This window comes from Bartonella sp. B10834G3 (assembly GCF_016102505.1).
GTDB classification, from domain to species: Bacteria; Pseudomonadota; Alphaproteobacteria; order Rhizobiales; family Rhizobiaceae; genus Bartonella; species Bartonella choladocola.
The window spans coordinates 1,095,758-1,153,428 of sequence record NZ_JACFOM010000001.1 but is presented as its reverse complement, the minus strand read 5'-3'; the positions used below and the strand labels follow the sequence as shown (position 1 = coordinate 1,153,428).

Genomic DNA, 57,671 nt, shown 5'->3' with positions numbered 1-57,671 from the left:
CGTTTTCCTATGCTCTCCCATATTCCGTTCGAATTCACATGGGGCGGAATGATTGCCGTTACGCTCAACCAGAATTATGTTTTCCATAAACCTGCTGAAAACATCATGGTTTTGAATGGCTGTAACGGCGTTGGCGTAGCAAAAGGTACGTATCTCGGATTTTATGCGGCCGATTTTATTTCTGGTGATAATAATGAAGAAATCCGCTTCATTCGCGAGAACAGACATCCGAGCTTTATTGTGCCCGATCCGATCCGTTCGCTTGTTGCCCGCTACCGGTTGAAAAAAGAGCAAGCCGCCGCTGGCGGTGATTTATGAGGTGAACGTAACTCAAACGAAACACATATGTGCACACTTTAGCTTAAAAAAAATTCCCGCTTTCAAAAAAGCGGGAATGGAATTTGATAGAAATTTCTGAACAAAGCTTAGCCCTCAGATCGGTTTTTTGATCGTCTTCATCAGTGCTTTATGAATAAGCTCGTTTCCGGCAACAATATTCTTTTTCCCGAAGATATTCTGCCCGCCATCTTTATCACTGACAAAGCCACCGGCTTCCCGAACCATCAAAAGGCCGGCCGCCATATCCCATGGCTGTAGATTATCTTCCCAAAAACCGTCAAGACGACCGGCTGCAACATAAGCAAGATCAACTGCTGCCGCACCCATACGCCGGATACCTGCCACTTCGGCCATCACATTGCGCAGTTCGACAAGATATTCACCGTGATGACCACGACCAAGATGGGGAATACCTGTTCCGATAACGCAATCTTCAAGCTTGCGGCGATTGGCAACCCGCATGCGTCTATCATTGAGAAACACGCCACCACCACGCTCGGCAGTGAAGAGTTCATCCATTGCGGGATTATAAATCACACCGGCAACAATCTGTCCCTGACGCTCCAATGCAATCGAAACGCCGAAAAAAGGTATGCCGTGAAGAAAATTGGTTGTTCCGTCAAGCGGGTCGACAATAAAACGATGTTGCGTGTCGCTGCCGTTGATCTCGCCCGATTCTTCCATGAGAAAACAATAATCCGGACGCGCTTTCAAAAGCTCTGTCCGGACAATATCTTCTGCGCGTCGATCGGCCTGACTGACATAATCGGCAGGCCCTTTCAAAGACACTTGAAGATTTTGTACCTCACCATAGTCACGGGCAAGCGACCGCCCCGCTTTCATTGCCGCTTGTACCATGACATTCATTATCGCTGAACGCGCCATCAAACCAATCCTTAATCTGCACGACGCAGATAAATAAGCTCGTTTGTATCCACAACCACTTTCTCGCCTGCCGAAATAAACGGCGGCACGAGAATGCGGATGCCATTTTCCAGAACGGCCGGCTTATAGGAAGAAGCAGCCGTCTGCCCCTTAACAACCGGATCCGCTTCGGTAATCGTCAATGTGACCTGATCGGGCAAATCAATACCGATCGGCTTTTCTTCATAAAGTTCAACCGTGACCTTCATGCCATCCTGAAGGAAAGCAGCACGTTCGCCAACAAAATCTTTCTGTAATTCAAGCTGCTCGAAAGTTTCTGAATCCATGAAAACAAGTGCGTCACCCTGCTCGTAAAGGAACGTATAGTCCTTTTGCTCAAGTCTTACTTTTTCAACAGTTTCAGCAGCGCGGAAACGTTCGTTCAATTTTGTTCCATCAAGCAGATTCTTCAATTCAACCTGATTGAAGGCACCGCCTTTACCCGGTTTGACGGCATTGCATTTGACTGCAACCCAAAGGCTGCCATTATGTTCAATCACATTGCCAGGGCGAATTTCATTGCCATTAATCTTCATAGTTTTCATCCGACATTAGATTATTATGGAATAAGGACATTAGAATATGCCCTCAATTAACGTGTTCAAGACCATAAAAATAGTCTTTAAGCAAGGGGCGCGGCCTCAATTTTAAGGACACGCCTGAACTTTAAAGTGTTGGCATAAGCTGTTCTGCTTTTTGGCGGGCTGTTGCCAATTGCTCATCTGACATGCCTTCCAACATAGTTTCAAGATCCGGAGCTTCCATTTTAGCCTGTTTGGCTACCATATACCAAGCTGCCGCTTTTACAATATCCCCCTCGGTTCCGATGCCATCGCGATAAAGCCTTGCCAGATTGATCTGGGCCGGCGCAATCATCTTGCTTGCATCCATTAAGAGCAAATTGAATGCACCTTCGTAATCTTGCGGACCACCGCGTCCTTCAACCATCCATTTGGCCAATGTAATTTGCGCAGGAACGTGATCTTTTGCCGAAGCTGCTTCCAGCAATTTGCGTGCATTATTATCATCACGCGGGCGTTTCGGTGTTCCTCTTGCCAGAATCTGGCTTGCTGCGAAAGCCGAGTCGGGATCACCGAGAGAAGCCCCTTTCAGAAAATAACCGAGGCTCGTTTCGAGCGCATCATCGCTTTCAGATTTGTTCAACAATAATTGGCCGTAATAGAAATAGGCTTCCGGTACACCTGCATCAACCGCGCGTTTGATATAGTCCTCGCCCATTGACGGGTCTTTGGGCACATAAGTACCGTTAAAAAGCAAAAGCCCGTAACGCAACTCTGCCTGCGGGTCGCCTTGTTTGGCAGCTCTTCCGAACCATAAGGCTGCCCGTGCCCCGTCAATTGCAACGGCATAGCCTTCCATATACATCCGCCCCAGAAGTGTTTGAGCGGTAGCATCACCTTCTTCGCCTCTTTTCAAGGCTTCCAGAAATGCCGTCTTATAATTTCCCGCAATATAATTATCATAGGCTTTGTCATATTGACCGGCTTTCAGATAATCTTCTCCTGTCTGTTTGGGTAAAACGGGTTTGGCTCCTTTATCGGAACGTGCTTCCTGAGCTTCAGCGAATTGGAAACCGGCCAAAGACGCCAATAAAACGAGGCCCAACAGTTTGCTTGCGAATAACTTCATTCGACAAGCTCCCCGTCGAAACCGCCACTTTCTTCAATCAGGCGGGTAATCTCGCTTACACTATGCTGCGGATTGTCATGGCCGAAAACCATTTCTTCCACTGCAATAAATTCGGCTTTTGTCGCAAGAACTTCGGGAAAAGTGGAGATGTCGGAACCGGCCTGAACAATAGCCGGAATTTCCATAACTTCCGCCCACCAGGACGAAAGCGCGATGTTACGCGGATGGGGAGCCGGTTTTTTATCGGCACCGAGTTTGCCGAACATCAGATAATCAGGCTCACATTCACCGCTTGTCATGGCCGTGTGCTTGTCGCGCAAATTGCCAAAGCCGACAATCATCGAATTGTGCCGGCGATCAAGGAGGGCACGGAGTTCTTCAACCTTGCCTTCAAGATGGACGCCGTCAGCATGAATGCGTCCGGCAATCCGGCTGTCATTGGCGACAAGAAAAGCGACAGATTTTGCCTCTATTCCATCAACCAGAAGTTCCGCCTGTTGCTGCAAAAATGTAGCGTCATTTTGCGAATCATAAACAATGAGACTGGCAAAATCGCCATGATCGAGAATATCCATGAGAATATCCGCTTTTATATTGCGGCGCGTGTCAAGTGTCATCACAAGTCTTGGATATAGGCGATTTGTATCTTTACTCATGGCAATATCGTTTAGGTCTATAAAAAGGACGAATTAGGGCGAATCTAACATTTTCGTCCTAACCATTTCTTACAATGATTTCACTCTGGAAAGAAATGTGATTGTGCTTTTCTTAATTTGGACTCCAATTTGGTTTCAAATCGGATAATGACGCAGAAACAATTTTTCTTTGATGAGTGAAATGGCCAGCAGAAATTTCAATTCTTTGACGCAAGTGACAACGTCCAAAAGGGATACCCGCATTGATGTTTTTCGGGCGTTAGCGTTGTTGACGATTTTCATAAACCATGTACCCGGTACAATCTATGAATGGTTCACCCATAAACATTTCGGCTTCTCTGATTCTGCCGAAGCCTTTGTTCTGATTTCCGGAATTTCGGTCGGCCTTGCTTATGGCAGCAAATTTTTTGGCCAAAATCGCCTTATCATCTCGTTAAAGCTTCTGCGTCGGTCGGCAACGCTCTATTCCGCCCATATTCTGACAACTCTGGTCAGTCTTTCCATTTTTGTCAGTGCTGCTACATTTTTTCACCGGCCGGAATTTCTGAATGTCAATAATATCCCGACCTTGCTGAAAGATCCCGCACAATCATTGCTGGGGCTTGTAACGCTTGGTCACCAGCTCGGTTATAACAATATCCTGTCGCTTTATCTTGTTTTGATTCTTGCGACACCCTTTATGCTCTATCTTGCCAATAAATCACTCAACTTATTGGTTATTTTGTCGGTTGCAATCTACATCATTGCCGGATTTTACGGCATTGCACCGCATAATTACCCGACAAAAGGCGTATGGTTTCTGAACCCGCTTTCATGGCAATTATTATTTGTTATCGGCCTTTCGGTGACACTTTATGTCAAAAGGGGTGGACGTCTCCCCTGCCACCCTTTTTTGTTGGCAAGTGCGCTAGCCTACCTTGTCATTTCCTGTTTATGGGTACGCCTTGGCTGGTGGTGGATTAATCCGACAATGGGGCTTCCCGCGACGCTTACCGGTTTCAATAAAACTTTTCTTTCTCTGCCGCGGCTTTTCCATATTCTGGCTCTTGCCTATCTTATTGTTGCAATTCGTCCATTAAACCGGATCGCAAAAGTGGATGCCAACCATCCTCTTGCCATTCTGGGAAAACATAGCCTTGCGGTTTTTGTGACGGGCACAGTTCTTGCCATGGCAGGGCAGGTTTTGAAGGTCGTCAATCCGGGCGGTCTTTATTATGATACACTCTTGTTGACGACCGGCATTGTGATCCAATTTGCAGTTGCCTACTATTTTGAATGGGTAAAAATTGCCACAAAAGAACTTGAAGCCGGTATTAAAACCTATAACCGCCCGATTGCTCCGGCAATGATAGAGACAAAGAAGGTCGCAACAGGCGATATTGCCGACCAAGGCTGGCAGAAAGCCTGAAACAGGATCAAGCCTTATAAAAACTGTTTGGCAGAATTGACATTCGTGCTGTCAAAGAACCGGATAGCGCTTTCACAGGGTGAAGTTCGGGAAATATCGGCAAAACCGCCCATTGATTGCTTTGTCAAATGATAAAATCCAAAGCTATCGGTCTGCTTTTGAAGCGTTAACCTTGCATTAAGGAATTCGTTGCGAAAACAGTCGAAAAAGTGCAATTTCCCTTTGGTTCAAAAAACGATGGGGACAATTGGGGGAGACCATCTTTATTTGACTTTTATAAACATTATAAATTCGGAAAACGGGTTGGAGTGTGAAGATTGCATCCGCAGGATTTTCATAATGACAACATGATTGTCATGTTCGAGCACGGAGCGTTCGACAGTGCGTTTTCGCGTCTTTATGACGAGGGAATGTCTTTGATTGAAAAAACTGCTTCCTATATTGACGGTGACGGAAAAGTCGCCTCGCGGAACCTTTCCGGAGAAGCCTCTTCACTTTATGCTGCCGAAGCAATGCGTATGAGCACGCGGCTGATGCAGGTGGCTTCGTGGCTGTTGTTGTTTCGTGCAGCACGCGAAAAAGAAATGTCGAAAGATCAAATAGCTCAGGAAAAAGCCAAAGTCAGCCTTAACACGCCCTCTCTTATTGGCGAAAACGAACATTGGCAGGAATTGCCGGACGAATTCAAACAACTTGTCGAGCTATCGTTGCGTATAGAAGAACGCGTACGCCATATGGATCATGATGTCGAAAGCGCTTTAACCAATGAAAATGGCGATGGCAATCCCGTTAACAAGCAAATCGAAATGCTGAAAGCCGTTTTTCAGCATAATTAACCCGCTGTTCATTCTGTTTCCTTTTTGTTCACAATCAACTATAACAATCGGGTCGAAACTTTTATATTGCGAAGTATGGGTGAAGCGATTCGTATTATAGGTATTGATCCCGGTTTGAGACGTACAGGCTATGGTGTCATTGAAACACTGGGAAATAATCTGAAATTTATAACTTCCGGTACCATCAGATCGGATGACCAGTTGAGTTTGGCTTCGAGATTATCGACGCTTTATGATGGTTTAACGGAAATTATTCATCATTATATGCCACTAGAAGCTGCCGTCGAGCAGACTTTTGTGAATAAGGATGCAACAGCCACACTTAAACTTGGACAAGCGCGCGGCATTGCCTTGTTGGCACCGGCTCAAGCCGGCTTGCCGGTTGCCGAATATGCGCCGAATTCGATCAAGAAGGCGGTTATCGGCGTTGGACATGGTGAAAAACAACAAATTCATATGATGGTAAAAGTCCTGATGCCGCGCGCCAATTTCGATTCAAGTGACGCAGCCGATGCTTTGGCAATTGCCATATGTCATGCCCATAACCGTAACAGTCTTGAAAAACGCTTGAAGGCTTTGGCATGATTGGAAAATTGAAGGGTATTATTGACGAAATCGATGCCGATCACCTGATCGTTGATGTTCATGGCGTCGGTTATATCGTGTTTGCAAGCCCACGCCTTCTTGGAAGCCTGACAGGCATTGGCGAAGCTGTAACCCTTTTTATCGAAACGCAGGTACGCGAAGACGCCATCAAACTTTTCGGCTTTGCAACAAAAGCGGAAAAACAATGGTTTGCGCTGTTGCAAACAGTTCAGGGAGTGGGCGCGAAGGTAGCCCTTGCTCTTGTCGGAACATTGTCAACTTCAGAAATTGCCAATGCAATTGCTTTGAAAGATATTGCCATGATCTGCCGTGCTCCGGGTGTCGGCAAAAAAGTGGCAGAACGTATAGTCACAGAACTGAAAAACAAAATTCCCGAATTTACCGGCAGTAACAGGAATATAACCTTGAAGCAGGAAATTGGAGAGGGAAATTCTTCACAAGCAATTCTGGATGCGGTTTCTGCATTGGAAAATCTTGGCTATTCGCGCGATCAGGCTGCCAATGCCGTTCAAAGTGCATTGCGTCAGGCAGGTGATGATGCTGATTCCGCCAAGCTGATAAAGCTTGGTTTAAAGGAACTTTCAAGGTAAGCTCGCAGAATGGATAACAACAAACGCCTGATTTCAGCCGATAAACGCGATGAAGATGGAGACATTTCTTTACGTCCCCAATGTCTTGATGATTTTGTCGGTCAGGAAGTTGCGCGGGCAAATCTGAAAGTCTTTATTGAAGCTGCCAAAAGCCGTAATGAAGCTTTGGATCATGTTTTGTTCGTCGGCCCTCCCGGCCTTGGAAAGACAACGCTTGCGCAAATTATGGCAAAAGAACTTGGTGTCAATTTCCATTCGACATCCGGTCCGGTGATCGCCAAGGCAGGCGACCTTGCCGCGCTTTTGACAAATCTGGAGGAACGCGACGTTCTTTTCATAGATGAGATTCACCGTTTAAGCCCCGCCGTTGAAGAAATCCTCTATCCTGCCATGGAAGATTTCCAGCTTGACCTTATTATTGGCGAAGGGCCTGCCGCACGTTCCGTCAAAATTGATCTTTCAAAATTTACCCTTGTTGCAGCGACGACGAGACTTGGCTTGCTGACAACCCCCTTGCGTGATCGTTTCGGTATTCCGATCAGGCTCAATTTTTATACTGTTGACGAGCTTGAACACATTGTCAAACGCAATGCCCATATTTTGCAAATGCCGATTGCCGAGGATGGCGCAAGAGAAATTGCACGCCGTGCGCGTGGCACACCGCGTATTGCCGGCCGTCTTTTGCGTCGGGTCAGGGATTTTGCCTCTGTCGCCGGAGCACAAACAATAGACAGAGACATTGCCAACGAGGCTTTGTTGCGTCTGGAAGTCGACCAGCTCGGTCTTGACCAGCTCGACCGGCGCTATCTTGGAATGATTGCTGAAAATTTTGGCGGTGGACCGGTCGGCATCGAAACAATTGCAGCCGGCTTATCCGAGCCTCGCGACGCAATTGAAGATATTATCGAACCCTATCTTATCCAGCAAGGATTCATACAAAGAACTCCAAGGGGAAGAATAATGACTGCAAAAGCGTGGACGCATATGGGGTTAAATCCTCCGAAGTCCATGGATCAAATGCAAACGAACCTGTTTGGCGAATCCGATGATTGAGAATGTTCCTTTTTGCGGCGAATTTATCGGTCATGTGCACCATCTTTTCGCTCGTGTCTATTTTGCCGACACGGATTTTACCGGCGTCGTCTACCATGCCCGTTATCTTGAATTTCTGGAGCGTGGACGTTCCGAATTTATAAGATTAAGTTTGCGTAACCATAAAGAACTGGCAAATGGTGAGCAAAGTGAAAAATCGGGCTGGGTTGTGCATAAAATGGCTATTAGTTACCATAAATCCGCCCATTTTGACGATATACTAAATATCCGGACGAGCATAATAAAAATGGGAGGGGCACGCCTCGTAATGGCTCAAAAAATTTTCCGAGAAGATGTATTGCTTGTTTCTGCCGAAGTTCAATTGGCGTTAGTCAATTCACAAGGATTTCCGCAACGCATACCGGATGAATTTATAGAAAGCTGGAATGTGATGATTGCAGGAAAATAATTTTTTTAAATTCTTATCACTGCATTAGAATTGTTCTAAATTTTATTTTTAAGGATATAAATATATTTTAATGTTCTTCATGTTTGTTCCTTTTATTCTATTATTGAGTATATCAAGCAATTTTATTGTTAGGATATTGCTTGAGGATAAAGGCGTACTTTTTGTACGTTCTGATCGTCTTTCAAATTCAGGGAGTTGGGTATGACTTTCAGGTTTATATTTAAAGTTGTCATTTGCGTGACAGCTTTAAGCTTTATAAAACTTGCACAAGCTCAGGAAGTTCGATTTGCAACCGATAATAATCACGTTCCATTCAGCTATATGCAAGATGGAAAAATTAACGGTTTCGATGTAGATCTTTGGGATGCAATTGCCCGTGATATGGGTGTCAAATATAAAGTAACACCGATGGATTTTTCGACAATCATGTCGGACGTCCACATCGGCCAGATTGATGTTGCTATGGCGGGATTAGCCATTACCAGAACGCGGACGAACGTTGTCGATTTTTCCAAGCCTTATTATGCAGGTGGCCTGATCTTGTTGGTTCGCAATGATAGCAATATCAAATCAATTGATGATTTAAAGGAAAAAACGATTGCAATAAAGAACGGAACGAGTGCTTTTCCTTATGCAATCGAACATCTGCCGAATACCGAGCGTCGTCTGTATTCCGAAATAGACGGGGCGTTCAAGGATCTTCTGGAAGGCAATGTCGATGCTGTGTTATATGATACGCCTGCTTTGTTGAATTATGCAGCAACGACCGGCAAAGGCAAAGTCAAGACTGTCGGAGACGATCTTGAACAACAGAATTATGGTGCGGCTTTCCCCCAAGGTAGCCAGTTGGTGACGCGCTATAACACTGCTCTCGATCACCTGAAAGAAAATGGTACATATGCAACGATTTATAAAAAATGGTTCGGCATTGATCCGCACTGATAGCGAGACCCGAAAATAAAATTTTTTAAAGCGCTTATAGAATTGCGTTTTTGCTCGTCCGGCACTCGTTTGATATTTAGCGTTTAATGGTAAAAATCTCTTCGGTACGTATTTGTTACAGTTAATTGCGCCGCAGCGGAGCGGGCGCCATTTTCAGTTGCACTTTAACGTCGATAGTCTGTTTTTCCATGTTATTAAACGTCAATGTGAAACCACTGACAAATGTCTTTATTTCTTGAACTGTAAATCTACTGCCGGCGACTTTCCAAAATAAGTCGAATGACTCTTCGGGAAAATTCTGCCACCTTTATTTTTCCATTTTTGCCGTTTGAAAATTGGAATGGCGACCAAATATCAAGCAGGATTCATAACAGCTCCCAATCTCGTTACAGCCCCGCTGCTACTTTCCTCCTTAGCCTGCTATAGCTTTCCCGTTCTGCTACTGCACTCCCATGCAGCTACTGCTCTCAATCTCGCTACAGCCCCCATCCTCTACCCTCCGCCTAACGAGTTATAGCCGCCCGTTCTGCTACTGCCCTCCCATGCAGCTACTGTCCTCGCTCTCGCTACAGCCCCCATCCTCTACCCTCCGCCTAACGAGTTATAGCTTTCCCGTTCTGCTACTGCCCTCCCATCCGGCTACTGTCCTCACTCTCGCTACAGCCCCCATCCTCTACCCGCCGCCCAACGAGTTATAGCTTTCCCGTTCTGCTAACGTCTTCTCAACTTCCTCATGCGGTCTTTTCGGCGGCCTCCTATTGTTTTTCTTTTCTGCAAAATTGTTTCTGCACACCGGCTTTACTTGCTGTTTCGCCGCCTATATCCGCCCATAGAAAAATCAATTCAATAAAATAGTTATATAAACAATATTTCGTTATATTTCAAAATCTGCGTCATTTTATGATAATAACATGAATAATCATTTTTTATTTTATAGTTATATGTTATTTATAATTTTTATTATAATTATTTATAATAGTTATATAAATCGTTTACTGTTCACTGAATAATATTTCATATCTATTTCACACTATATATAACTATTTAAAATAAAAATTATACTTTTATTACTAATCATAAATTTTTTTAAATATGTTTTTCTAACGGTGCCGGCAAGATGTGCAACAACCGGACTGGCCGGTTTAAAAATCGGATTATGCCGGTTTTAACAATGGAAATACCGAAGTTTCTTATTGCCCGTCGACGTCGATAAAACTCTGCTAATAAAACGCAAAAAGCTGCTTAATCTGCTTATAAAATGCAAAAAGCCCCGTGAAGGGGCTTTTTACCAACGATATTTGACTGTTTAGAAGTCGCGTTGAATACGGATAGCGCCGCCGATAGCATCCTGATCGTGCAAATCCGAATGGACATCATTCCATTTACGATAGTTGACTTCCGGCATAACGGTAAGACCGGGAAGCATTTCATAAGCAACATTGGCGGCTGTGTAAGTATTGCCTACACCTTCATAAGACAACTGGAAGTTTCCTGTTGTTTTCGGCGTGAATTTATAAGAAGCGCCGAGCCAGCCAACCCATTTTCCGCCCCATGTACCGTAGAAACTGTCGACAGCGCGGATACCGCGACGACCGTCGCGGATAATGGAATCTTTATCGTCGATGTCCTCATAATAGGTGTCTTTCAAATCCTTATAGGCACCCATAACCCAGATATTGAATGCGTCGGTAATCTTCAGGTTGACTTTTGCCTTGCCAATCCAGGCTTCATTTACGGCATCGTAAGCACCGGCACCTGTAATTGATCCCCAACCTTGTTCAAACTTCAAACCGGCAACAACATCGGGGGTGTAATCTTCTATCGTTCCGTTAAAGTCGGTATCTTCGTCGCCGCCCTGCTCGATTGAAACCATTGCCGTCAGACCACTGCTGAAAGCATATTGGTATTGGATCATATTGGTACGATAGGCACCGCCCAAGATAACGTCATCATTGATGAAGTTGCCATAGTAATCGAAGAATGTATTCAATGCCGATTCATCGACACCGATATGCAAACCGCCGAGTTCGATATAACCGAAACGCAATTCCGACGAAGATGAATCCGTGCCGTCGTCAAAATCGGAACGTAACTCGATATGTGTTTTCAGGGTTCCGAGTTCGGTTTCGGAAGCTGTTGCAACGAGCAAATGGGCACGGACTTCATCGCGCCAGGTTTTCATATTACGTTCGTCACGCGAACGGGCATAAACATCGTCACCACCCTTCGCCTGCGCATAGACAAAACCACCCAGTTTCAAACATGTATCGGTGCCCGGAATATAGAAATACCCTTCGCCATAAGCGTCGCAGACACGGACATATTCGACCGGTTCAGCTTCCGGCAAGGCGACATCGGCTGCCTTTGCCGCTGTTGTTTGAATTGCGATAACCGCTGAAGTTACCATGAATGCCTGAAATAATTTATTCATCATTGCCCCGAAAAGTTACTTATCGAACCTGTCGATAATGTATTGACTGTCTGTCATGGACCTCTCACTTAGCAAGCCCGTCATGTCCATGCAAATCCCGACGAGCAAATAGAAATTCTGATGCATCTATACAAACTTGAAGAATCTATTCAAGTTTTTAATAGCGTTTTTATTTCTAAGGCGTTTTTAAAAGATAATCTGTAACAAATATGATACACTTTTATAATAAAAGCCCGAAACAAGTGCTTCGGGCTTTTTGAAACTCTTATAATTCTATTTTTGAAAATCAGGCAGTTTGTTCGTCTTTTTTGGTCCATTTGCCAAGTGCTGCAAGATAGTTCATCTTTGCACGGTGGGCAAAAGCCTTTTGTCCGGCTGCAACATTCTGCTTTTTACCGCCCCAGGCCGCGATAGCAGCAGCTTGCAAAGCGCGCCCGTAAGAGAATGTTACCTTCCACGGGAGATTGCCGATTGCATTGATTGCCGAAAGATGGGCTGTTGCTTCTTCGTCCGATTGACCGCCGGAAAGGAATGCAATTCCGGGAACAGCCGAAGGAACTGTTGTTTTCAAAACACGAACTGTTTTTTCTGCAACTTCTTCGACCGAAGCTTTACGGGCTTTTTTGCCATCAATCACCATATTGGGTTTCAAAATCATGCCTTCCATCTTGACGCGGGCGGCAAATAGCTCGTCAAAAACTGTTCTCAAGACATGTTCTGTTACTTCATAGCAACGGTCGATCGAATGGTCTCCGGGCTTGCCATCCATCAGGATTTCCGGCTCTACAATCGGCACAATCTGTGCTTCCTGACAAAGTGCGGCATAGCGTGCCAAGGCCTGTGCATTTTGCCTTACAGCACCCCATGTCGGGAATTTATTGCTATCAATAGCAATAACGCCGCGCCATTTGGCAAAACGGGCACCCAGTTCATAATATTCCTTCAAACGTCCACGCAAACCGTCAAGTCCTTCAGTGATCGTTTCATCAGGAAAACCGGCAAGCGGTTTTGCCCCTTCGTCAACCTTGATACCGGGAATTGAACCGGCCGCTTTGATTATATCGGTCAACATGCGGCCGTCGGAAGCTTTTTGGCGGATTGTTTCATCATACAGAATGACGCCGGAAATATATTTTTCCATAGCTTCTTTAGTCGTGAACAACATCTCACGATAGTCGCGGCGGTTTTCTTCGGTCGATTCAAGCTTGATCGCATCAAAACGTTTTTTAATCGTACTGGTGCTTTCATCAGCAGCAAGCAGACCTTTTCCTCCTGCTGTCATAGCAATTGCGATATCCTCAATACGTTCACTCATTGGGGCGGCTCCTCTGTTCTAATAGCCAGACATTAAAATAATAATATTCAAAGTGAAACGGACAAACCTCCGTTTCGTTTACCTGAATTTGCAGGCGGAAAATTCTTTAAAAAAGAAAACTCTCTCTCCCCGCATTTTAAACCTATTTTTCCAAAGCCAGAATACCCGGCAAAGGCTTGCCTTCCATCCATTCGAGAAAGGCTCCGCCGGCTGTCGAGATATAAGTGAAATCGGAAGCGACACCGGCATGGTGCAGCGCCGAAACAGTGTCCCCACCGCCAGCAATAGAAACGAGTTTTTTCTGTTTTGTACGGGCAGCGACACGTTTGGCAACAGCAACTGTACCCGCATCGAAAGGATGAAGTTCAAAAGCGCCAAGCGGCCCGTTCCAGACAATGGTTGCAGCATCGTCAATTGCTGCATTGATACGTTCGACAGAATTTTCACCAATATCAAGGATCATTCCATCGGCCGGAATGGAGTCAATTCCATAACGATGATTGGGCGAGTTTGCTTCAAAACTTTCGGCAACAATGGCATCAACCGGCAAAATGATCGAACAATTTTCGGTCTTCGCCTTGGTCATGATAGCGCGGGCTGTTTCGCCAAGGTCATGTTCGCAGAGCGATTTTCCAACGCTTAAACCTTCGGCTGCAAGAAACGTATTGGCCATACCGCCGCCAATAATAAGTGCGTCCACTTTTTCTATCAGATTGTTGAGAAGGTCGATTTTGGTAGAAACTTTGGCTCCGCCAACAATGGCTACAACCGGATGCGCCGGATGTCCAAGTCCTTTTTCCAGTGCTTCGAGTTCCATCTGCATGGAGCGTCCGGCATAGGCTGGCAACAAATGGGCAAGCCCTTCCGTTGAAGCATGGGCACGGTGAGCGGCGGAAAACGCATCATTGACATAAATATCGCCATTTTCAGCCAATGCTTTTACAAATGCCGGATCGTTCTTTTCTTCGCCTTCATGGAAGCGCGTATTCTCCAAAAGAACAACATCGCCGTCTTTCATGGCGTCGACTGCGGCTTTTGCTTTTTCACCAATACAATCTTCTGCAAAACCTACTGTTTTGCCAAGGACTTTCTCCACGGTCGGAACAATTTGCTTCAGCGAAAATTCGGCAACGACTTTGCCTTTCGGACGCCCGAAATGGGCAAGCAAAATAACTTTTGCACCTTTTCTACTCAATTCGTTGATGGTCGGTTTTACCCGCTCGATGCGGGTTGCATCTGTGACCTTTCCGTCTGTGACAGGAACATTGAGGTCAACACGCAAAAGAACGCGTTTGGATTTTACGTCAACATCATCAAGGGTGCGAAAAGCCATATTTTTCTCCAGATTTTCAAGACATGGCCGTTCTTTTTTCATAAACGGTCCGCTCATTTACTTTTTATAGCAAGGCCTTGACCTGACAATCGACAAAGTCCCGCTTTTCAAAAGAAAACGGGGGCTCGCGCCCCCATCGTTCTATTAGATGGTTTTTGCAAAAGCGACAGCAACATCAGCCATACGGTTGGAGAAGCCCCACTCATTATCGTACCAGGAAAGAATACGAACGAATGTTCCATCCATAACGCGTGTTTGCTCGGTATGGAAAACCGACGAATGCGGATCATGGTTGAAATCGTGGCTGACGAGTTTTTCATCGGTATAGCCGAGGATACCCTTCAAAGGTCCATTTGCAGCAGCACGGATTTCTTCATTGATTTCTTCCGGCGTAACCGAACGCTTTGCAATAAAGGTAAAGTCGACAACCGAAACGTTCGGGGTCGGAACACGGATAGCAACGCCATCAAGCTTGCCGTCAAGTTCCGGCAAGACCAGGCCAACGGCCTTGGCAGCACCGGTAGATGTCGGAATCATCGACAAAGCGGCAGCACGTGCACGGTAAAGATCTTTGTGCAATTTATCCAAAGTCGGTTGATCGCCGGTGTAAGAGTGAATGGTTGTCATAAAGCCTTTTTCAATGCCGACAGTTTTGTTGAGAACATGGGCAACCGGAGCAAGGCAATTGGTGGTGCAAGATCCATTGGAAATGACCTTGTGCTCTTTTGTCAGCTTGTCATGATTAACGCCATAGACAACTGTCAGATCAGCGCCTTTTGACGGTGCGGAAACGATAACACGCTTGGCACCTGCATCAAGATGGGCAGCAGCTTTTTCGCGGGCGGTAAAAATACCGGTGCATTCCAAAGCAATATCAATGCCAAGTTCTTTCCATGGCAATTGTTCGGGATCACGTGCAGCCGTGACCTTGATCGGCCCGCAGCCCGCATCAATGGTATCACCGGCTACCTTTACTTCATGGGGGAAACGTCCATGGACCGAATCATAGCGCAACAGATGGGCATTTGTTTCAACAGGCCCCAGATCGTTAACTGCAACAATGTCAATATCTTTGCGACCACTTTCAATGATTGCGCGCACAACATTGCGCCCAATACGTCCAAATCCGTTGATTGCTACACGTACTGCCATATTATCTCTCCCTTTAATTGAGATATTTGAATATTAAAGCTTTGCTTCCGCCGCTGCAACGACGGCTTCGGGAGTGATCCCGAAATGTTTGTAAAGTGCGTCGATAGGACCGCTCGCACCGAAACCGGTCATCCCTATAAATACACCATCTCGGCCAATAAAACGATCCCACCCTTGTCGAATAGCTGCTTCTACAGCGATATTTACCGGAGCATTGCCTATCAATGCTGTTTTATAAGACTCTACTTGGTGCTCGAAAAGCTCAAAACAAGGGACAGATACCACTCTTGTAGGAATTCCCTTCGCTTCAAGCACTTCACGCGCCTTTACCGCAATTTCCACTTCCGAACCCGATGCAAAGATTGTGACTTTCGCATCGTCACTTGCCGTCATCAGTTCGTAAGCACCCAGTGCCGAGAGATTATCTTCTTCATAGTTTTTCCGCAAGGTCGGCAATCCTTGACGGGTCAGCGCCAAAGTGGATGGTGTCGTTTTGGATTTCAGCGCCAATTGCCAGCATTCGGCCGTTTCAACAACGTCGGCGGGACGGAAAACCAGATGATTGGGAATTGCTCTTAAACTTGCAAGATGTTCAACCGGCTGGTGGGTAGGCCCATCTTCCCCCAGACCAATCGAATCATGTGTCATGACATAAATGACACGAATTCCCATCAATGATGAAAGCCGCATCGACGGGCGGGCATAATCGGAAAAACACAAAAACGTCCCCGAATAAGGGATAATGCCGCCATAAAGCGACAAGCCGTTCATAATCGCGGCCATTGCATGTTCACGAATGCCATAATGGATATAACGACCGGAAAAATCTTCCGGCGTAATATCATTGGTCTGGCTTGTTTTGGTGTTGTTGGAGCCTGTCAAATCGGCTGATCCACCAATTGTTTCGTTGACCGCCCCGTTAATAACTTCAAGCGCCATTTGCGAGGCAACACGCGTTGCCACCTTCGGCTGCTCTGCGGCCAGCTTCTTCTTGTACTCGCTAATGACATTGTCAAAATTACCCGGAAGATCACCCCGCATCAAACGGTCGAATTCGGCACGTTGTTGCGGATCAAGTGCTTCAAGCTTCTTGTCCCATTCCTGACGTTTCTTTGCGGCGTTGAGGCCTGCAAGACGCCAGCTATCAAGAATTTCGGCAGGAACCACAAAAGGCTCGCTTTCCCAGCCCAATGCTTTGCGCGTTTCGGCAACTTCCTCTTGACCGAGAGGCGAACCGTGAACCTTGTTGGTTCCCGCTTTATGGGGAGAGCCGAAACCGATTGTTGTCCGGCACGAGATCAAAGTCGGTTTGTCGGATGATTTTGCTTTCTCGATTGCTTTGGCAATCGCATCCTGATCGTGCCCGTCAACTTTGATTGTATTCCATTGACAGGCTTCAAAGCGTGCACATTGATCGGTATTATCGGAAACGGAGATCGCACCATCAATCGAAATCTGGTTATTGTCCCAAAGGAGAATAAGCTTGTTCAGCTTCATATGACCGGCGAAAGCAATGGCTTCTTGCGAAATGCCTTCCATGAGGCAGCCGTCACCGGCAAGCACATAAGTGTAATGGTCGACCAAATCTCCCCAGCGTGCATTCATGATCCGCTCGCCAAGTGCCATACCGACAGCATTGGCTATTCCCTGCCCCAACGGACCGGTTGTCGTTTCAATACCGTTGATATGACGATATTCGGGATGACCGGCAGTTTTTGCACCAAGCTGACGAAAATTTTTTATCTCGTCAATTGTGACATCCTCGTAGCCGGACAAATACATAGCCGAATAAAGCAGCATGGAGCCATGACCTGCCGAAAGAACAAAACGGTCGCGGTTGGGCCAATTCGGCTTCTTCGGGTCATGAGCGAGAAATTTTGTATAAAGAACGGTTGCAATATCGGCAGCTCCCATCGGAAGCCCCGGATGCCCGGAATTTGCTTTCTCGATTGCATCTATAGATAGAAAACGGATAGCATTGGCCATCTGGTTCTGCTTGTCATTATTTTTCATGAGAATCGGCTACTCTTTGATCGCTATTAAATTCGGTCTAATGCTTCTTCTGACAAATATCACTTAAACGGTGTGAGTCAATAAAATCCCACTGTCACCAGCTTTGATACGGTGGATTTCTTGCCACAAAGCCGGAAGACATTTAAGAATAGCAAAAACAGGATAAAATTTACCGGAATGATTCGTTTTTAAAGTTACATTTTACAAAAAGGATCCGGAACTCGATGCCACAAGACACATCAATTCTCGATCAAGCGATCAATCGTCTGGAAAACGCTCTTAAAACGCTTGAAAATGCCGTTGTCAATGACAATAAAGATTCATATGACACCAGCGAACTCGAAGAAGAAATCCAGCGTATGAATGCAGATCGCAGCCGTCTGGCGCAAGCACTTGATACATCTGAATCACGTGCCGAACGTCTTGAACAAGCCAATAAGGAAGTATCACGCCGCCTTATTACTGCAATGGAAACGATACGCACTGTGGTTGACCGGTAAAGGGCAAATAAATATGGCAACTGTTTCAGTTACTATTGATGGCAAAACCTACCGAATGGCTTGCGACGAAGGCGAAGAAGAGCATCTCGCCGGTCTCGCCCATCAGCTTGACCAGTATATCAGCCATTTAAAGTCCAATTTCGGCGAAATCGGCGACCACCGTCTTTCTGTCATGGCCGGAATCATGGTCATGGATGAACTTGATGAAGCGCGGCGTCAGCTAAACAATCTGAAACAGGAAAACGAAACTCTACAACAAGAAAATAACCAATTGGCCGATGCTTGCCAACGTTATGAAACAGTTGCTGCCAAAGCCATTGACAGGGCAGCCAATCATATTGACGCTCTTGCCCGCCAGCTTGTCAAAAATCAATAAACCGGTCATACCGGTCTTGAGCTTTTGTGTTTGTTTCTTCAACAAGTGACATTGAAAATTGAAGAAACACATCTTTTAAAAAATTGGATGGTCCAACTTTTTAAAAATATAACAGACAAGCAACCGGTGAAATAGACAAACAACCGGTGAAATAGACAAGACCCCCCCCAAAAAAAATAAACAAGCAAACTTCTAAAGACGACAAGTAAATTCTTGACCCCACCTGAAGAAAAATTTTCGTTATTCTTTTTAAAAGATTTGGCGGTTATTCAAAAATATTTCAAGACAAGCAGAAACCGGTTCTGTTATTTTATAATCCGCTTTTGGTTTCAAGCTCTCGAATATTCTCGCTGCCATTGCGGCAGATTGTTTTTAACCGGCGGGTTCCACGCAATCGCAAGGCTTCGCATAATTGTCGGGCTCCACACAATAATCGTCAGCCTTTTTCTTCATATGATCCGTGATGCTATGCCCCGATACCAAGCGCCCTGTTCCGCCCGCTTCATGTCCTGAGATTTCTCTATCTTCGTCTTGCGCTCGTGAACCACATGAAGACAGCAAGCCTGATCGTTCACCACAAGCTTACACTCTGCGACGGAACAGGCTTTTCGGCTTCCGCCGCAGAGTTGATATTCATCAAGAAATTGACGCAGACAGATTATCTGCGTTTACCATCTTCCTTGGCGACATAGGCAATGCGCAACATATTGGTTGCACCCGGTGTTCCGAGTGGCACGCCGGCCGTTACGATAATTCTGTCGCCGGGAACGCTATAGCCTTCCCGCAGTGCAATGGCAGCGGCTCTTTCGACCATATCGTCAAGATTGTGAGCGTCTTCCGTGACAACACAATGAAGCCCCCAGACAAGGGCAAGACGCCGTGCCGTTTCGGTAATGGGTGAAAGAGCAATGATGGATGGTATCGGCCGTTCACGGGATGCGCGTATACCTGTTGCACCGGAGGCCGTATAAGCAACAATAGCCGAAAGATTGAGCGTTTCGGCAATCTGCCTTGCGGCGAGCGAAATTGCATCGGCGCCGGTTGGTTCGGGTGCAGGATGTTGGGCGTCGATCATCGGTTCATAATTGGAATCCCGTTCGATCTTGCAAGCAATTTTATCCATCGTACGTACAGCTTCTTCCGGATAAGCACCGGCAGCCGATTCAGCCGAAAGCATAATGGCATCGGCCCCCTCATAAACGGCCGTTGCAACATCGGAAACTTCTGCACGGGTGGGAACAGGTGCAGTAATCATGGATTCAAGCATTTGCGTTGCGACGACGACCGGCTTGCCAGCGCGTCGGCACAATTTGATAATATCCATCTGGATACCGGGCACGGCTTCCAACGGCATTTCGACACCAAGATCACCACGCGCCACCATAACCGCGTCGGATAAATCGACAATTTCGTTGATTCTGCGAACGGCTTGCGGCTTTTCGATTTTTGAAAGAATCGCCACTTTTCCTTTGGAAATTTTACGCGCTTCGGCAATATCTTCAGGACGCTGGATAAAGGAAAGCGCAATCCAGTCAATCGGCTGTTCAAGAACCGCCAGAAGATCTTTATGGTCTTTTTCGGTCATTGCGCCGACACCGAGCAGTGTGTCGGGCAGACTTACCCCTTTACGGTCGGAAATATGGTTTCCCGCCACAACCTTACATTCAATGGATTCATGTGTACATTTTTGAGCAAGAAGCTGGAGCTTTCCATCATCAATGAGCAGGCGTTCACCGGGCTTGACGGCGTCGAAAATTTCCTTATGGGGCAGATAGACGCGCGTATTATCACCCGGAATATCCTTATTATCGAGCGTGAAAGTTTGTCCGACAACAAGATCGACTTTACCTTTTGCAAATTCTCCCACACGTAATTTCGGCCCCTGCAAATCGGCTAGAATGCCGATTGGCCGCCCCTGCTTTTTCTCGATATTGCGAATGATTTTTACGAGAGAGCGCATTGTGTCATGATCGGCATGACTCATATTGATACGAAAAACGTCAACTCCCGCTAAAAAAAGCTTTTCAATCATGTTTTCGTCAGACGATGCAGGTCCGAGCGTAGCAACAATCTTTACTTTACGGTTACGTTTCATTTTGTGGGAGCTCCTGTAACAAGCGGCGTATTTAACGCCGGATTATTGGATACAGGCTCGGTTAGCTGAACCATCCAGCTTGTTTGTGTGCCTGTATCGATTTCCTGAAAACCGGCTTTTTGAAAGCCGCGTGCAAAACAGTCATTGACGCCATTAATGGTAAATTCGGAATCCTTCACACACATATTGATAGGTCCATCCCAGCGCCCGTGATTTTTAGCGTCTTCCGCATGAAGATAATAAAAGCGCGAGGTTAAAGGCCCATCAATAATCGTCTTGCAACGTGTCGGACCGACAACCCACCACCCTTCGGACATCCAGCCGACTTTTGCACGGTATCCGATGGAAACGCCGATAACCTCCTGGGTCGTGTTACAGACACGAAAATCTGCCTGAGCTGCGTTTAGAAAGGTGAACGCAAACATGCCACCGAAGAGTATAATCCGAGTCTTTTTCAACAACATTCCTGGCACCTTCGGTTTTATTTCGTCCCGACCGCTGTTCTTTTGCACTTGAATTGTGTTTTGTGTAGTTTCTCAAACTTTGTCAATGTCAGAGGTTTTCAAAACATATCATATTATAAAGTGATGATAAAAAAATGAAACAGAAAGAAATTTTCCATCCCTTCAAAGAAATCGCCGGCAATATGCAAGCAGGGCTCGCACTCATTTGCGATCATGCAAGCAGCGATCTGCCGGTCGAATATGGTTCGCTGGGGCTTGATCCTGCCGAATTCAAAAGACACATCGCTTATGATATAGGTGCACAATTATTGACCGAGGAACTGGCCAAACGCCTTGAAGCCCCCGCCGTCATCAGCCATTTTTCAAGATTGTTGATCGACCCCAATCGCGGGGAACATGACCCGACACTTATCATGCAACTATCCGACGGTTCGGTAATTCCGCATAATTATCCACTTGATGAGGCTGAAAGGAAACGCCGCATCGACAATTATTATACGCCTTACGACAAGGCAATCGGAAGGCTCATCGCCAATGTCGGGGAAGCAAGCGGAAACAGCCCTTTTGTTGTTTCTGTCCATTCGTTTACACCTGTCTGGCGGGGCAAAGCCCGCCCATGGCATATCGGCCTTTTATGGGATAGCGACAGGCGCGTATTCGATCCGCTTTTTGAAGGGTTGAACAAAATCGGACATATCAAGGTCGGTGATAACGAACCTTATGATGGAGCGCTGAAGGGTGACACAATGTATCGCCATTGTACAAAAAAAGGCATCGCCCATATATTGATCGAAGTCCGGCAGGATTTGATAGCGGGTGAAGAGGGTGTGCGGGAATGGGCAAATTATCTCGAACCGCTCTTCAGGAAAATAAATGAAATGCGGGAGATTCACATGAAACAACTTCATCCCTCGCGTGCAGACAATTGACGTTTACGTTTGCGTTAGAAAATTTTACGACTTTCCAACAGGCGTGAAAAAAAGGAACCTGCATCTTGACTCAAGGGGTCGGACTCGGACATCAACAGGAAACTGAACGATCGACTGAACGACTCGTTTCAACACGATTTATCTGGAGGCCATTTCCATGAGTGAAGTGACAGACGAAAAACAAGCAGTGGCTGTTGGCCAATTACGGTCTTTTATCGAACGTATCGAACGTCTCGAAGAAGAAAAGAAAACAATTTCCGACGACATCAAAGAGGTTTATGCCGAGCTTAAAGGAAGTGGTTTTGACAGCAAGGCGGTGCGCACAATCATCCGTTTGCGTAAAAAAGAAGACCACGAGCGGCAGGAAGAAGAAGCTATGATCCAGCTCTATAAAGATGCGCTTGGCATGAGCTGATTTTTGAATTTTCTGAAAACTCTAAAGCCTTCCCTTTCGGGAAGGCTTTTTTGTTTATTATCTATTTTCTTTTATGATTGCGGCCTTTCCTTGCGCCACCGGTTATTTATCGGGTTCCGGTCACCCGCCAACTAAAAACCAACGCGAAACCGGTAGAAAACCGACACAAACCCGACCGACACGAAATTCACCTGAAGCTGAAACCTACAGCCTTTTAAACAAAGCTATTTTTCAAGTTCTTCTTTCAGCATTTCAAGCTCCAGCCATTCATTTTCCTTTGTTTCAAGGTCTTTGCGTTTTTGTTCGAGAAGGTGCGAAAGTTCCTCGAACCTTTTGGCATTTTTTGTATAGAGGTCGGGATCGGAAAACTCTTTTTCCATCTGCGTTATGTCGCGATGAAGACCATCAATTTCCGAAGGCAATTTTTCCAAAGCGTATTTCTGTTTATAGGATAGCTTCTGTTTTGTTTCCCGTTTCACCTGTTCAACTGCGCCAGACGTTTGCGACGAGGACGGTTTCACACCTTTCTTCTGTTCGATTTCCCGACCTTTTCGTTGCGCTATCATATCGCTATAGCCACCGGCATATTCGAGCCAGCGACCGTTACCTTCAGGGGCGATAATGCTGGTAACCGTACGATCAAGAAAATCGCGATCGTGGCTGACAAGCAAAACAGTTCCCGGAAAATTGCTGACAAGTTCCTGCAAAAGATCGAGTGTTTCCATATCAAGGTCATTTGTAGGTTCGTCGAGTATCAAAAGATTTGCAGGACGTGACAAGACGCGCGCCAGCATAAGCCGTGCTCTTTCACCGCCCGACAATTCCTTGATCGGTGTGCGCGCCTGTTCAGGTGAAAACAGAAAATCTTTCATATAGGAGACAACATGACGTTGCTCACCATTGACGATAACACTGTCGCCGCGCCCGTCGGTCAAATAATGGGCGAGCGTTTCATTTTCATCAAGCGAGCGTTTTTGATCGAGCGTGGCAATTTCGAGATTGACGCCGAGTTTTACAGTTCCGCTATCGGGTGTCAAAACCCCGCTCAACATAGACAACAATGTTGTTTTACCAATGCCGTTGGGTCCAACCAGTCCGATACGGTCACCGCGATGGATGCGGGTGGAAAAATGATCGACAAGCACATGTTCGCCGTAAGCCTTGCTGATATTTTTGGCTTCGATCACCAGTTTTCCGGATTCCTGTGAATCGCTCAACTCCATAACGGCATTGCCTTGCGGCCCGCGATAGTTCTTGTATTTCTGCCGCAGTTTCTGCAATTCATCAAGACGACGCACATTGCGTTTGCGCCGCGCTGTAACACCGTAACGCAACCAATGCTCTTCACGCACAATCTGGCGGCCGAGTTTTTGTTGCTCGATTTCTTCTTCTTCAAGAAGCTTGTCACGCCATTCCTCGAAAAAAGCAAAGCCTTTACCAAGGCGCTTTGTTTCGCCCCGATCAAGCCAGATTGTCGATTGCGAGACATTTTCCAGAAAACGGCGATCATGCGAAATCAATACAATGCTTGAACGTATCGTTTTGAGTTCACCTTCGAGCCATTCGATTGTCGTGAGATCAAGATGGTTGGTCGGCTCGTCAAGAAGCAAAATATCGGGAGCGGGGGCAATGACGCGCGCCAATGCGGCGCGGCGTGCTTCACCGCCGGAAAGCTGGTCGGGTTTTTCTTCTCCGCTCAATCCCAGATGATCGAGCATATAGCTGACACGGTGGACATCATCCAAAGGCCCCAGTCCGGCCTCGACATAGGCACGCACATTTTTAAAACCCTCAAGATCAGGCACTTGGGGCAAATAGCGGATTGTTGCCGAGGGGTGCCGGAAAATCTCGCCATCTGTCGGTTCGACAAGACCGGCTGCAATTTTCAAAAGCGTTGATTTACCCGACCCGTTACGACCAACAAGCGCAATACGATCGCCATTCGACACCGATAGCGCGGCATCGGTCAGCAATGGTGTACCGCCAAAGGTAAGTGAAATATGATCGAGACGTAAAAGAGGAGGCGCCATTATGATTCCATTCTGCTATTTAAGAGATTAATAGCAAAATATAACGTTTAAACACATAAAATAAAAAAGGGTCAGCAAACCGACCCCTTTCAATTGTAAAACCTTGAAAAACTTATTGATATTGGTTGCAAGGTGCCTGGTACATCTGCCCATAGGCATCGCGATAATTACAATATTGAACGCCGTTACGCTTGGTTGCAACGCCAACCAGAGTACCCGCTGCCGCACCGATTGCAGCCCCTCTTAATGCTCCCTTGCCATTGCCCTTGATAGCGCCGCCTGCCAATGCACCCAGAGCTGCACCACCAACGCCATAACCGGCGGTACGTTGTTCATTCGGGGAACAGGCGACAGTTGCAAGTCCCAACGCCGAAACCATGGCAATTACAGAAATACGTTTAAACATGTCGTCACTCTTTCTCTTTTTGATATTTTTGATACTGTGTCGTAATAATAAGGCAAAACCAAGATAAAGTTAAAACTATCACTCACCTCATCCTGATTAATAAATATGGATAGGCCGCATTTTTTCCACCAACCTTGCAGTTAAAATTCGTCACACTTCAGGAAGTGTAGCCAACAACAGCGCCCGCCCCGTGGAAAGATGCAATTGAAGCTTGCCATTTACCTCGTTTGAAAGGGTCAATGATGAACCAAAGGGCACATTTTTCTCGAAAAGCGGCCATCTCGCTCCCTCGATTGTAAGACCACCGAGGTCATCAAAGCCGATAAGACTGAAAATTGTACCAACAGGAAAATCGAATGTATAATGTCCGGGAAGAATGGCATAACCTTCCTCGTTGCCGCTTGTTAAGAGAACGTCAATGCCCTTTTTTTTCATCGCCAATGCATGAGCAAAGTGGAAAAAAGCATGATCGGAACGTTTGCCCCCCAATGCGCCACATAAAATAATGCGTTCGGCTCCCCGTTCCAAAGCAAAATCAATCGCAAGTTCGCCATCTGTCTTGTCTTTAGCAACAGGAAATGACCGCTGCTCTATAGTATTGTATTTCAGTTTCAATCCGGATCCGGTTGAATCAAAATCACCCACCCATAATTCGGGTTTGACATGAAGAGCTTCAATATAACGTATTGCACCATCTGCAACGATGACATTGCTCTTGCCAATCTGGCTGATGAGCCGCCCGGTCACCTGAAGATGTCCATCAAGAACGATCGTATAGCTTTTCATAACCACTCCGATTTCCGGTTTTTACGTAGATTTCGCATTTTAATTTTCCAATCGGCATCTATTTGATTGTTCTGAGGTTAGCTATATGTCACAAGAATTGAAATCTATCCGTTCTATTATAGGGGAAATTTTGAAAAAGCCTGTTAGCTTCAAAGTTTTTCAGCCTTATAGTGTACTTTTATCAGTTTGCCTGCAATGAGGGTCAAGCACCAGTTACAATGAGTAAACGCAGAAAAGATAACTCTATCAAGCCGCTTTTGTTGCAGCGCGATGATAATCGTGCCGCGAAAGCCGCCGGTTTTGTCTTTTTTTTAGGTTTCGTTTTTTTTCCGTTAACTGGCTGCCAGCTTGTCGATTACAATAAGCCCGACGGCGGTCTTATGCCTTCGGGCGCTCCTGTCACTGTCGACAAAGTGAGCAAGGGCGATTCTCTTGCGCAATTGGGAGCCTCCCAACACCCGCGGATTTTACAAACCTATGGCGGTGAATATAGCGATCCGAAACTGGAGCGAATGGTTGCAAAAATTGTCGGAAGGCTCACAGCCGTCTCCGACAACCCCGATCAGACCTACAGAATTACAATTTTGAACTCGCCCAATGTCAACGCTTTTGCGCTTCCCGGTGGCTATGTCTATGTCACACGCGGTCTTCTCGCACTTGCCAATGATTCATCGGAAGTAGCCGCCGTTCTTGCCCATGAAATGGCACATGTCACCGCCAATCATGGTATTTTACGCCAGCAAAAAGAAGCCGAGGTGGAGCTTACAAATCAGGTTGTCAGTGAAGTTCTGGAAGATCATTCGGCCGAACGTGAAACAGCCATTCGCGGGAAACTGCGCCTTGCACAATTTTCGCGCAATCAGGAATTGCAGGCGGATGCAATCGGTATAAAAATGTTAGGGCGAGCAGGTTATGATCCGTTTGCGTCGCCACGTTTCCTCCAATCTATGGAAGCTTACGCCGCTTTTCGTAATGTTTCGGGTGCAACCGACGCAACACTCGACTTTCTGGCAAGTCACCCGTCAACGCCCCAACGTATCCAGCTTGCAACCGATCAGGCACGCAAAGTGGGGGCTCCCGGTGTCGGCAAAACCGACCGCGACGATTTTCTCAACGGTATTGACGGAATGATTTTCGGAGATACTGCCGATGAAGGATATATTCGCGGCAACCAGTTCATTCACCCCAAATTGGGGATTACCTTTTCTGTTCCGCAGAATTTCACGATTGATAATTCGTCAAATGCTGTTATTGCGAGCGGCAATAATGACATCGCGATACGCTTTGACGGAGTCGCATTACCGCGCGGTTTAACGCCGGTTGACTATATAAAAAGCGGTTGGGTAAGCGGTCTTGATGCGTCCACTATCCGGCCTCTTACCATTAACGGTCTGGAAGCTGCCCGTGCCCATGCTGCCAATGATCGTTGGCAGTTCGATGTTGTCGTGATTTTCGTCAAAGATCGCGTATACAGATTTTTGACGGCAGCCCAGAAAAACTCGACAGAACTTGATAGTATCGCAACTTCTACAACTTCGACTTTCAAAACCTTGTCGTCGCGCGAAATTTCCGCGCTCAAACCTTTGCGTATTCGTGTCATCAACGTCCGTTCGGGTGACACCGTCGCATCTCTTGCCACACACATGCAAGGCACCAACGCAAAAGAGAAACTGTTGCGCATTATCAATGCACTCTCGCCGACTACAAATTTATCGGCCGGCGACAGGGTCAAGATTATTTCGGAATAATTCCGGATGTTCGGATATAAATCTTTTAATCAATAAGCCCATTGCGGACTTGAGGTGAAAGAAACTGTCAACCAGCGGTCGGGGCCTGCATGACCTATTTTATTGCCAATTTCGGAACGGATTTTATCAAGCTCCTCCACCTCGGCAATTTTATAATGCTCCGGCAAAATGAGGTGAATTTCTATCATGGTCGATCGCCCCACCTTGGCCAGATAGTTCTGGGAGCCGACAAAGCCATATTTTTCCACGATTGCATCGACAACGGTATTAACATGTTCATCAAGATCAACCGGCGTTATCATGAGGATGTCGCGCATGGCACGCAAAACGGTTTTCACCGGCATTGGCAACATTATCAGCGCAATAAAAGCCAGAACAACCGGATCGATATAAGGCAGGATCCACTCATAATCTGTACCCTCTATAAGGGTGGCAAAGCTGAAAGCAAATAAAAGTGCCAAGCCTATGCCGCCCGACACAATCCAGCTTTTCGCATCAATCGTTATAAAAGCCGATTTTAGACGGCGATTGAAATAATGTTCGTAAAATGCCATGCCGAAGCACAGAAAAACTGCAAAAGTCGAAAACCAGATGGCGGCATCGAAATGCGGCAGTTTGCCACCGTTCAATATCTTTCCCGTCGCCTCGAACAAAGCGTAAATAATGGCAACCATCAAAGACAAACCGTTAATTGCCAGAAGCATAGGTTCAAGATGCCAGAAACCGTATTGGAACCGCTCGATAAATTTTGGCGCTTTACGGCTGCGGCGATTGACATCAATCTCGATCAGACGAACGACCAGAAGCGCGGCAATGCTGAACAGACAATCAATCGACGAATACATTCCGTCGAAAATAATTGAAGAAGCTCCCGTCAGAATTCCGGTAATAACCGCAGCAACGGCCAGAACAATGGTTGCAAGAATGGAATAGGCAAGTATTTTTTGTTCAAGATGGGCGTTTCTGTCGAACGGTGACAAACGTAATTCTCCTGGCCGATTGTTCCGGCCAATTCTTCCAAAGCGATAGTGTCAGGTATTAGCTTGACTGCTCAAGATCGCTCAAGAAGACTTTACGCACTCGTTCAGCGATCAAACCTGATAGGCATCCGCACTATTAACAGAAAGAAGATAATTTCGCAATTTTTCCATGGCGCGCGCTTCGATCTGGCGTACGCGTTCTTTGGAAATGCCCATTTTTTCACCCAGTGCCTCAAGGGTTGCACCGTCATCATTCAACCGGCGGAAACGGATGATTTGTAGCTCCCTGTCGTTCAAAATCTGCAAAGCGTCATTGAGCCATTTGGAACGCCGATCACCGTCAATTTCATCTTCGACCAACGCATCTTGCAAAGGATGTTCATCAACGAGCGAATCCATCTTGCTACCGGAATTTTCGTCATCGGCAATCATCGGTGCACTCAAGGAATTATCGGTCGTTGAAAAACGGAAATCCATGGTTTCAACATCGCCAACCGAAACACCCAACTGTTCAGCAATGTTACGGAAAATATCCTGTTTGGTGAGCGTTCTATCCTCAGTGGCGAGTTTTATGCGCAAACGACGCAAATTGAAGAAAAGTGCCTTTTGTGCGGAACTTGTACCGCCGCGCACAATCGACCAATTCCGTAAAATATAATCTTGTATAGACGCTCTGATCCACCAGGTTGCATAGGTGGAAAAACGAACTTCGCGTTCAGGGTCAAAACGTGCAGCAGCTTCCAGCAGACCAACATATCCTTCCTGAACAAGATCACCTAAAGGCAATTTGAAATGTTTGAACCTTCCGGCAATCGAAATGACAAGCCGCATATGGGAAACTGCAATCTTGTGCATTGCGACACTGTCCTGCTCATCGCGCCAACGCAATGCCAGAGAATGTTCGTCATTCCTTTCAAGATAGGGAGCGCGCATTGCCGAACGCATCATGTTACGGCCAAGTGTATTGTCTGTTCCCGCAGTAAAATTTGTGATTAGTTGCGTTGACGTTGAGATGCCGGCCATGATTTGCCCCTCAGAAAATTTGTTGGTACACAAAAGCGACACATTCTGTGTTTCTTTCAGGCACACAACGCCCACCGAGGAACTTGGTTCCATAAAAAAACAATCAAAAGTTTAAAAAAATCAACTTTCGGTATTTTTTTTCACAATCATTCCGTGTTGAATTGATAAATGTAAACGGTTGCAAATAAAAAACCCGCTTTGAAAAGCGGGCTTTTAGAAAACTTGATTAACGAGTGGAATGTCTCTTCTTGACTTCAGTCATGCAGCAACATTTTCACTATCTTCGCCATCTATATCAATGTCGATGTCGCTATCACCTTCGGCATCTGTTTTTGCACTACGCTTCGGGCTTTTTGCCAAATTGATTTCAATTGCGCGAACAGCTTCGGTTTCCGAAATTTTATTGACGACAGCAATTTCCCGCGCCATCCGGTCAAGTGCGGCTTCATAAAGCTGACGCTCGGAATAGGATTGTTCGGGCTGGTTATCCGCACGGAAAAGATCACGGACAACTTCCGCAATCGAAATCAAATCACCGGAATTGATTTTTGCATCATATTCCTGTGCACGACGCGACCACATGGTACGCTTGATACGGGCGCGCCCTTGTAACACTTTCAATGCACGGTCGACAAAATCTGTTTCAGACAATTTGCGCATGCCAATCGAAATAGCTTTGGCAACCGGCACTTTGACATGCATCTTGTCTTTTTCAAAATGGATAACAAAGAGTTCAAGTTTAAGGCCGGCAACTTCCTGTTCTTCAATAGCAACAATCTGGCCGACACCGTGGGCAGGATAAACGATGTATTCTTGAGCCTTGAACCCCTGACGAGCCGGGGATTTTTTCTTGGGGGATGACATATTCTTAACCAACTCCATTTGTGCTCGGCATTGTTGCCGACAAACACAGGTTGAAGGCTCTGCAAATAAAGAGCCATATCCGACCCCCGAATTTTATGAACGTTCCTTTTGATTTAACTGGCGCAAAACAGTTTCATGCATTTGCAAAGATAGTTTCATGCATTTGCAAAGCAAATGCGACTGTAAATCCATCAACCTCTACACAATCCGACTGGACGCGACAAACCCATCCACTAGAAAGTGCGAACTATGCCAGATTAAAACACCTTTCGATGAGAAAAAGAAACGTCAACGACATCCGGTTATCGGCTTAACGGAAAGACGATAACACAAAAAACCGTCGAAATCAATCATCGGCCAGTCAAGTTCAACTGATTATATATCTAATCACCGGTTCCCGGTTTTGGCGAGAAGTATTTCTCCAGTTTTCCGGTAACACCATCCATTTCGGTTGCTTCGGGAAGCTGGTCCTTTTTGACGGTTATATTTGGCCATTTAGCCGAATATTCCATGTTGAGTTCAAGCCATTTTTCAAGTCCGGGTTCGGTATCAGGCTTGATTGCTTCCGCCGGACATTCCGGTTCACATACACCACAATCAATACATTCATCAGGGTGGATAACAAGCATGTTCTCCCCCTCATAGAAACAGTCGACCGGGCATACTTCAACGCAGTCAGTATATTTGCAGCGAATGCAATTGTCGGTCACAACATAGGTCATTTTTCAATCTCCAGTGTTCACGTCAAGCGCATTCCGACAAAAGCCTGTCACACTTTTAAACGGAAATGAAACGATAACAGCAATGAGTTAACGTTTTTGACGGTCGGTTTCAACCCCGCATATGCACCAATATGTTCACATTTCCTGTTTTAGAAAGCGCAACAAATGTCGTCTGTCACGCTTTGTCGGTCGTGGCCCCGAAGAAATGACATTTTCCTGTCTGTCTGTCGGACTTACTTCCGGCGTCAAATCTTCATAAAGCAATCTGGCTTCAGGAGCCGGCCCCCTACGCACTCCAAGCCCTGCAACTTTATAGACAACAACCGACCGCTCCAGACGAATAGTCAAAACATCTCCGACTTTTATGGAATAGCTCGACTTGTCAATCTTTACACAATTAACCCTGACCTTGCTGCCCTCGATCAGTTTGGCAGCAAGGCTACGCGTTTTGACCGTCCGCGAAAAAAACAACCACTTGTCCAGGCGCTGTTTAGGGACGGCCTCTTCAATCATTTTTTCAATTGGTCACGCAAGGCAGCCAGTTTTGCAAACGGCGAATCAGGATCAACCGGTTTTGACTGTGCCTTCGGTTTATGTTGTCTGTAGGAAGCATCGGCTTTCGGATTATTAAACGACGAATTTTTGCGCGGGCGTTGCTTGTCACGCCGTGGCTCGCCTGTTTTTTCTGCCCCTTCACCCGGCTTTTGCCCCGATTTTTCGCCCGACTTTTCGCCCGACTTTTCAAAGCGCTGTTCGGAACGCTTTTTCCTGTCATTGTTAGACCTTGACGGACGATAATCATGGCGCCCCTGATAATGCCAAAGCAAAACAGGTTTTTCCTCTTCTTCCGTCGTCTTTTTGGTAAAATGCGGCCCTACCGGTTCGGCATCCGGTATTTTTGATTCCGGCTTTGACGGTGTTTTCTGAAGAGCGGCTGCGTTTATAAAATCGCCAACCGGTTCGGCAGGACGCACATTTGCGGCAACCGGCTTTGTTTCTTCTGTCGAAGCCTGATCGAATTCCTTGAGTTTCGCCAAAACTTCGGCTTTGTCTTTTTTATCGAACCGATAGCCGAGACTTTTGAGAATTTCTTCCATATCTTCGGCCGTTGCGCCAAGAATGGACATCATTGCCGGAGTAACCAGAAACTGGCGGCCATCATAAGCACCGTCCGGACGCGAACCGCTTCCCGGTTTCCAGTTTACTGCATTGCGAATGAGATCGGCGAGACGTTCAAGAATATCGACGCGGACAGCGCGCCGACCAAGAATGCGGTAACCGGCAAGCTGGTAAAAGGTGGGGTTGAAAGCCGGGTCGACAACAACCGATGTCCGGCCGGCTGCAAGCACCTGCAAAACATCGCCATAGCCCGGCAAATCCCTTGCATGATTTTTCAATGCCCATAAAAGCGTGATTGCTTGTGCCGGTGCAGGTTTCAGCATCATTGGCAGAAAAATATGAAAAGCACCGAACCGCGTACCAAGACGGCGCAGGGCAGCGCGTGAAATCTGGTCAAGGCTTTTGACTTCTTCGGCAACGTCACGACGCGGCAAAACGCCCAGATGTTCTACCAGACGGAATGCCAGTCCCCGTGTCATACCAACCAGCGCATCCGCATTGATAAGGTCAAAAAGCGGCTTCAATGCTGTTTCAAAATGGAAACTGACAAAACGGTCTACCCGCTCGGCGACTTTTTCTCGTGCCTGTCCTGTCAATTGTTCGTCGGCAAGAAGGACCGCGCGCGGCTTTAAAATATCGTCGGTTGCAGCAAGACTTGCCAAAGGTTGGCCAATCCAGCGAACCACACCGTCCGAACCGATCGCAAAATCGCCATTGGCCGAAGCAGCCAACCGGTCTGCTTTTTTTTCAAATTCCACAGCCAATATTTTATCCGCAGCAGCTCTTAGAGCTTTTGCATCGGCACCTTCGCCATTAACATCGGCAATAAAACGAAACCCATCAAGTTTTCCAACATGATGTCCTTCAACAAGAACATCGCCAGTTTGAACTATTTCGGCATCCATCATCACATTCTCTCTAAGCCGCCTCATAAGTACGCTTGTTCTGCGGTCTACAAATCGTTTCGTCAACCTCTCATGTAGCGCATCTGACAATCTATCTTCAATTTCTCGCGTCTTTTCTTGCCAGTGTTGCGGATTGGTAAGCCATCCGGGTCGATGTGACACGAATGTCCAGGTTCTAATCTGTGCAATCCGATGCGATAAAGTGTCAATATTGCCATCGACTCGATCAGCTTGGGAAACCTGTTCGGCCAAATAGTTTTCATTAACACTGCCGCGTTTTACAAGATCACGATAGATGTTGGCAATAATTTCTGCGTGTTGTGCCGGTGCTATTTTGCGATAATCGGGAAGCGCACATGCGTCCCATAACAAGGAAACGCGTTCCGGACGGTCGGCAAGGCGGATAATGTCATAATCGCGCGACAAATTATCAAGAGCTTGAACATCCACCGCCGGTAGTGCACGGGCAAGCCCTTCCAGAGGCGCGGCCGTTTCCAGCGATTTTCTCAAGCTGTCAAGCGTTGAAAAATCCAGACTTTCGCTTCGCCACTGGAGAACTTTGACCGGATCAAAATGATGTGATTCGATTCTCTCTACCAAATCTTTGTCCAAATCCGCGATTCGGCCGGTTACGCCGAAGGTCCCGTCACGCATGTGACGACCGGCACGTCCTGCAATTTGTGCCATTTCTGCTGCTGTCAAATCGCGAAACTGGTAGCCATCGAATTTTCTTGTCTGCGCAAAAGCGACGTGGTCGACATCAAGATTAAGCCCCATACCGATTGCATCGGTCGCAACCAGAAAATCCACATCCCCCGATTGATAAAGAGCAACTTGTGCATTTCTTGTGCGTGGCGACAGCGCCCCCATGACCACCGCTGCCCCGCCGCGCTGCCGTTTGATAAGTTCGGCAATAGAATAAACATCATCGGCCGAAAAGGCGACGATTGCCGTGCGACTCGGCAAACGGGTCAACTTTTTTGAACCGGCATAAAGCAATTGGGAAAAACGCGGACGACTGATAACATTCAGACCGGGCAAAAGCTTTTGCAAAATCCCTTGCATCGTCGAAGCGCCCAACAACATTGTTTCCTGAGTGCCGCGCAAATGTAAAATCCGGTCGGTAAAAATGTGGCCACGAGCCAGATCGCCGGCAAGTTGCACTTCATCAATGGCAACAAAAGCTGCTTTGGTTTCCCGCGGCAAAGCTTCCACAGTACAAACCGAATAAGGTGCACCAAGAGGAATAATCTTTTCCTCTCCGGTAATGAGAGAAACGCGGTCAGGGCCAATTTTTTCGCTGATACGATTATAAACTTCACGTGCAAGAAGTCGTAACGGTAAGCCGATCAATCCGCTATCATGAGCGAGCATCCGCTCGATTGCCAAATGGGTTTTGCCAGTATTTGTCGGCCCCAGAACGGCTGTTACATCACGCCCCGAAAGGATAAAAGGGGCTTTGGCCATCATCTACTCCAAATAATCAGTTTTGCCGGTTTGACCGCCAAAACATGCCTTAACGCCCTGTCAAACGATAAGCAAGCTTTACCATTTACAAGACATTAACCAACATTCTTAACCTCTGGAACACTACCGGAACGAATCGGCGACGAATCACCGACATTAGCATGTTCCTGCTATGTTCTTACAACATACTGTGTCGTTACAGAGGAGAGAAACCAAAATATAGCAATAAGGTCAAGGCGTAATCTAAAAAACCGGCTATTTGCTATTAACCATATATCGGACACCCGACGCGATATTCAATTGTCATAAAAATCTGGGCGACAAGAAAAATTCCGGCAAATCGGAAAGCGGCCGGTTCACTTCTTTACACCGTTTCCTTTGTGTCGTGCCAATAATCAGGTTCCCATCACCGTTTTTACGAATACATTCCCGAAACAGAAAATAGAATTTTGCTGCAGGCTCTTTGAACATCCCTGTTCGGAAAATAAAAATATAAAGTTTTTTGATTGTTACTTTTCGATCGGCCGGATTGGCAGTTATCGTTCACATGGTCAAACGGGCAGAAAAACCATATTGTGGCATTGAAAATGCGCACTTTACCTGAAACTTCACAAATTAAAAACGGAACAGAAAATTATTTGGCCTGAGACCGGACAAAGGAATCAGTTAATTAAATCGGCCGCTCCGGTTTCAAAAATAGCCGGACTTCAAGCATCGGGGGCGTGAATCTTATTGGCAACCGGTTGGTCGATCATATTTTACAAAACGGGTAACCCGAAATCTCGCGAAACCGACTCACCGAAAACGCTAAAAAAAGCAAAAATGATTTCTGACATAAAAAAACCGGCCAACAGACCGGTTTTTCTTTAAATTCAAAAAGACTTCAGTCTTTCGGTGTCAGAACCTGACGACCACGATACATACCGGTCTTCAGATCGATATGATGCGGGCGGCGAAGCTCGCCGGAAGTCTTGTCTTCAACATAGGTCGGAGCCTTGAGGGCATCGGCAGAACGACGCATACCGCGCTTTGACGGTGTCGTTTTTCGTTTAGGTACAGCCATGGAATTATACTCCAAATTTGCTTAAAACGTATCTGCCACCATAACCCGAAGCTATATCGGCAGACAAAATTATAGAAGGTTTGGCGTGCCTATACACTGATTATCAGGCTTTGACCAGACTGAAATCAGCATTTTTTATGAAATAGGCCGATATTGTGTCTCTTACAGGCTAAAAATTTCAAAATAAACAGTCGGGCTGAAATATTTTAAAATTGTTCCGGTCGATTTGCGATATAAAACCCGAACCGGTTTTTAACACGTGCCCGACACGCTTCCGCTTCGCTCACTGCTTGCAAATTCTTTCCGTTAACGTTGATGCCACCCCATTTTCGTGAGGCATGGCTTATTCCCGCAGACATTGCGTATAAGCACCCGATTGTCGCAAGCGCCTTTCAATGAGCCGTTCAAGCCTTGTAAGATTGACCGAAGGACGTGCGGGATTGCGCAGTTTCGGATTGGGCAATGTTACCGCAAGATAGGCAGCCTGCCGTGGATTGAGGCTTTTTGCCGAACGTTTGAAAAAATGTCGGGAGGCAGCTTCTGCACCATAAATTCCCGGCCCCCATTCGGCAATATTGAGATATATTTCCATAATGCGCCGTTTGGACAAAACAGCATCGGCAACTGTTGCATAAGGAATTTCCAGACCTTTTCTGAGATAAGACCGGTCATGCCACAAAAACAGGTTTTTCACCATTTGCATAGTAATGGTCGAAGCCCCTCTATTAGGCCCACCATTACGAGAAATAACTGTTTTCAATGCGCCCCAGTCAACGCCATTATGGAAACAGAATTGCCCGTCTTCCGACATCATAACCGCATAAACAAGATGAGGAGAAATATCTTCAATAGAAGTCCATTCGCGTTCATAAGGTGTGAAAGTGATTTTATCACGCAACATCAAAGTAGAAACAGGATGAATAAAAGGCAATTTATAAAGAAGCAGCATGAAAAACGGCAAAACCAGCAAAAACACCAATAGGTAAAGCGCCACGCGCAGTTTTCCTGAACGCTTTCTATGGAAACGAACTTGCGGGCTTTGGCTTTCAGACAACAATTATTCCTCGTTTAATAAACAACCTTCGTTTATATCAATATTGTCTCGTTTATAAGCATTGACGGCGACGTTTGAATGTTTCATGTGCATCTTGCAAAGAATAGAGGAATACTCAATGGAAGATTTTACCAATTTACTTGCCAGAAATGCCCGCCAGATTGGTGAAATGCTGGACGCGAAACTCTCTAACCATATCGAGTCGGGAGAGATTGCCCGTCCGCCACGCCTTCTCGCCGCAATGCGCCATGGCGTTTTGAATGGTGGCAAGAGATTGCGGCCTTTTCTTGTTATCGAGACAGCGCGACTTTTTGATGCCAATATCGAAGCAGCACAATGCGTTGGCGCAGCACTTGAAGCAATCCATTGTTATTCACTGATACATGACGATTTACCGGCCATGGATAATGATGATTTGCGGCGCGGCAAGCCTACCGTCCATAAAGCATTCGACGAAGCAACGGCCATTCTTGCCGGCGACGCATTATTGACAATTGCTTTCGATTTTCTCTCCGATGACAAATTGGAGCTTGATGCAAAAATCCGGCTTCAACTGATAAATGGTCTTGCCCGCAGTGCCGGTCTTGGCGGCATGGTTGGCGGGCAAGTACTCGACCTCGAAGCGGAGACGAATAAACCTGATGAAAGCGGCATTATCACATTGGAAGCCATGAAAACCGGCGCACTTATTCGCTATGCATGTGAAGCGGGTGCTATTCTTTCCAATGCAACACGTGAAGACCGCGAAAGACTTTCCGAATTCGGCGCGGCAATCGGCTTGGCCTTCCAGCTTGCCGATGATGTTCTTGATGTGACTGCCGATACCGAAGCTCTCGGCAAGACCGCCGGTAAAGACATAGCCGCCAATAAAGCAACTTTGGTAGCCTTACACGGTGTCGAATGGGCAAAACACCAACTGGAAGGCCTGATGGAACAGGCTGATAACTTGCTTGAACCATTCGGTAACAAAGCCGATATTTTAAGGGCGACTGCAAGATTTGTCATAGAGCGGAAAAATTAAGGGGGGAGCGGAAAAATCGACAGGAAAACCGAACAATTGACGGGGGTGAAAAAACCGGCAGGAAAGGAACGATTGACGACAAAAAATCCGTCAAAAAGACATTCGTCGAATGCACACGATTTGTCATTCTAAACGCTAAAATGCCGGCTAAACGCTAAAAAGTCGGCTAAATGCTAAAAAGTCGGCCAAACGCTAAAAAGTCGGATGTTTTGAAAACGCACAATTTGCCACTATGCCCCTCTTTAAAACCGAAGACTTTGGAAAATATTGATGGCCTTTACTCTTGCTTCTGCAACCGAGCTTTTGGAAGAAATTAAAAAAAGCCGTTTTTTAACACGTGCTTTTCCGATCAATTCCGTGGAACAGGCAGAAGAGATCATTGAAACAGTTCGCAAAGAAGAAGCAACACACCATTGCTATGCCTGGAAGTTTCATCAGAATTACCGCTTCAACGATGATGGCGAGCCGACAGGAACTGCCGGTAAACCGATACTCAATGCCATTGAAGGCAGAAATTGTGATTGCGTTCTCGTCATTGTCACACGCTGGTTCGGAGGGGTAAAACTTGGCACCGGTGGCCTTGTTCGTGCTTACGGGGGCGGTGCGGCGAGAGCACTCCAGAATGCCGAACTCGTCGAGCTTGTGGACTGGCAAAATTTGACTTTTCACTGCCCTTTCAATCTTTTGCCCATTATCGAAAACGAGGTTCAGAATTTCCTTGCACAAATTGAAAATCGGCATTTTGACGATTCCGGATGTGAATTGACACTGCGTTTGCCAAAAGCTGAACAACAAAACTTTATTGACTGGATAAAGGATATGAGCAGCGGCAAAATCCTGATTGATAGAGAAAACTCCCACTCCGACATGTCTTTATAGAAGCGCGCTCCAAATTTATAAAACTCCGGTCATACAAAGATGTCCGTCAATTTGACTGTTAGGTTTTTCTTTATTTCACTTGATTGACGAGCCTCCGATAGGCGACACGTTCAAAAACAATCGCTTCCGCTTAAAGGGCAGCCGTTCCAGCTCTTCTATGATCTGCCTTCTTTAACTGTCCGGTTTCCGGCTTTATCGGGCGAAGCACATTTTTTCATTCCAACAGAGCTTTTAAAACATTTTGAATTTTTAAACGCGTTCAAGCTCTTTCAACCCTGAAATAGGTAAACCGGGCTTTTCATCGTTTTTGATGACGACAAAAAGCAAACGACTTTTTTGCTGTTTGAAAAACTCACGCGAAAAACGCACCATTCAAAGTTGGACACCCGTTTCAAATGTCCACTTCATGGTTTTTGAGTTGACGACCGCAAATCTATTTGAAACGTTCCTCGATATAGTCGGCGACCATCTGCTCGAATTCAGCCGCGATATTCGCGCCACGTAATGTTTTTACCTTTTTCCCGTCAATAAAAACTGGGGCTGCCGGCATTTCGCCGGTACCGGGAAGTGAAATACCGATATTGGCATGTTTTGATTCCCCTGGCCCGTTGACGATACACCCCATGACAGCAACATTGAGCGTTTCGACACCGGGATATTTTTCCCGCCAGACCGGCATGTTTTTACGAATATCGCCCTGAATTTTCTGCGCGAGTTCCTGAAATACGGTCGAAGTGGTGCGCCCGCAACCGGGGCAAGCGGCAACGGTCGGTATAAATTGCCTGAATCCCATGACCTGCAAAAGCTCTTGGGCAACCTGCACTTCACGGCGGCGGTCACCACCCGGTTCCGGTGTCAAAGAAATACGAATCGTATCGCCAATTCCCTGTTCCAGCAAAATACCCAGAGCTGCTGAAGAGGCAACAACACCTTTCGTCCCCATACCGGCTTCGGTAAGCCCCAAATGCAAAGCATAATCGCAGCGCTCGGCCAACATGGTATAAACGGCAACGAGATCTTGCACCTGACTGACTTTAGCCGAAAGAATGATTTTATCGCGACCAAGGCCGATTTCTTCAGCAAGATGCGCAGAAATAAGTGCAGATTGCACCACCGTTTCATGCATAACTTCGTCGGTCGAAAGAGGGCCACCTTTTTCGGCATTTTCATCCATTAAACGTGTCAACAATTCCTGATCGAGCGAACCCCAGTTCACGCCGATCCGTACCGGCTTGTCATAGCGGATTGCAAATTCGATAATTTCACTGAATTGTTTATCACGTTTTTCGCGAAACCCGACATTGCCCGGATTGATGCGGTATTTTGCCAAGGCTTTCGCACAATCGGGATATTCGGCCAGTAACTTGTGGCCGATATAATGAAAATCGCCGATGAGCGGAACTGTAATTCCAAGATTATCGAGCCGTTCTCTAATTCTTGGCACGGCGGCTGCCGATTCATCCCGATCGACAGTGATGCGTACCAGTTCGGAGCCCGCTTTTGCCAGTGCTGCAACCTGCGCTACTGTAGCATCTACATCTGCCGTATCCGTATTCGTCATTGATTGCACGACAACCGGATTGTTCCCCCCCACCATGACACCGCCAACATTGACGGCAACAGACTTGCGGCGCGGAAACGGTTTTGAAAAATATTCGTGCTTGTTCATTTTCGGATGATGTCTCTTTTCATTGAACGGTCGGGATAAACACATCGCCCCTTTATAACTGTTATAGCGGCATTTTCCCAACCGGAAATTAAAAAAGCTTTTCACTTTTTTGATGATTCACATTCCCGTTTTTATCAATCATCATTTTTATATATAACTATATATATGACATGGCAGATCGTTTATCGCACAATTTCCGCACTTCATCCGACAATTATTTTCCCTTCTGCAAAGCCTTGTATTTTCCCTCCTATAAGCCCGCGAAATTTTTCTTTACGAAAAAATACCGGCTCTACCTGTTACTTTACACTGGAAGGAACATATTTTTGCATTATCTATTCTTATACGTGATCTATTCTTAGACGTGGAAATTCCCGGCCTTGTGTTCGACTTATACGGGGCTTCAAGCGCAAGGAGAAAACAATGTTTAATGTATTAAACGGCAGTGACACAAAAGAAAAAATCGAAAAACGCATTCAAGATCTGAAATCCGAGCTTCAATCACTGACACAATCGCTGAAACAACCTTTAACGAAGGGTGATGGTTTTTTCGAGAATACCGGTGAAATTGCCGAAACAATAAAAGACAAAGGCCGTCAGGCGCTTGATGTCGTTGGCGAGCAAGCTCACTATATCACAAAGCAGACAAAAAATTATCCGAAGACTGCTTTGGCAGTTGTGGGTGTTCTGGGTGTTGCAGCTTATTTCTTGTTACGACGTAAATAACCGGAACGATAAAAAATCGGATTGCATATGTGTTTGAATAAAATTTGTCTCACTAAGAGTTGAGAAACAAATTTTTAAAATGAGCGGCACATTCAAAAGGTTCGATTGGTCATATCTGATCGTGTAATGAAGATAGAAGTAAATAAAAAGCGCGTTAAACGCGCTTTTTTATCTTCCAGTCGTTTTCAGCTCTTTTGGCTTACTTTAGTTCTTTTCCGACTTTATTTTTCAATCCTTGACTTCGGAATAATTATAGCTTCCGTCCGGAGCTTTATACCAACGGTTCATAACAAAACCACCCTCTTTCGGATCGCCTTTCTCGGTGAAATCCAAAGGTCCGAGCACGGTTTTGAAGGGCCCTTTTGTTTTCAGGTATTGAGCCACTTTTTGCGGGTTTTGTCCTTGGGTTTCAATGCCTTCGGCAATAAGTTGCACAACCGCATAGGAATAAAGTGTGAATGCTTCCGGTTCAAATCCGCTTGCCCTGAAGGTTTTTACCAATTCGTCATTATCCTTATTGGCACGCGGATCGGCGTTGAAAGTGTTCATAACGCCGATAACGGCATCTTGGGCAGTCGCCGCAAGTTCATTGCTGGCAAAAGCATCCCCACCGATATAGACAGGTTTAACCTTCTGTTCCGCCATTTGGCGCAACATCAATCCGGCCGGTGTATAAAGCCCGCCGAAATAGACAACATTCGCGCCACTCTGCTTCATTTTTGCAATAATCGCCGAAAAATCCTTATCTTCGACATTGACACCGTCAAAGCTCAATTCGGTAACGCCAAGCTTGTTCAGTGTCTTTTTAACCTCTTCGGCAATACCAATTCCATAAGCGGTTTTGTCGTGGATAATCATGACCTTCGGATCAGGAACATGTTTTTTTATGAATTCACCGGCAAATGAACCTTGCTGGTCGTCACGGCCGCAAACACGAAACTGTAGCGGATAGCCCGATTCCGTCAATTTCGGATTGGTAACACCGGCAGAAATTGCCAGCATTCCGTTTTCATCATAAACAGTTGCTGCCGGAAGAGCGGCCCCTGAATTATAGTGTGCGACAACAAATTCCACGCCGTCACCGGCGAGCTTGTTTGCGCCCGAAACAGCCTGTTTGGGGTCGGATGCATCATCGACAATTTCAATAACAAGCTTTTCGCCTTTTACTCCTCCCTTGTCATTGATATTTTTAACGGCCATTTCCGCACCGTGTTGAATTTGTGCGCCAATTGCCGCACTTGGTCCCGTAGCCGGAATCGCCACACCGATTTTAATATCGGCCCAAGCGCTGTTCATGAACGCACCAAGACCGATCGCCGCAACAGTTGTCAGTAAAGCCTTCTTCATTTCCGTTCTCCTCTTTTTCTTCATAAGTTGTAAAACATCCAAAGTATTTTTTCCAGACAACATCAAAGAAAAGCTTATTTCTTGTGCCAGCTAAAAGGCGACGATTTCTTGTAAAGCCAACTATATTGGCGAACCATCTGGTTGGTTCGGGTAAACTGGAAACCGAGGCTTGCAAAAATCAGCAAAACGACAAGATCGACAAGATAATAATGAAGCGATAACAGCGTCCCGTTAAAGGGGGGAATATAATGGATGAAGCGGATGGCGGCCGCCAGCGGTACCATTGAAACGAGTGCTACTTTCAGTCCGTGCCAGGTCAATGCACAGGCACGCCCTGTCATCCATGCAGCCCAGCCACCGAGGATTACGGTCACCAGAATAAAGACAAAAAGCGATGACTCTTCGTAGATGATACCTTGCATTTTTTCTCCCTAAAACTTCAAATAACGACAATTGTTTTTTGAAGACTTCAATTAGTGTCGGCCACCTTCAAGATAGGCTGCCCTGACTTTCGGATCAGCCAGCAATTCCGCGCCTGTTCCGCTCATTGTAACAGCACCATTCACAAGAACATAGCCGCGATGGGCAAGTTTCAATGCTCCGAAAGCATTCTGTTCAACCAGAAAAACGGTCAGTCCTGTTTCCTCGTTCAGTACTTTGATCGCATCGAATATCTGTTTGACAATGAGAGGAGCCAGCCCCAATGACGGTTCATCAAGCAAAAGAAGCCGCGGGCGGGACATCAGTGCACGCGCTATTGCCAGCATTTGTTGTTCGCCGCCTGACAAAGTACCACCGCGCTGCTGCAAACGTTCTTTCAAACGCGGAAATAATGTGAACATTTTCTCGACATCCTCGTCAAAATATTTGAGGTTGTCGATACTTGCGCCCATCTGGAGGTTTTCAAGCACGGTCATACGTGGAAAAATCCGCCGCCCTTCCGGCGATTGCGCTATACGTAATCTCGCAATTTCGTGTGTTTCCATATAGGTAATATCGCGCCCCTCGAAGAAAATTTGACCCGACCTTACACGCGGCTTACCGAATATCGTCATCATCAATGTCGATTTACCGGCACCATTGGCACCAATGAGCGTAACAATTTCGCCCTGCCGGACTTCGACGCTCACACCTTTTAGAGCCTGAATAGCACCGTAATAAGTTTCGATATTTTCGACTTTAAGGAGTTCTGGTGCATCGCTACTCATGAACGCTTTTCCTCTTGTTCCTGCAAGTCGGCAGAAATGATTTCTGTTTCGGAGATTTCAACACTTCCCGTTATCTCCCCGCCGGACGTAACCTCACCGGAAGCCGCCTCATCCTCGTCAACGCCAAGATAGGCTGCAATAACCTTCGGATCGTTTTTAACCATTTCCGGCGTGCCATCGGCAATTTTCGACCCGTATTCGAGAACAACAACGTGATCGGATATTTCCATCACCACCGACATATCGTGCTCGATAAGCAACACCGATGTGTGCTCGACATCACGTATATTCAAAAGCAAATCATTGAGTTCCAGCGATTCTTTCGGGTTGAGACCGGCTGCCGGTTCATCAAGACATAGAAGTTGCGGCTCGGTGCACATTGCCCGTGCGATTTCCAGACGCCGCTGGTCTCCATAAGGGAGATCACCCGCAGGATCATCCGCACGATTGACGAGATTGATTTTTTCAAGCCAGATTTCCGCCTTTTTGATCGCCTCTTTGGCTGCCCGCTTATAAGAAGGAAAGCCGAACAGACCAAGCACGGTCATACCGGAGGCGCGCATCAACTCGTTATGCTGTGCGACAAGCAGATTTTCCAGAACCGTCAAACCGGTGAACAGACGTATATTCTGGAACGTACGGGCAACTTTTGCTTTCTTGGTAATCTCGTAATCGGCAAGCCGCTCCAACAGAAACGTTTTTCCTTCGTTTGTGTGGAGAGAAAGCATTCCGCCAGTCGGGCGATAAAAGCCGGTAATACAGTTAAAAACAGTTGTTTTACCTGCACCATTCGGCCCGATCAGCGCTGTTATTTTTCCCCGCTCGACATTGAAGCTCAAATCATCAACAGCTACAAGACCGCCAAATTGCATCCGCAAATGTTCGATCTGAAGAAGGGTATTATCGTCAGCCATCAGCCGTTTCCTTCTTTTGTAAAATCACCTGAAACAGCTTTCTTCACTTTCAGAAAAGCACTCGGCTCGCGCTTGCCGACAAAGCCTCGCGGCTTCCACACCATAACAAACACCATAGCCAGACCAAACCACAACATACGATATTGCGGCGGGTCGAAATCGGGCCCGAATATCATTTGCAGGGCGGGAACATCACGAAGCAATTCGGTACCGCCGATCATGACAGCAGCGGCAACAGCTATTCCGCCAAGTGAACCCATGCCACCCAACACAACGATTGCCAGAATAATGGCCGATTCATCGAAAATAAAACTGGTATAATCGGCGCGCCCTTGCCTTGCTGCAAAAAAAGCACCGGCAAAACCGCCAAACATTGCACCAATAGAAAACGCGGTCAATTTTGTTGTGACGGTATTGATACCGAGCGAACGGCAGGCAATTTCATCTTCTCGCAAAGCTTCCCATGCCCGTCCGATGGGTAGGCGGCGCAATCTCACGACAACCCACGCTGTTATGACCACCATGACAAGAATGACGTAATAAAGAAATATCTTATAATGGGCGGCCTGAAAATTCAGCCCGAAAAATGCGGCAAAACCACCATCACCCTTGGTGAAAGGAATACCGAAGAAGGTTGCTTTTTGTACCGACAGTCCCGCAGCCCCACCGGTAACCGGCGTCCAGTTTTGCAAGATTGTGCGGATAATTTCACCAAAGGCCAGAGTAACAATAGCCAGATAATCGCCACGTAATCTTAATACCGGAAACCCCAGCATCATTCCCCAAAGGGCGGCAAAAATACCTGCCAAAGGCAAACACAGCCAGAATGAAAAACCGAAATGGTTGCCAAGGAGCGCAACCGTATAGGCTCCCACTGCATAAAAGGCAACATAACCCAAATCAAGCAGTCCGGCGAGGCCGACAACGATATTAAGCCCCCATGCAAGCATCACATAAATCAAAATCTGGATCGCATAATTATCAATCCATTTTTGTGACTGCGCCAGATTGTCGACCACAAAGGTTGTAATAAAGAACGGATATACGAGTAACAAAGCAAGAATACATCCGGGCGCATATTTCTGAAAGCCGGGTGTTACCTCTCTTACTGTTATTCTGATCGCCTGTTGAAGCCCTTTGGCATAAAGAAAAATAAAGGCAAGCAGAACAAAAACAACGAGCACAATTCCCGTAATCAAGAGCTGATGTGCTTGAGCTGACAGATTATAAGTCGATTGGGCAGATGCGTCTTCATAATAAAGCCACGCACGATAGGCGACAAACAGGATGACCGAAGGAACAATCGCAAAAACCGCACCTTTCGTGCCGCCTCCAAACAGACACCACGTAAAACGCCCGACGCCGGCAATAATCACATAATTGATGAGATAGCCGATTTGCGGCGTTAGCGTCATCTCGTTTTTCAAATTGAGATCAGCCCTGAAACCGACGATAAAGGCAAACAGCAACAAGGCGATAAACGCTGTTATCAGACCTTCGCGAAAGGCCCGGACAATGTCGACTTTTCCGGTATTTGGCAAGGATTTTATCTGGGTCATGGCCGCCGTCTAGACCTTTTCAACTTCTGGCCGTCCAAGAATACCGGATGGCATAAAGACAAGAACAATTGCAAGAATAAGAAAGACTGCGACGTCTTTATATTCAGGCGGAAAATAGGTTTGCCATAATGCTTCGGTCAAACCTATAAGAAGGCCGCCAAGAACCGCACCGGGCAAAGACCCGATACCGCCAAGAACCGCAGCAGTGAAAGCTTTGATGCCGGGAATAAAACCGTCGGCAAAATGGATTTGGCCGTAATTCATGAGGTAAAGCGTTCCGGCAATCGCTGCAAGCGCTGCACCCATAATGAACGTTATAGAAATAACACGATCAACGTTGATACCCAAAAGTGCTGCCATTTTACCATCTTGTTCGACAGCGCGTTGAGCGCGGCCAAGCGGCGTTTTGCTAACAATATGGGAAAAAATGAAAAGGAGAACTGCGGTCACCACGACGACCAGAAGCTGCTTGTTCAAAACAAAAACATCGGTTCCGGGGATTACAAAACCGCCACTTATCATTTCCGGAATAGGCTTGTTCCGTGGCCCCTGTTCGACCTGAACGAAATTGCGCAAAACAAACGACATGCCAATGGCGGTAATCAATGGCGCAAGACGGAAAGAGCCGCGCAACGGCCGATAGGCTACACGTTCGATAACCCACGCCCACACAGAGGTGAAAACCATGGAGACAATCAACATAATCAGAAGTGCCAGGGCAATCGGTACAGCCGCAGGCAATGTCAACAACATCATAAAAACGATCATTGCAATGAACGCGCCGATCATGAACACATCACCATGGGCAAAATTAATCATGCCCAATATACCATAGACCATCGTGTAGCCAATGGCGATCAGCCCATAAATAGCCCCAAGAGCAACTCCGTTTATCAGTTGCTGAAAAAAATAATCCATCGAGCGTATGTTCCCTATGTTATTTTTCTAATTTCACAATACCAACTGTCAAGCCGAAAGCAAATGGCAGGATTACGAATTAACGCAATCCGCCACCGTTTCATAGCTTTTTTTAAATTTTCTAAAAGTCGTCGGAAGATGAAACGAAAGAAGCCGTTTCAATATGATCTGTTATTTTCCATGGCTTTGCGGATCGACAGATGTATCAACATGGGGAATGACCGACATACCGGGGATAAGCTTGTCAACATATTGCTGGTCCGGATCTATTTCGATACGCACCGGAATACGTTGGGCAACTTTGGTGAAATTGCCTGTTGCATTATCCGGCTTCAGAACAGCAAATTCCGAACCCGCAGCCGGTGAAAAGCGGGAAACATGACCTTTCAATTTATAGCCATCCAATGCGTCGACCGAGAACACCACAGGTTGGCCGATTTTCATATTGGCACATTGCGTTTCTTTGTAGTTGGCGACAATCCAGACATCGTCGGGAACCACTGCCAGAAGCTGGGTTCCTGCCGTTACATATTGTCCGAGTTTTGCACCAACTTCGCCAACGCGCCCGTCACGCGGGGAGTAGATCTTCGTATGATCTAAGTCTATTTGTGCAAGTTCGACGGCAGCTTCCGCACTTTCGACATCGGCCTTCAAACCTTCGCGATCGACGAGAATTTTCTTCAAAGCTTGTACTTTGACTTCCAGTTCCGCACTTTTCTGGTCACGGTCGGCGCGGGCCGAATCCTCGCTGCTTTGCGAAGATACACCGCGTTGTGTCAACGGTTCGACACGTTTCCAATTGAGTTCCGATTTGGTGAAGGCAGCTTCCGCTGAACGTATATCGGCTTTTGCTGATTCTTCCTGCTGAAAAGAACTTGCCAATGCTGCCTTCTTTGAATCCAGTATGGCAACGGCCTGATCTAATCTCTGTTTGAAAATGCGATCTTCTATTTCAAAAAGCAATTGACCTTCTTTGACGTGCTCGTAATCCTGGATTTTCACGCTTGATATATTACCCGCCACTTGCGGGCTAATCATCGTCACAAAACCTTTTATATAGGCGTTATCTGTGGTTTCGATACTGCTGATAAAGGGCGGCAATTGCCATGCCCATAATATCAGCAATATCCCGCAAATACCTGCAATAATAGAAACAGCCGTTGCTCTTGAACGTAAAAATCTTATCATTCCATTTCATCCGCATTTTAGCGCCTGTTTTTCAGGCTGTTTGTGTCGATAACTGGACTTGTTTGTCACGAAAATTTTTATATCCACGCAAAGCCATTCTGATGAGCAACATCACCAGAACAATAAGAGCGATACATGAATAAAGGCGGAACACATCATTATAAGCCAGAACATTGGCCTCGAGTGTCGACCTTTTTGCTAATGCCGCAAGCCCCTCGCTATGTCGCAATACCGGATCGCTGATCACATGGGCGTAGGCATCCGAGAGCTGATTGACACCATTTGCTACAATCGGATTGCTCATCACAATTTGTTGGGTGAGGATATTTGAATGATATTTTTCAAAGACAATTTGCAAACTGCCGAAAAACGCCGAACTCATCAATCCACCCGTATTTTGTGTAAACAGAAAGACGGCAATAAAACTCAGAATATAATTCGGTCCTCTGGCAATAGCCGTTGCCAGCCCCTTTGACATGGAAGGAGGCAAAAACAACGCATAGCCAACGCCAATCATTGCTTGACTTAATATCATCTGGTCCGGTCTTGTGAGGTTGGTTGCATGGCTATCCATGAAGGACCCGCCAGCAAGCAGAATAAGCGCAATGACGTGGAACAAATCCTCGCGGCCAGGCTTGAAAAATATAGCACAGGAAAGACCGCCCAGAACCGTGCCGACCACCACTCCGGCGTGCATAACTTCCATTTCGCGATTAAGTAGCCCGAACAGGTTGAAAAAATTGGAAGCCAGTGTCGCCTGTTCCGACAGCAAAATCCTGAACATGAGAAGAACAATTGCGATGTGAAGCATTTCTTTGCTGAATAGCCAACGCAGATCAATCAACGGATTTTTCCGGTTCAGTTCGATGACCGAGGCAAGCATAAGGCAGAAAACGGCAATAGCGAGCCACCACCCCATCCACGATACTTCGCGCCACCAATATAATCTTCCAACCGGCATAATGGCCGCGTTAATTCCAAGACCGACAGCGATGAGTCCGTAGCTGACATAGTCCAGCTTCTCGATCACTTTGGCTCTTTTAATCGGCGTTAGCGGCAAATAGAAAATGCAAGCGAAACCGATAAGCGCAAGTCCCATTTCCAAAGCGAACAATGCGTGAAAGCCGGCATGATCGATCAATGCAGGTGAAACCAGCCTTGATAAAGGAACAGCAAGAGCAATATTCATCAGATTGAGGCTTAAACCAACGGTACGCTTTTTGGCCGGTGCAAACGCCTCGATCATATAGAAAAAGGCGAGCGAAGACATAGGTGCGGCTGCGATGCCGGCAAAAAAACGAATAATAATTGCCGATTGCAAGCTTGTGACAAACAAATGCAATATACATGTCAATAAAAAGCCGATAATCGACAATTCTGCAAACAGTCGCAACCCGTATTGATTGCGTATTTTGATGAGAAAAATGGAAAGACTGACATTCGGGGCCATATAAGCACCGACAAGCCATGTCGTTTCTTCAACCGTCGCATGGAAAAAACCTGTCAATTGGGTGATGTTGGATTGCACCATATTGGCGCCGAGACCATAGACCCACTGAAGAAGACTGGCTGCGAAAATATAGAGAAGACACTTGTGAACCGGTCCGGCAAATATCTTGCCGGGATTTGGAAACGGTGGTTCCCGTTCGTCGTCAGGAAGTGGTAGAACGCCGGTGCTCATGCGTGCCCCTCTTTTTCAACTGCATCGGCGATATGCTGGAGAACACCCATTGCCCCGACAATACCCGTTTCCTTTATGCCGGACATGACATCACGACTGAGTTCAGAAGCATAAGCTTCAATTTCTTCGACAGTTTCCCTCCCCTCCGGCGTTAAAGTGACACGTTTGGCGCGGCGGTCATCTTCAGCAACATTGCGTACAACCAACCCCTGCTCTTCCAATGCGTCGATCAATCGCACCAAAGTCGCATGTTCGATTCCCAGTTCTTCAGCCAAATTTTTTTGAAAAAAATCGTCCTGATCCTTTAAAGCCGATAATGTTAGCGCACGCGCCAAAGTCAATCCATGTTCACGAATACGGGCATCCAACAGATTCCGCAATTTACGGCTCACCTTGAATAGCAAATCAATAAACAACACTGATTGGTTGGCGTTTTTCATTATTTATATTCCGCGACTTTATGTAGCATGCTAATGATTATGATGCGACATATATAAGTCTAACAATTTGTTCGCAATTCACTTCCTTATTCCTCACGAAGGGTTGAACCGGTTTAAAGATTTCCGGAAACGCTTGGCCGAATTCTGCAAAGGGCTGATGGTTCAGTCTTTGCAGAGTCGATAATTTTGAAAATGCGACAGGTTAGAATTGAAGTTGTTCATTCAACCAATAATTGTGGCGTTTATGAGTCAATCTTTCAAAAAGCTTTCTATAAAGATTGATGAATAACGTTTTTGTGCGAGAATTTTATTGCCTGATAGAAACGGTTTTAGCCGAAAGCCTTGAATCGTCAAAACAAAAACAGGATGATAAAAAATTGAAACCGGTTTCGGGTGTTTAACGTTAAGAAATTCGGTACAAATGAACGTTCCGGACTTCCGGAACGGCCGATATTTTTTAAAATTTCCAGTATATTGGCAATTGCCCGCACACGCTCACATTTACCGGTTCCAGCATGATTGGTGCTTTTTTTGGAAGTTGACAAGCTTCGAGAAAAAACTGCATCCGTAACGGCCGCAAGGCTTTGTTCATTTTGTTTCAAATTTTATGTTTCGGAAGGAACGCTATTGATCTTCAAAGATGGTGTCCGGCCATGAACAATAGCTATTTGGTGCTGCCAGGATTTTAATCGTTTTTTCTGATACCTTTTCATGCACTTGCCTGACAGATAGATCTCTTGCAAGCACATCTTCAGGACGTACATTTCTATCAAATGCATCTCTTGCCAACATATCGCTTGTCAACACGTCTCTTGCAAACACGTCTATCGGTGACGCGATTATGACGGGCTGCATAATTGCCTGCAAAAGGCTAACAACGCTATTGTCATTGAAGCTCGAAAAAATATCCATAGATGTTCGTTTTGATAAACAAACAATCATAGAAATCGACAATATTAGTTAATTCGTCGCCGACTACCGCTATTTTTTTAATACAACTGAAATTGAAACGAAAAGATTAAGCTAACAGATCGGATTTATCATTATATTTTTAAATTAAAGTCAGTATATATATTTTTTTAACATCATAATAATTACAAATTCAATCAAATTCACATGTAAAATAACTTTCAACTCAAAAAATATTTCCCGAATTTATAATATCAAGAAGCCAAAAAAGGGCTAACAGACGTAACAAAAAAGGGCTAACAGACGTAGCCCCGCAAATGTAAAATTTGAAAATTCTGATAGACTAGCCGAACAGTTCGACCAATCAGGTGGTCGAAATAACATTTTCGACAGATGTCAATTGATGAAGAAAATCTTCTGCTCTATTGCGGGCTTCATCTGTCTCGGCTCCCTGGAAGACATCACGGGCTTCGTCAATACGCCGTTGCAAATCATTTATATCGAACTTTTCGAGCGATACCGCCGACTCGGCCAACAAAGAACATCCATTCCGGTTTATATCCGCAAAACCGCCATAAACAACAAAAGACATTTGGCCGGTTGCCGATTTTACAGTAATAATTCCGGGGGTTACCGCAGTCATAACAGGAGAATGATCCGGAAGAATGGTCATATAGCCTTCACTTCCCGGCAAGACAACTTCTGTTGCCTGCTCCGAAAGCAACAATTGCTCCGGAGAAACCAGTTCAAATAAAAACGTCTTAGCCATATCTTTCGTCACCTTACACTAACGACAAATGATAAAATCCGCATAAGTCCAGAAGACCTGAAGATTTCAAACTATTTGCAGTGCAAAATTAGATCTTCCCGTGCGGGCAAGACACTGCAAACGGTTCTGTCGCCAATATAAAAGGCGACAGAACCAATTTTATTACGATACCTGCTCGGCAAGACGCTGCGCTTTTTCGACAGCTTCGTCGATCGAACCAACCATATAGAAAGCCGATTCCGGAAGATAGTCATATTCACCGGCGCAAAGTCCTTTAAAGCCTTTGATTGTGTCTTCAAGGGCAACCAGTTTCCCCGGTGAACCGGTGAACACTTCGGCAACGTGGAATGGCTGGGACAGAAAACGTTCGATCTTGCGGGCACGAGCCACAACAAGCTTATCTTCTTCCGACAACTCGTCCATACCAAGAATTGCGATAATATCTTGCAGCGATTTATAACGTTGAAGAATAGTCTGCACCTGACGGGCAACATTATAGTGTTCTTCACCGACAACAAGCGGGTCAAGCATACGCGACGAAGAGTCAAGCGGATCGACAGCGGGATAAATACCCTTTTCAGCAATCGAACGTGACAAAACAGTCGTCGCATCCAAGTGGGCAAACGATGTTGCAGGAGCCGGATCGGTCAAGTCATCGGCAGGGACGTAAATGGCCTGAACGGATGTGATCGAACCTTTGTTGGTTGTTGTAATACGTTCCTGCAAAGCACCCATATCGGTCGCCAAAGTCGGCTGATAGCCCACTGCCGAAGGAATACGGCCGAGAAGAGCGGAAACTTCCGAACCGGCTTGGGTAAAGCGGAAAATATTATCCACGAAGAACAAAACATCCTGACCGTCATCGCGGAAGCTTTCAGCAACCGTAAGACCCGATAGCGCTACACGGGCGCGAGCACCCGGTGATTCGTTCATCTGTCCATAAACCAGAGCACATTTTGAACCTTTTGCAGAACCGTTATGCTCTTTCGGATCGACATTCACATGGCTTTCGATCATTTCGTGATAAAGGTCGTTACCTTCACGGGTACGTTCACCAACACCGGCAAAAACCGAATAGCCACCATGTGCCTTGGCAATATTGTTGATGAGTTCCATAATCAGAACTGTTTTGCCCACACCGGCACCACCGAACAAACCGACTTTACCGCCTTTTGAATAAGGAGCAAGAAGATCAACCACCTTGATACCGGTAACCAGAATTTCCGATTCGGTCGATTGATCGACATAGGCCGGAGCCGGCTGGTGAATGGCGCGCTTTTTATCGGATTGGATCGGTCCGACTTCGTCAACCGGTTCGCCGATAACATTCATGATACGACCGAGCGTTGCTTCGCCGACTGGAACCGAGATCGGTGCGCCGGTATCGACAACTTCCTGACCGCGAACCAAGCCGTCGGTGGTGTCCATTGCAATTGTACGAACTGTATTTTCGCCGAGGTGCTGGGCAACCTCGAGAACGAGCCGATGTCCCAGATTTTCGGTTTCAAGCGCATTCAAGATCTTCGGCAAATGCCCGTCAAACTGAACATCGACAACAGCACCGATGATTTGCGTTACGTGCCCGACAACACCTTTTGTCGTGTCAAGCTTATAGGCATCTTTATTACTGGCAGATGCCGGTGCTGTTTTAGCTGAAGCTGTCGAGGCTGCCGGTTTGGCAGCAGCTTTTGCTGTTACTTTCTTTTCCGCAGCCTTTGTGGCTGCCGTCTTTGGGGTCGCCGCTTTTGCCATCGATCCTTACCTTCCATATTAGAGCGCTTCTGCGCCCGCAATAATTTCTATCAGTTCTGTCGTGATCTGAGCCTGACGTTGACGGTTATAAGTGATCGACAATTTATTGATCATTTCACCGGCGTTACGCGTTGCATTATCCATCGCGCTCATCTTGGCACCCATTTCTCCGGCCCCGTTTTCAAGCAGTGCCCGAAAAATCTGCACTCCGATATTTCGCGGAATAAGCGTATCCAGAATTGTCGCTGCATCAGGTTCATAAATATAAACGGCAGGAACAACAGATTTTTCCTGAATGTCTTCTTCCTCTTCAATTGTAGGAGCAGGAACAAGTTGCTGGGCTGTCGGCTGTTGATTGATGACCGACACAAATTCCGAATAGAACAATGTGCAAACATCAAATTCGCCATTTTTGAACAATTCGATAACTTTTTCAGCAATATTTTTGGCGTGTGAATAGTTAAGATGTTTGGCTTCACGCAAGCTGATATGATCGATAATGTATTGACCGAAATCACGATGCAGAATATCGAAGCCTTTTTTGCCCACAGTCAAAATTTTGACAGTCTTGCCTTCTGCGAGCAGAACTTTGATATGCTCTATCGCATGACGGGCAATCTGTGAATTGAAACCACCGCAAAGCCCGCGCTCCGCCGTGCAGACAATAAGAAGGTGGACATTGTCCTTACCGGTTCCCACCATCAGTTTTGGCGCATCTTCTGCCCCGATACGAGAAGCAAGATCGGTGAGCACCGCAGCCATACGTTGCGCATACGGACGCGCTGCTTCCGCCGCCTCTTCGGCGCGACGCAGTTTCGCCGCAGCGACCATTTGCATCGCACGGGTGATTTTCTGCGTCGCCTTAACCGAGGCGATACGATCTCTAAGATCTTTTAACGAAGCCATTAAACCGTCCCATCATAAGATCAAGAAAAATTCTTGGAATAAGTTTCCAAAACAGTCGTAAGCTTATTCTTCAATTCATCTGTCAACTTTTGCTCGTTACGGATACCATCAAGAATATCCTTGTGATCGGTCCGCATCAATGTCAGAAATCCTTGCTCGAACTTGCTAACCTGATTGACAGCAATCTTGTCGAGATAGCCATTAACACCGGCAAAAATAACAACAACCTGTTCTTCTGTCTTCAACGGTGAAAATTGTGGTTGCTTCAACAGCTCGGTCAGTCGTGCACCACGATTGAGCAAACGCTGGGTCGAAGCATCAAGATCGGAGCCGAACTGGGCAAAAGCCGCCATTTCGCGATATTGTGCAAGTTCACCTTTGATCGAACCTGCAACCTGCTTCATTGCCTTGATCTGGGCAGCAGAACCAACACGCGAAACCGACAAACCGACATTCACAGCCGGACGGATACCTTGATAGAACAAATTCGTTTCAAGGAATATCTGACCATCTGTAATCGAAATAACATTGGTCGGAATATAGGCCGAAACGTCATTGGCCTGTGTTTCGATAACAGGAAGAGCTGTTAGCGAACCCGCACCATGGGCATCGTTCATCTTGGCTGCGCGTTCAAGCAAACGGGAGTGCAGATAGAAGACATCGCCCGGATAAGCTTCACGCCCCGGCGGACGGCGCAGCAACAATGACATTTGACGATAGGCCACAGCCTGTTTCGACAGGTCGTCATAGCCGATCAATGCATGCTTGCCGTTATCACGGAAATATTCGCCAATTGCACAACCGGCAAATGGTGCAATAAACTGCATCGGAGCAGGTTCGGAAGCAGTGGCAGCCACAATGATCGAATATTCGAGTGCGCCACGTTCTTCCAGAGCCTTGACAAAGCGCGCAACGGTCGAACGTTTTTGACCGACTGCAACATAGACGCAATAAAGTTTGTCTTTTTCTTTATTTTCGTCATGTGCCGGCTTCTGATTAAGAAATGTATCAAGCAGAATTGCCGTTTTACCTGTCTGACGGTCGCCGATGACGAGTTCACGCTGGCCACGCCCAATCGGAATAAGTGCATCAATCGCCTTAAGACCGGTCGACATCGGCTCATGAACCGATTTACGCGGGATAATTCCGGGAGCCTTTACATCAACGCGGCGGCGTTCTTTGGCATTGATCGGACCTTTGCCATCAATCGGGTTACCCAAAGCGTCGACGACACGGCCAAGAAGTTCCGGACCGACAGGAACATCAACAATGGTTTTTGTGCGCTTGACCGTATCACCTTCACAAATATCGCGGTCCGAGCCGAAAATAACAACACCGACATTATCAGTTTCGAGGTTGAGCGCCATACCGCGCACACCACCGGGAAATTCGACCATTTCACCGGCCTGAACATTATCCAGACCATAAACACGGGCGATACCGTCACCCACAGACAGAACCTGACCAACTTCGGAAACTTCGGCTTCCTTACCGAAATTTTCGATTTGATTTTTCAGGATTTTAGATATTTCCGACGGTTTAATATCCATCAGCCGACCTCTTTCAGTGCAAGCTTAAGCGAAGACAATTTCGATAAAAGTGACGTATCAATCTGACGCGAACCGAGTCGGACGATAAGACCACCCAATATATCCGGATTTACAGTTGTATGCAGGGTTACATCTTTACCTGCTACACCTTTCAATGTTGCTTTCAGCTCTTTTTCCTGAGCTGAAGTCAATTGTTGTGCCGAAACAACTTCCGCCGATATTTCTCCGCGGAATTTGGCTGCCATAGCATGGTAGGCCGAAACAATGGCCGGCAATACAAAAAGCCGCCGGTTGGATGCTACAACACATAAAAAATTGGCGACATAACGACTGGCCTTATTTTTGTCCATTCCTGCTTCTTTGCACAAAGCAGCCACTGCTTTTTCCTGTTCGACAGATGAAAAAACCGGACTGAAAACCAGACGTTTTAAATCGTCATTTGATTCGATTGATGAAAGGCATGAAGATAGTTCTTTTTCTACAGCATCGACACAGTCGGATTCATGTGCCAGATCAAAAAGTGAAGCAGCATAACGTTCGGCTACTGCAGATGTAAGCGAAGACGACTTTGACACTCTATCCTGTCTTTCCCCTTAGCAGAGAGCTGACATAAAAACTGCCAACTCGGTGATGCCAGATAACTTTTCACGTTGTCGGTATGCAACCGCTATTTAAATATTAAAAAGTTGATAGCCATCTAGCATACACAATTGCGACTCGCAACACCGCAACAGGCTGCTTTTTAAAACTATGCCTTATTTTTTTAATATTTAAGCTACAAAACCGAAAGCATAAACAAAACTGGCTAATGCAAACACTATTTCGATTAATAGCGCAATGACATTAAAGCCAGAAAAGCTTTTGTCAATTATAAATGAAGCAAGCCTTCCTACAATGCAAAAAAATGCTGCTAAAAACAGTGCAATCGCAAGAAATGGCTGGGCAAATAACAGGTAACTTATCCCCAGACCAATTGGTAGGCCACCCATATTTCCCCTTATTGCCGCAAGAAGTGATGCTGATTCTTGTTGCGGGTAGGTCCAGAACATACGCATTGCGACTTTCGGCCAGAAAAAATAGAACAAGCCGACAATCACATATCCCCACGCCACGAGCCAGGCAAGCCATTCTCCGCAAGTTTGGGGAAAGTATAGTTCAATCATGATTACCTGCCTCCAGATCCTGTAAAGCCCGAATTGTGCTTCATTTCCTATAATACCTGCGTTACGATTCTATATGCATGCTTTCGCAAAAAAGAAAACGGGGACAATGATTATTGGGCTGATGGTACAATGAAATTCTCTTCCCCCGACGGATCTTTCAGGCAATTTTCTTGCAACATTTTTTCAATATCCTGAGGAACGGACTTTATTTTTGCAGTATTTGTTTCCCTGAAAGTATCAAATGCCGAAGATGCAACAGTATCGCCCGTTTCAATGAGTGCCTTATCCATCAAAGCATCGTTGTTTTCCATGCGCCCTTCCACCACTTCGGAAGAAAGATCGAGTGCACGTGCAGTTTCCATCATATCGCGACGTTCACTCAATGTTTTTGCCATGCGCGTGGCTACGGGACCAGGCTCTGCCTTGCCAT

General features: G+C 46.3%; 56 protein-coding genes and 2 pseudogenes (2 of these 58 running past the window's edge). 16 read left to right on the top strand and 42 right to left on the bottom strand.

The genetic code is table 11. The features are described from left to right. Positions 1–318: the 3' end of an FAD-binding oxidoreductase gene (locus H3S94_RS05040; RefSeq protein ID WP_198240425.1), read on the top strand. It extends 1,005 nt beyond the left edge of the window; the window shows 318 of its 1,323 coding nt (coding positions 1,006–1,323); its start codon lies off the left edge, out of view; the stop codon is at positions 316–318. Between the two features lie 114 nt (positions 319–432). On the opposite strand, the gene H3S94_RS05035 is transcribed toward H3S94_RS05040, so the two are convergent. The 4 genes from H3S94_RS05035 to H3S94_RS05020 form a co-directional block, all read right to left on the bottom strand. Further along, positions 433–1,224, bottom strand: coding sequence for an inositol monophosphatase family protein (locus tag H3S94_RS05035; RefSeq protein ID WP_077973022.1), 792 nt, complete (start codon positions 1,222–1,224; stop codon positions 433–435). An 11-nt stretch (positions 1,225–1,235) separates the two neighbouring features. Then, positions 1,236–1,799, bottom strand: coding sequence for an elongation factor P (gene efp, locus H3S94_RS05030; RefSeq protein WP_077993998.1), 564 nt, complete (start codon positions 1,797–1,799; stop codon positions 1,236–1,238). A gap of 130 nt (positions 1,800–1,929) precedes the next feature. After that, positions 1,930–2,913: a tetratricopeptide repeat protein gene (locus tag H3S94_RS05025; RefSeq protein WP_198240424.1), complete on the bottom strand. Its 984-nt coding sequence runs from the start codon at positions 2,911–2,913 to the stop codon at positions 1,930–1,932. Then, positions 2,910–3,569 carry a thiamine phosphate synthase gene (locus tag H3S94_RS05020; protein ID WP_198240423.1) on the bottom strand — a complete coding sequence of 220 codons (660 nt, stop codon included), beginning with the start codon at positions 3,567–3,569 and terminating at the stop codon, positions 2,910–2,912. The genes H3S94_RS05025 and H3S94_RS05020 overlap by 4 nt, the downstream gene beginning before the upstream one ends. Positions 3,570–3,750: 181 nt before the next feature. On the opposite strand from H3S94_RS05020, the gene H3S94_RS05015 reads away from it, so the two are divergent. From H3S94_RS05015 to H3S94_RS04985, 7 genes are all read left to right on the top strand, one after another. Further along, on the top strand, positions 3,751–4,977 hold the full coding sequence (locus H3S94_RS05015) for an OpgC domain-containing protein (protein ID WP_198240422.1): 1,227 nt from the start codon (positions 3,751–3,753) through the stop codon (positions 4,975–4,977). A gap of 347 nt (positions 4,978–5,324) precedes the next feature. Then, positions 5,325–5,813 carry a DUF1465 family protein gene (locus H3S94_RS05010; RefSeq protein ID WP_198230852.1) on the top strand — a complete coding sequence of 163 codons (489 nt, stop codon included), beginning with the start codon at positions 5,325–5,327 and terminating at the stop codon, positions 5,811–5,813. A gap of 75 nt (positions 5,814–5,888) precedes the next feature. Further along, the gene (gene ruvC, locus H3S94_RS05005; RefSeq protein ID WP_198230309.1) at positions 5,889–6,398 is read left to right on the top strand and encodes a crossover junction endodeoxyribonuclease RuvC; all 510 of its coding nucleotides are present in this window, start codon (positions 5,889–5,891) and stop codon (positions 6,396–6,398) included. After that, positions 6,395–7,009: a Holliday junction branch migration protein RuvA gene (ruvA, locus tag H3S94_RS05000; protein ID WP_198240421.1), complete on the top strand. Its 615-nt coding sequence runs from the start codon at positions 6,395–6,397 to the stop codon at positions 7,007–7,009. The genes ruvC and ruvA overlap by 4 nt, the downstream gene beginning before the upstream one ends. Before the next feature lie 9 nt (positions 7,010–7,018). Then, a complete protein-coding gene (gene ruvB / locus H3S94_RS04995) occupies positions 7,019–8,062 on the top strand; it encodes a Holliday junction branch migration DNA helicase RuvB (RefSeq protein ID WP_077994007.1) in 1,044 nt (347 codons plus the stop codon). Continuing rightward, entirely contained in the window at positions 8,055–8,510 is a 456-nt protein-coding gene (locus H3S94_RS04990; protein ID WP_077994008.1) for a YbgC/FadM family acyl-CoA thioesterase, read from the top strand. Before ruvB ends, H3S94_RS04990 begins: the two co-directional genes overlap by 8 nt. A 201-nt stretch (positions 8,511–8,711) precedes the next feature. After that, positions 8,712–9,452 carry a transporter substrate-binding domain-containing protein gene (locus H3S94_RS04985; RefSeq protein WP_077994010.1) on the top strand — a complete coding sequence of 247 codons (741 nt, stop codon included), beginning with the start codon at positions 8,712–8,714 and terminating at the stop codon, positions 9,450–9,452. Positions 9,453–10,758: 1,306 nt separating this feature from the next. On the opposite strand, the gene H3S94_RS04980 is transcribed toward H3S94_RS04985, so the two are convergent. The 5 genes from H3S94_RS04980 to tkt all read right to left on the bottom strand — a co-directional run bounded on the left by H3S94_RS04980 (position 10,759) and on the right by tkt (position 17,696). After that, complete coding sequence (locus H3S94_RS04980; protein WP_198230853.1) at positions 10,759–11,883, bottom strand: porin; 1,125 nt, start codon at positions 11,881–11,883, stop codon at positions 10,759–10,761. 286 nt (positions 11,884–12,169) lie between these two features. Continuing rightward, the gene (locus tag H3S94_RS04975) at positions 12,170–13,198 is read right to left on the bottom strand and encodes a class I fructose-bisphosphate aldolase (protein ID WP_077994014.1); all 1,029 of its coding nucleotides are present in this window, start codon (positions 13,196–13,198) and stop codon (positions 12,170–12,172) included. Between the two features lie 142 nt (positions 13,199–13,340). Beyond that, positions 13,341–14,531 carry a phosphoglycerate kinase gene (pgk, locus tag H3S94_RS04970; protein WP_077994015.1) on the bottom strand — a complete coding sequence of 397 codons (1,191 nt, stop codon included), beginning with the start codon at positions 14,529–14,531 and terminating at the stop codon, positions 13,341–13,343. A gap of 144 nt (positions 14,532–14,675) precedes the next feature. Next, positions 14,676–15,683 (bottom strand): type I glyceraldehyde-3-phosphate dehydrogenase, encoded by a 1,008-nt coding sequence (gap, locus tag H3S94_RS04965; protein WP_077994016.1) that lies wholly within the window; start codon positions 15,681–15,683, stop codon positions 14,676–14,678. Positions 15,684–15,716: 33 nt separating this feature from the next. Further along, complete coding sequence (gene tkt / locus H3S94_RS04960) at positions 15,717–17,696, bottom strand: transketolase (protein ID WP_077994017.1); 1,980 nt, start codon at positions 17,694–17,696, stop codon at positions 15,717–15,719. A gap of 224 nt (positions 17,697–17,920) precedes the next feature. Between tkt and H3S94_RS04955 the strand changes: the two genes are divergently transcribed. Beyond that, on the top strand, positions 17,921–18,196 hold the full coding sequence (locus H3S94_RS04955) for a DUF4164 domain-containing protein (protein ID WP_075869331.1): 276 nt from the start codon (positions 17,921–17,923) through the stop codon (positions 18,194–18,196). 13 nt (positions 18,197–18,209) lie between these two features. Further along, positions 18,210–18,572: a cell division protein ZapA gene (locus H3S94_RS04950; protein WP_077994019.1), complete on the top strand. Its 363-nt coding sequence runs from the start codon at positions 18,210–18,212 to the stop codon at positions 18,570–18,572. 658 nt (positions 18,573–19,230) lie between these two features. Here the strand turns inward: H3S94_RS04950 and pyk are convergent. Then, positions 19,231–20,667: a pyruvate kinase gene (gene pyk, locus H3S94_RS04945; RefSeq protein WP_077994020.1), complete on the bottom strand. Its 1,437-nt coding sequence runs from the start codon at positions 20,665–20,667 to the stop codon at positions 19,231–19,233. Continuing rightward, complete coding sequence (locus H3S94_RS04940; protein WP_077994022.1) at positions 20,664–21,131, bottom strand: DUF1036 domain-containing protein; 468 nt, start codon at positions 21,129–21,131, stop codon at positions 20,664–20,666. The genes pyk and H3S94_RS04940 overlap by 4 nt, the downstream gene beginning before the upstream one ends. Before the next feature lie 134 nt (positions 21,132–21,265). On the opposite strand from H3S94_RS04940, the gene H3S94_RS04935 reads away from it, so the two are divergent. Both H3S94_RS04935 and H3S94_RS04930 read left to right on the top strand, forming a co-directional pair. Next, a complete protein-coding gene (locus H3S94_RS04935) occupies positions 21,266–22,060 on the top strand; it encodes an N-formylglutamate amidohydrolase (protein WP_198240420.1) in 795 nt (264 codons plus the stop codon). A gap of 157 nt (positions 22,061–22,217) precedes the next feature. After that, the gene (locus H3S94_RS04930) at positions 22,218–22,475 is read left to right on the top strand and encodes a DUF2312 domain-containing protein (RefSeq protein WP_075869337.1); all 258 of its coding nucleotides are present in this window, start codon (positions 22,218–22,220) and stop codon (positions 22,473–22,475) included. Between the two features lie 224 nt (positions 22,476–22,699). Here H3S94_RS04930 and H3S94_RS12095 read toward each other — a convergent pair whose 3' ends face one another. From H3S94_RS12095 to H3S94_RS04915, 4 genes and pseudogenes are all read right to left on the bottom strand, one after another. Continuing rightward, positions 22,700–23,041: a hypothetical protein gene (locus H3S94_RS12095; protein WP_370541000.1), complete on the bottom strand. Its 342-nt coding sequence runs from the start codon at positions 23,039–23,041 to the stop codon at positions 22,700–22,702. Then, positions 23,020–24,505: pseudogene (locus H3S94_RS04925) on the bottom strand (ABC-F family ATP-binding cassette domain-containing protein); the annotation flags it as partial. The pseudogene H3S94_RS04925 and the gene H3S94_RS12095, both read right to left, overlap by 22 nt. Before the next feature lie 112 nt (positions 24,506–24,617). Next, positions 24,618–24,911 carry a glycine zipper 2TM domain-containing protein gene (locus tag H3S94_RS04920; RefSeq protein ID WP_075869339.1) on the bottom strand — a complete coding sequence of 98 codons (294 nt, stop codon included), beginning with the start codon at positions 24,909–24,911 and terminating at the stop codon, positions 24,618–24,620. A 150-nt stretch (positions 24,912–25,061) separates the two neighbouring features. After that, a complete protein-coding gene (locus H3S94_RS04915; protein ID WP_077994026.1) occupies positions 25,062–25,697 on the bottom strand; it encodes a thiamine diphosphokinase in 636 nt (211 codons plus the stop codon). A gap of 380 nt (positions 25,698–26,077) precedes the next feature. Here H3S94_RS04915 and H3S94_RS04910 point away from each other — a divergent pair, with 380 nt between their 5' ends. Next, a complete protein-coding gene (locus H3S94_RS04910; protein WP_225868199.1) occupies positions 26,078–27,445 on the top strand; it encodes a M48 family metalloprotease in 1,368 nt (455 codons plus the stop codon). Positions 27,446–27,474: 29 nt separating this feature from the next. Here the strand turns inward: H3S94_RS04910 and H3S94_RS04905 are convergent, their stop codons facing one another. From H3S94_RS04905 to mtgA, 8 genes are all read right to left on the bottom strand, one after another. Continuing rightward, a complete protein-coding gene (locus H3S94_RS04905) occupies positions 27,475–28,425 on the bottom strand; it encodes a cation diffusion facilitator family transporter (RefSeq protein WP_077994028.1) in 951 nt (316 codons plus the stop codon). Between the two features lie 111 nt (positions 28,426–28,536). Then, positions 28,537–29,448 carry an RNA polymerase factor sigma-32 gene (locus H3S94_RS04900; RefSeq protein ID WP_077994697.1) on the bottom strand — a complete coding sequence of 304 codons (912 nt, stop codon included), beginning with the start codon at positions 29,446–29,448 and terminating at the stop codon, positions 28,537–28,539. Positions 29,449–29,706: 258 nt separating this feature from the next. Continuing rightward, the gene (locus H3S94_RS04895; protein WP_077994029.1) at positions 29,707–30,312 is read right to left on the bottom strand and encodes a CarD family transcriptional regulator; all 606 of its coding nucleotides are present in this window, start codon (positions 30,310–30,312) and stop codon (positions 29,707–29,709) included. Between the two features lie 383 nt (positions 30,313–30,695). Beyond that, positions 30,696–31,034: a ferredoxin FdxA gene (fdxA, locus tag H3S94_RS04890; protein WP_075869344.1), complete on the bottom strand. Its 339-nt coding sequence runs from the start codon at positions 31,032–31,034 to the stop codon at positions 30,696–30,698. A 135-nt stretch (positions 31,035–31,169) separates the two neighbouring features. Then, positions 31,170–31,547, bottom strand: a complete 378-nt coding sequence (locus H3S94_RS04885) for an RNA-binding S4 domain-containing protein (RefSeq protein WP_198240418.1) — start codon at positions 31,545–31,547, stop codon at positions 31,170–31,172. Then, entirely contained in the window at positions 31,544–34,525 is a 2,982-nt protein-coding gene (locus tag H3S94_RS04880; protein ID WP_198240500.1) for a DEAD/DEAH box helicase, read from the bottom strand. Before H3S94_RS04880 ends, H3S94_RS04885 begins: the two co-directional genes overlap by 4 nt. A gap of 883 nt (positions 34,526–35,408) precedes the next feature. Beyond that, positions 35,409–35,588, bottom strand: coding sequence for a 50S ribosomal protein L32 (gene rpmF / locus H3S94_RS04875; protein ID WP_075869347.1), 180 nt, complete (start codon positions 35,586–35,588; stop codon positions 35,409–35,411). A gap of 343 nt (positions 35,589–35,931) precedes the next feature. Beyond that, on the bottom strand, positions 35,932–36,642 hold the full coding sequence (gene mtgA / locus H3S94_RS04870; RefSeq protein ID WP_246786404.1) for a monofunctional biosynthetic peptidoglycan transglycosylase: 711 nt from the start codon (positions 36,640–36,642) through the stop codon (positions 35,932–35,934). 118 nt (positions 36,643–36,760) lie between these two features. Between mtgA and H3S94_RS04865 the strand changes: the two genes are divergently transcribed. Then, entirely contained in the window at positions 36,761–37,663 is a 903-nt protein-coding gene (locus H3S94_RS04865) for a polyprenyl synthetase family protein (protein ID WP_198240417.1), read from the top strand. Positions 37,664–37,933: 270 nt separating this feature from the next. Then, positions 37,934–38,542 (top strand): YigZ family protein, encoded by a 609-nt coding sequence (locus tag H3S94_RS04860; protein ID WP_198240416.1) that lies wholly within the window; start codon positions 37,934–37,936, stop codon positions 38,540–38,542. Between the two features lie 249 nt (positions 38,543–38,791). Here H3S94_RS04860 and H3S94_RS11985 read toward each other — a convergent pair whose 3' ends face one another. Together H3S94_RS11985 and ispG are read right to left on the bottom strand one after the other, a co-directional pair. Beyond that, positions 38,792–38,914 (bottom strand): hypothetical protein, encoded by a 123-nt coding sequence (locus H3S94_RS11985; protein WP_255520149.1) that lies wholly within the window; start codon positions 38,912–38,914, stop codon positions 38,792–38,794. Between the two features lie 61 nt (positions 38,915–38,975). Next, positions 38,976–40,211, bottom strand: coding sequence for a flavodoxin-dependent (E)-4-hydroxy-3-methylbut-2-enyl-diphosphate synthase (gene ispG, locus H3S94_RS04855; protein ID WP_077994043.1), 1,236 nt, complete (start codon positions 40,209–40,211; stop codon positions 38,976–38,978). A gap of 423 nt (positions 40,212–40,634) precedes the next feature. Between ispG and H3S94_RS04850 the strand changes: the two genes are divergently transcribed. After that, positions 40,635–40,937 carry a hypothetical protein gene (locus H3S94_RS04850; protein ID WP_077994045.1) on the top strand — a complete coding sequence of 101 codons (303 nt, stop codon included), beginning with the start codon at positions 40,635–40,637 and terminating at the stop codon, positions 40,935–40,937. Between the two features lie 228 nt (positions 40,938–41,165). On the opposite strand, the gene H3S94_RS04845 is transcribed toward H3S94_RS04850, so the two are convergent. The 17 genes and pseudogenes from H3S94_RS04845 to H3S94_RS04765 all read right to left on the bottom strand — a co-directional run. Then, positions 41,166–42,284 (bottom strand): branched-chain amino acid ABC transporter substrate-binding protein, encoded by a 1,119-nt coding sequence (locus tag H3S94_RS04845; RefSeq protein ID WP_077994047.1) that lies wholly within the window; start codon positions 42,282–42,284, stop codon positions 41,166–41,168. 74 nt (positions 42,285–42,358) lie between these two features. Beyond that, complete coding sequence (locus H3S94_RS04840; RefSeq protein WP_077994049.1) at positions 42,359–42,706, bottom strand: DUF6867 family protein; 348 nt, start codon at positions 42,704–42,706, stop codon at positions 42,359–42,361. A 51-nt stretch (positions 42,707–42,757) separates the two neighbouring features. Continuing rightward, positions 42,758–43,492 carry an ABC transporter ATP-binding protein gene (locus tag H3S94_RS04835; RefSeq protein ID WP_077994054.1) on the bottom strand — a complete coding sequence of 245 codons (735 nt, stop codon included), beginning with the start codon at positions 43,490–43,492 and terminating at the stop codon, positions 42,758–42,760. Between the two features lie 5 nt (positions 43,493–43,497). Then, a pseudogene (locus H3S94_RS04830) lies at positions 43,498–44,406 on the bottom strand (ABC transporter ATP-binding protein); the annotation flags it as partial. Next, positions 44,406–45,821 (bottom strand): high-affinity branched-chain amino acid ABC transporter permease LivM, encoded by a 1,416-nt coding sequence (gene livM, locus H3S94_RS04825; RefSeq protein WP_369805705.1) that lies wholly within the window; start codon positions 45,819–45,821, stop codon positions 44,406–44,408. The pseudogene H3S94_RS04830 and the gene livM, both read right to left, overlap by 1 nt. 153 nt (positions 45,822–45,974) lie before the next feature. Then, positions 45,975–46,883, bottom strand: a complete 909-nt coding sequence (locus H3S94_RS04820) for a branched-chain amino acid ABC transporter permease (protein ID WP_077994059.1) — start codon at positions 46,881–46,883, stop codon at positions 45,975–45,977. Between the two features lie 171 nt (positions 46,884–47,054). Continuing rightward, complete coding sequence (locus H3S94_RS04815) at positions 47,055–48,071, bottom strand: HlyD family secretion protein (RefSeq protein WP_198240414.1); 1,017 nt, start codon at positions 48,069–48,071, stop codon at positions 47,055–47,057. A gap of 31 nt (positions 48,072–48,102) precedes the next feature. Continuing rightward, the gene (locus H3S94_RS04810) at positions 48,103–49,752 is read right to left on the bottom strand and encodes an MFS transporter (protein ID WP_198240413.1); all 1,650 of its coding nucleotides are present in this window, start codon (positions 49,750–49,752) and stop codon (positions 48,103–48,105) included. Beyond that, a complete protein-coding gene (locus H3S94_RS04805) occupies positions 49,749–50,192 on the bottom strand; it encodes a MarR family winged helix-turn-helix transcriptional regulator (protein ID WP_077994064.1) in 444 nt (147 codons plus the stop codon). Before H3S94_RS04805 ends, H3S94_RS04810 begins: the two co-directional genes overlap by 4 nt. 624 nt (positions 50,193–50,816) lie before the next feature. Then, complete coding sequence (locus tag H3S94_RS04800) at positions 50,817–51,104, bottom strand: hypothetical protein (protein WP_198240412.1); 288 nt, start codon at positions 51,102–51,104, stop codon at positions 50,817–50,819. Between the two features lie 361 nt (positions 51,105–51,465). After that, on the bottom strand, positions 51,466–51,870 hold the full coding sequence (locus H3S94_RS04795) for a F0F1 ATP synthase subunit epsilon (RefSeq protein WP_198240411.1): 405 nt from the start codon (positions 51,868–51,870) through the stop codon (positions 51,466–51,468). A gap of 162 nt (positions 51,871–52,032) precedes the next feature. Continuing rightward, positions 52,033–53,622: a F0F1 ATP synthase subunit beta gene (atpD, locus tag H3S94_RS04790; protein ID WP_077994074.1), complete on the bottom strand. Its 1,590-nt coding sequence runs from the start codon at positions 53,620–53,622 to the stop codon at positions 52,033–52,035. 18 nt (positions 53,623–53,640) lie between these two features. Next, complete coding sequence (locus H3S94_RS04785) at positions 53,641–54,528, bottom strand: F0F1 ATP synthase subunit gamma (RefSeq protein ID WP_077994076.1); 888 nt, start codon at positions 54,526–54,528, stop codon at positions 53,641–53,643. Positions 54,529–54,548: 20 nt separating this feature from the next. Continuing rightward, positions 54,549–56,078, bottom strand: a complete 1,530-nt coding sequence (gene atpA, locus H3S94_RS04780; protein WP_077994078.1) for a F0F1 ATP synthase subunit alpha — start codon at positions 56,076–56,078, stop codon at positions 54,549–54,551. Continuing rightward, a complete protein-coding gene (locus tag H3S94_RS04775; RefSeq protein WP_077994079.1) occupies positions 56,078–56,653 on the bottom strand; it encodes a F0F1 ATP synthase subunit delta in 576 nt (191 codons plus the stop codon). The genes atpA and H3S94_RS04775 overlap by 1 nt, the downstream gene beginning before the upstream one ends. Positions 56,654–56,848: 195 nt before the next feature. Further along, positions 56,849–57,241, bottom strand: a complete 393-nt coding sequence (locus tag H3S94_RS04770; protein WP_077994081.1) for a DUF4345 family protein — start codon at positions 57,239–57,241, stop codon at positions 56,849–56,851. A 110-nt stretch (positions 57,242–57,351) separates the two neighbouring features. Then, positions 57,352–57,671 carry the 3' portion of a hypothetical protein gene (locus H3S94_RS04765; RefSeq protein WP_149866704.1) on the bottom strand. It continues 319 nt past the right edge of the window, so 320 of the gene's 639 nt are visible here — the last part of the coding sequence; its start codon lies off the right edge, out of view; it ends in the stop codon at positions 57,352–57,354.

What these genes read in the sequence shown, in the direction of transcription:
- H3S94_RS05010 (WP_198230852.1), top strand. Translation starts at nt 5,325, where the DNA reads ATGATTGTCATGTTCGAGCACGGAGCGTTCGACAGTGCGTTTTCGCGT.
- H3S94_RS04885 (WP_198240418.1), bottom strand. Translation starts at nt 31,547, where the DNA reads ATGATTGAAGAGGCCGTCCCTAAACAGCGCCTGGACAAGTGGTTGTTT.
- H3S94_RS04935 (WP_198240420.1), top strand. Translation starts at nt 21,266, where the DNA reads ATGAAACAGAAAGAAATTTTCCATCCCTTCAAAGAAATCGCCGGCAAT.
- H3S94_RS04985 (WP_077994010.1), top strand. Translation starts at nt 8,712, where the DNA reads ATGACTTTCAGGTTTATATTTAAAGTTGTCATTTGCGTGACAGCTTTA.
- H3S94_RS04930 (WP_075869337.1), top strand. Translation starts at nt 22,218, where the DNA reads ATGAGTGAAGTGACAGACGAAAAACAAGCAGTGGCTGTTGGCCAATTA.
- H3S94_RS04910 (WP_225868199.1), top strand. Translation starts at nt 26,078, where the DNA reads ATGCCTTCGGGCGCTCCTGTCACTGTCGACAAAGTGAGCAAGGGCGAT.
- H3S94_RS05025 (WP_198240424.1), bottom strand. Translation starts at nt 2,913, where the DNA reads ATGAAGTTATTCGCAAGCAAACTGTTGGGCCTCGTTTTATTGGCGTCT.
- H3S94_RS04810 (WP_198240413.1), bottom strand. Translation starts at nt 49,752, where the DNA reads ATGAGCACCGGCGTTCTACCACTTCCTGACGACGAACGGGAACCACCG.
- H3S94_RS11985 (WP_255520149.1), bottom strand. Translation starts at nt 38,914, where the DNA reads ATGGTGCGTTTTTCGCGTGAGTTTTTCAAACAGCAAAAAAGTCGTTTG.
- H3S94_RS04820 (WP_077994059.1), bottom strand. Translation starts at nt 46,883, where the DNA reads ATGGATTATTTTTTTCAGCAACTGATAAACGGAGTTGCTCTTGGGGCT.
- H3S94_RS04950 (WP_077994019.1), top strand. Translation starts at nt 18,210, where the DNA reads ATGGCAACTGTTTCAGTTACTATTGATGGCAAAACCTACCGAATGGCT.
- H3S94_RS04980 (WP_198230853.1), bottom strand. Translation starts at nt 11,883, where the DNA reads ATGAATAAATTATTTCAGGCATTCATGGTAACTTCAGCGGTTATCGCA.
- H3S94_RS04795 (WP_198240411.1), bottom strand. Translation starts at nt 51,870, where the DNA reads ATGGCTAAGACGTTTTTATTTGAACTGGTTTCTCCGGAGCAATTGTTG.
- H3S94_RS04835 (WP_077994054.1), bottom strand. Translation starts at nt 43,492, where the DNA reads ATGAGTAGCGATGCACCAGAACTCCTTAAAGTCGAAAATATCGAAACT.
- H3S94_RS04900 (WP_077994697.1), bottom strand. Translation starts at nt 29,448, where the DNA reads ATGGCCGGCATCTCAACGTCAACGCAACTAATCACAAATTTTACTGCG.
- ruvB (WP_077994007.1), top strand. Translation starts at nt 7,019, where the DNA reads ATGGATAACAACAAACGCCTGATTTCAGCCGATAAACGCGATGAAGAT.
- livM (WP_369805705.1), bottom strand. Translation starts at nt 45,821, where the DNA reads ATGACGCTAACGCCGCAAATCGGCTATCTCATCAATTATGTGATTATT.
- H3S94_RS04940 (WP_077994022.1), bottom strand. Translation starts at nt 21,131, where the DNA reads ATGTTGTTGAAAAAGACTCGGATTATACTCTTCGGTGGCATGTTTGCG.
- atpD (WP_077994074.1), bottom strand. Translation starts at nt 53,622, where the DNA reads ATGGCAAAAGCGGCGACCCCAAAGACGGCAGCCACAAAGGCTGCGGAA.
- H3S94_RS05035 (WP_077973022.1), bottom strand. Translation starts at nt 1,224, where the DNA reads ATGGCGCGTTCAGCGATAATGAATGTCATGGTACAAGCGGCAATGAAA.
- H3S94_RS04850 (WP_077994045.1), top strand. Translation starts at nt 40,635, where the DNA reads ATGTTTAATGTATTAAACGGCAGTGACACAAAAGAAAAAATCGAAAAA.
- H3S94_RS04920 (WP_075869339.1), bottom strand. Translation starts at nt 24,911, where the DNA reads ATGTTTAAACGTATTTCTGTAATTGCCATGGTTTCGGCGTTGGGACTT.
- rpmF (WP_075869347.1), bottom strand. Translation starts at nt 35,588, where the DNA reads ATGGCTGTACCTAAACGAAAAACGACACCGTCAAAGCGCGGTATGCGT.
- H3S94_RS05015 (WP_198240422.1), top strand. Translation starts at nt 3,751, where the DNA reads ATGGCCAGCAGAAATTTCAATTCTTTGACGCAAGTGACAACGTCCAAA.
- H3S94_RS04815 (WP_198240414.1), bottom strand. Translation starts at nt 48,071, where the DNA reads ATGATAAGATTTTTACGTTCAAGAGCAACGGCTGTTTCTATTATTGCA.
- H3S94_RS04990 (WP_077994008.1), top strand. Translation starts at nt 8,055, where the DNA reads ATGATTGAGAATGTTCCTTTTTGCGGCGAATTTATCGGTCATGTGCAC.
- H3S94_RS04865 (WP_198240417.1), top strand. Translation starts at nt 36,761, where the DNA reads ATGGAAGATTTTACCAATTTACTTGCCAGAAATGCCCGCCAGATTGGT.
- H3S94_RS04955 (WP_075869331.1), top strand. Translation starts at nt 17,921, where the DNA reads ATGCCACAAGACACATCAATTCTCGATCAAGCGATCAATCGTCTGGAA.
- gap (WP_077994016.1), bottom strand. Translation starts at nt 15,683, where the DNA reads ATGGCAGTACGTGTAGCAATCAACGGATTTGGACGTATTGGGCGCAAT.
- ruvC (WP_198230309.1), top strand. Translation starts at nt 5,889, where the DNA reads ATGGGTGAAGCGATTCGTATTATAGGTATTGATCCCGGTTTGAGACGT.
- tkt (WP_077994017.1), bottom strand. Translation starts at nt 17,696, where the DNA reads ATGAAAAATAATGACAAGCAGAACCAGATGGCCAATGCTATCCGTTTT.
- H3S94_RS04895 (WP_077994029.1), bottom strand. Translation starts at nt 30,312, where the DNA reads ATGTCATCCCCCAAGAAAAAATCCCCGGCTCGTCAGGGGTTCAAGGCT.
- H3S94_RS04840 (WP_077994049.1), bottom strand. Translation starts at nt 42,706, where the DNA reads ATGCAAGGTATCATCTACGAAGAGTCATCGCTTTTTGTCTTTATTCTG.
- H3S94_RS12095 (WP_370541000.1), bottom strand. Translation starts at nt 23,041, where the DNA reads ATGATAGCGCAACGAAAAGGTCGGGAAATCGAACAGAAGAAAGGTGTG.
- H3S94_RS04860 (WP_198240416.1), top strand. Translation starts at nt 37,934, where the DNA reads ATGGCCTTTACTCTTGCTTCTGCAACCGAGCTTTTGGAAGAAATTAAA.
- ruvA (WP_198240421.1), top strand. Translation starts at nt 6,395, where the DNA reads ATGATTGGAAAATTGAAGGGTATTATTGACGAAATCGATGCCGATCAC.
- pgk (WP_077994015.1), bottom strand. Translation starts at nt 14,531, where the DNA reads ATGGCTTTTCGCACCCTTGATGATGTTGACGTAAAATCCAAACGCGTT.
- ispG (WP_077994043.1), bottom strand. Translation starts at nt 40,211, where the DNA reads ATGAACAAGCACGAATATTTTTCAAAACCGTTTCCGCGCCGCAAGTCT.
- H3S94_RS04770 (WP_077994081.1), bottom strand. Translation starts at nt 57,241, where the DNA reads ATGATTGAACTATACTTTCCCCAAACTTGCGGAGAATGGCTTGCCTGG.
- H3S94_RS04845 (WP_077994047.1), bottom strand. Translation starts at nt 42,284, where the DNA reads ATGAAGAAGGCTTTACTGACAACTGTTGCGGCGATCGGTCTTGGTGCG.
- H3S94_RS04785 (WP_077994076.1), bottom strand. Translation starts at nt 54,528, where the DNA reads ATGGCTTCGTTAAAAGATCTTAGAGATCGTATCGCCTCGGTTAAGGCG.
- H3S94_RS04915 (WP_077994026.1), bottom strand. Translation starts at nt 25,697, where the DNA reads ATGAAAAGCTATACGATCGTTCTTGATGGACATCTTCAGGTGACCGGG.
- H3S94_RS04800 (WP_198240412.1), bottom strand. Translation starts at nt 51,104, where the DNA reads ATGGATATTTTTTCGAGCTTCAATGACAATAGCGTTGTTAGCCTTTTG.
- fdxA (WP_075869344.1), bottom strand. Translation starts at nt 31,034, where the DNA reads ATGACCTATGTTGTGACCGACAATTGCATTCGCTGCAAATATACTGAC.
- H3S94_RS04975 (WP_077994014.1), bottom strand. Translation starts at nt 13,198, where the DNA reads ATGAGTGAACGTATTGAGGATATCGCAATTGCTATGACAGCAGGAGGA.
- pyk (WP_077994020.1), bottom strand. Translation starts at nt 20,667, where the DNA reads ATGAAACGTAACCGTAAAGTAAAGATTGTTGCTACGCTCGGACCTGCA.
- efp (WP_077993998.1), bottom strand. Translation starts at nt 1,799, where the DNA reads ATGAAGATTAATGGCAATGAAATTCGCCCTGGCAATGTGATTGAACAT.
- H3S94_RS04880 (WP_198240500.1), bottom strand. Translation starts at nt 34,525, where the DNA reads ATGGCCAAAGCCCCTTTTATCCTTTCGGGGCGTGATGTAACAGCCGTT.
- H3S94_RS05020 (WP_198240423.1), bottom strand. Translation starts at nt 3,569, where the DNA reads ATGAGTAAAGATACAAATCGCCTATATCCAAGACTTGTGATGACACTT.
- H3S94_RS04805 (WP_077994064.1), bottom strand. Translation starts at nt 50,192, where the DNA reads ATGAAAAACGCCAACCAATCAGTGTTGTTTATTGATTTGCTATTCAAG.
- atpA (WP_077994078.1), bottom strand. Translation starts at nt 56,078, where the DNA reads ATGGATATTAAACCGTCGGAAATATCTAAAATCCTGAAAAATCAAATC.